Source organism: Mycobacterium sp. NGS24, assembly GCF_059813065.1.
On the sequence record NZ_JCALDW010000003.1, the window covers coordinates 56,018 to 112,678 of the forward strand.

Sequence of the window (56,661 nt, forward strand, 5' to 3'; positions counted from 1 at the left end):
GCGCCATCAGCGAAGCTGTCCGTCATGGAGGTCAAGTGGGGCCTGGTGCCCGACATGGGCATCACGCAGACGCTGCCGCGACTGGTACCCATCGACGTCGCCAAAGAGTTGACGTTCACCGGTCGCATCGTCAGCGGCAGCGAGGCAGTGGCCCTCGGGTTGGTCACCCGCAGCACCGACGATCCCTTGGCCGCGGCGCTGGCGCTTGCAGCCGAGATCGCGCAGAGGTCTCCGGATGCGGTGCGCGCCGCCAAGCGTCTCTACGACCGCACCTGGGTCAGCGACGACACCGCTGCCGCCCTGTTGCTCGAATCCGAGCTACAAGACGGATTGATCGGCAAGCCCAATCAACTCGCCGCCGTCAAGGCCGGCATGACTGGCGAGCCGCCGGTCTTCGCCGACCCTGCGTGAGCGGCGTCGGCGGTTCCGATCGTCGGCACCCCGGGCACCTGGAACGTCGTCCTCTCTGTCCGACAGTCTGTTGACTTGCTCAACACAGTGTTGATAATTTCGGGACATGACTGAAACAGTCGATGTCGTCATCGTCGGAGCCGGCATTTCCGGCATCAGTGCAGCCTGGCATCTGCAGAAACGGTGCCCAACAAAGCGGTACCTGATCCTGGAGCGGCGCGACAAGCTCGGTGGCACCTGGGACCTGTTCAAATATCCCGGGATCCGCTCCGACTCCGACATGTACACGCTGGGCTTCCGGTTCAAGCCGTGGGCGTCCGAGCAGGCGATTGTCGACGGGCCGTCGATCTGGAACTACCTGAACGAGACGGCCACCGAGAACGGCATCGACCAGCACATGCGGTTCGGCACCAAGGTGGTGGCCGCCAACTGGTCCGACGACGACGGGTTGTGGGAGTTGACCGTCGAGCAGGACGGGAAGCGCAGCCAGATCAACTGCGGCTTCCTGTGGGCGTGCTCGGGCTACTACAACTACGACGAGGGTTTCTCGCCGGAATTCCCGGGGGCCGACGACTTCGCAGGCACCATCGTGCACCCACAACACTGGCCCGAGGACCTCGACTACCAGGGCAAGAAGATTGTGGTGATCGGTAGCGGTGCGACCGCGATCACGCTGATTCCTGCTCTGATTGATTCCGGTGCCGGTCACGTCACCATGCTGCAGCGGACACCGACCTACATCGGTGCGTTGCCCGACAAAGACAGTTTCGCTGCCCGCGCATACAAATACGCTCCCGAGAAACAGGCCTACACCGCGGTGCGCTGGAAAGCGATCCTGCAGAGCACACTGCAATATCAACTGGCCCGGAAATTCCCGAACACTTTCCGAAAAGCACTGCGCACCATGGCTACCCGTCGGCTGCCCGAGGGCTACGACTTCGACAGGCACTTCAGCCCCGACTACAAGCCGTGGGATCAACGCGTCTGCCTGGCGCCCAATGGTGACATCTTCAAGAAGATCCGCAAGGGTAAGGCCGACGTCGTCACCGACACGATCGAAACCTTCACCAAGACCGGTATCAAGCTCTCGTCGGGGGAGGAGCTCGAAGCCGATATCATCGTCACCGCAACGGGTTTGAACGTGCAGTTCTTCGGTGGCGCCGAGGTGCGGCGCAACGGTGCACCGGTTGACCTCGCCGATTCGATGGCCTACAAGGGCATGATGTTGTCGCGGATGCCCAACCTGGCGTTCACCTTCGGCTACACCAACGCGTCCTGGACCCTGAAAGCCGATCTGACATCGGAATTCGTGTGCCGGCTGCTCAATTACATGGACGCCAAGGGTTTCGACATCGTCGTGCCCGCAGATCCCGGTCCGGACGTGGAACCACGGCCATTCGTCGATCTCAAGTCGGGTTACGTCACGCGGGCGCTGGACACGTTACCGAAATCGGGATCGAAGCTGCCCTGGCGGTTGAAGCAGAACTACTTCGTCGACCTCCGGTTGATCCGTAACGGAAAGGTCGACGACGAGAGCCTGGTATTCAGCAAACACCGTGCGACAGCTGAGTTGTCCGCCTGACCTCCGGATCAATGCACCGCACCCTTTTTGACGCCGATCACGACGCATTCCGAAACTCGGTGCGCGATTTCGTCACTCGCTACATCGAGCCCAACGAGGAAAAGTTCATCGAGCAGCGCCGCATCGATCGTGATACCTGGCTGCACGCAGGTGCCAACGGATACCTCGGCCTGGACGTACCCGAAGAGTACGGCGGCAGCGCCGCCGGCGACTACCGGTTCAACGCGGTGCTCGGTGAGGAGTTGGCGCGGTCCAGCGCGGCGGCGGCATCGGCGTTCGGCATCCAGTACGACGTCGTCGCGCCCTACCTGGTCAAGTTGACCACCGAGGAGCAGCGCCGCCGCTGGCTGCCGAAATTCTGCAGTGGCGAGCTGATCACCGCTATCGCAATGACCGAACCGTCGGGCGGGTCCGATCTGGCTGCCCTGAAGACGACTGCCGTCAAAGACGGCACCAGCTACGTCATCAACGGTTCCAAGACGTTCATCACCAATGGCACGCAGGCCGATCTGATCATCGTCGCCGCCCGCACCGATCCGGCGAAGGGTTCGAAGGGCATCACCCTGTTCGCGGTGGAAGCCGACAATCCCGGGTTCAGCCGTGGCCGCAAGCTGGACAAGGTGGGTCAACCCGAGGCCGACACCGCCGAATTGTTCTTCGAGGATGTCCGGGTCGACGAGACCGCGATCATCGGCGAACTCGACCGCGGTTTCATCCACATGATGACCCTGCTGCCCCAGGAGCGAATCAGCGCCGGCGTGGCCAACCTCGCCCACGCGCGCTACGTCCTAGAAGAGACGCTGACCTACGCCCGGGAACGCAAAGCGTTCGGCCAGCCGATCGGCTCGTTGCAGTGGAACAAGTTCCTGCTCGCCGAGATGGTCACCAAACTCGATGTCGCACAAGCATTCGTCGACAAATGCGTCGCCGCCCACGTGGCAGGCCGGCTGACGGCGATCGACGCCGCCAAGGCGAAGTTATGGACCTCCACCGTCCAGAACGAGATCCTCGATCAGTGCGTGCAGATCCACGGTGGGTACGGCTTCATGAACGAATACCGGGTTGCGCGGGCCTGGAAGGATGCTCGGGTGACCAAGATCTGGGCCGGCTCCAACGAGATCATGCGGGAAGTGATCGGCCGCGACCTGGGCCTCTAGAAAGATGCCTGCGCCCCCGCCCGTCGGGTGAGGTGATCGATCTGGAGATGGATCGAATACAGCACCAGCGGCGGCAGCACGATGAACGGAATGTTCTCGGCGAAGAACTTGAAGCCCAGTCCGAAAGCACCCTGCCCGATGTGGCTGAACCCGGCGCCCACTTCCGCCAGGAAGTACACGGCCGTGCTGCTCATCAGCACCGCGACACCGGCGAAAGCGACCCACAGGCAGCGGATACGGGATTCGGCGGGCAGCCCGGATCGGATCAGCCGCGTCCAGGCCGCGAACGCGGTCAACCCGGTACAGACCCCGACCACCTCGAGCGCGAAGATCCACGGATTGCCGCTGACGTAGCGGGTGTCGGCCAGCCCATACTGCCACCACAACCATTTCCAGCCGGGGTCCGTGGTCGGCGCCCACCACCCCAACGGGTGGCCGATCAGGAACACCAGTTCGTACCCGATCTGGCTGCCCGCGGTGTACGGCAGATAGAACAGGGTCAGTTCGGCCGCCCTGTCGAGCCGAGATCGCTGCTCGCCCGGTGCATTCCACAGGATGACGAAGGGCAGCAGCAGCACCGGGATGCCGAAGATCAGGTTGACCACGACATCGGTGGTGAACGTCGGTTTGATGATGCCGATGCCCACGCCGATGGTGACCAACAGGAAGACGGCGAAGGTGAACACCGCGGTGAGTTTGTAGATTTTCAGCCGGTGCGGCGCCCACGGCTGGGCGAAGTCGGTCTCGTGTTCGCGGATCGTCGTCACGTCATCGGGCACGCTGCATCCTCCGTCGCCGAGGCAAGTATCAACTACTTGTGATACCGACCGAGCTTACCGGTTCGGTCAACGCAGTTGGGGCAGCACCTCGCCGGCGACCAGTTCGAGATGCGCCAGGTCGGACATGTCCAGCGTCTGCGCGTACACCCGTTGCACGCCAAGCTCGGCCCACGGGCCCAGCTTGTCGACGATCTCGGCGGGCGTGCCGACCAGCGGACTGTTGGACCGCATCTCGTCCACCTCGCGGCCGATCACCCCGGCCCGGCGGGCGACCTCGGCGTCGTCGCGGCCGGCACACAGCACGAAGGCAGCGGAGTAGACCATCGAGTCCGCGGGCCGCTCGGCGGCGGCTACGGCATCGCGGACCCGGTGAATCTGCTTCTCCGCGACATCCATCGGCACGAACGGAAGGTTGAATTCCGCGGCGTACCGGGCGGCAAGTGCCGGCGTGCGTTTGGCGCCGGTACCCCCGATCACAATCGGCGGGTGCGGGGTCTGGACCGGTTTGGGCAGCGCCGGTGAGTCGGTGACGGTGTAGTACTCGCCGGCGTGCTCGAAGGTCTCGCCCGGCGCCGTCGTCCACAACCCGGTGATAATGGCCAATTGTTCGCTCAATCGGTCGAAGCGTTCCCGTACCGAGGGAAACGGAATCCCGTAAGCATGATGTTCGCTTTCGAACCAGCCACTGCCCAGGCCGAATTCGACTCGTCCACCGCTCATTTCATCCACCTGTGCCACCGCAATCGCGAGCGGTCCGGGGTGACGGAAGGTCGCTGAGGTGACCAGGGTGCCCAGCCGGATGGTCGAGGTTTCCCGCGCGATCGCGCCCAGCGTCACCCACGAGTCGGTCGGGCCGGGCAGGCCGTCGCCGCTCATCGCGCGGTAGTGGTCGGAGCGGAAGAAGGCGTCGAAGCCGGCTTGTTCGGCGGTTTGCGCGACGGCGAGCTGGTCGGCGTAGGTCGCGCCCTGTTGCGGCTCGACGAACACTCGACACTGCAGGGAGCGGCTCACGTCAGTTGCCTTCCAGGTACGGCTTGCGCAGCTCCTTCTTGAGGATCTTGCCGGTCGGATTGCGCGGTAATTCGTCGGTGATGTCGACCGTCTTCGGGCACTTGTAGGCGGCCAGACGCTCGCGGGCAAACGAGATGAGTTCTTTCTCGGTAGCCTCTCCCTCTAGGGCGACAACGGCTTTGACCACTTCGCCCCATCGTTCGTCGGGCACTCCGATCACCGCGACCTCAACCACCGCCGGGTGTTCGGCCAGTACCCGCTCCACCTCGATCGAGTAGATGTTCTCGCCGCCGGAGATGATCATGTCCTTCAAACGGTCCTCGACGAAGACGTAGCCTCCGTCGTCAACCCGGCCGATATCGCCGCTGCGGAACCAACCGTCTTCGGTGATCGCCTCCGCGGTCGCCTCCGGCTGATTGTGATAACCCTTCATCAACTGCGGTGTGCGGAACCACAATTCGCCCTGCTCGCCGGTCGGCACGTCCTCGAGCGTGTACGGATCGACGACCCGCACCTCGGCGTTGGGCACCAACGTCCCGGCGCTGCTGAGCCGCTCCGGGTGGTCTTCGGCGCGGTGTGCTTCGGGCAGCAGGTGGCTGATCACGCCGCAGACTTCGGTCAGGCCGTACGCCTGGATGAAGTCGGTGTCCGGCCACGCTTTCAACGCCGCGCGCAGCAGCGGCAGCGGCATCGGCGACGCGCCATAGGAATACGTTTTGAGCGCGCCGAACAGTTTCACCGCGTCCTCGCCGGATTCCAGCACCTTCGCCAACACCGCGGGGACCAGGAATGTCCGGTTGGCGCCCTTGAGGATCGCGCCGGCCAGCGTCTTGCCGTCGGCGTCGCGCGTCATCACGCTGGGAACCCCGTCGTGAATCCCGAACTGCACGTAGGACGATCCACCGACATGGAACAGCGGCATCGAGACCATGCTCTTGTCGCCCGGATCGAATTCGAAACCCTCGTGCGCGTTGATCGTGTGCGCGATGAGGTTCGCCTGCGTCAGCTGCACCCCCTTGGGGCGCCCGGTGGTACCGGAGGAGTACATGATGATGCACACGTCGTCGGGCTCGACGTCGTCGGCTCTGCCGACCGGTGTCGCGCCGGCCAGCAGAGCCTCGTATTCATCGCCGTCGCCACCTTCGGGCGTCACTTCAATGACGTGTTCGATGCTGTTCAGGTCGCCGCGGATCTTGTCGATATTGGGTTTTAGTTCGGTGCCGACGATGAGCACCTTCGCGCCGGAATCGTTGAGCACGTAGTCGAGTTCGTCGGCGGCCAACCTGAAGTTGATGATCGCGTTGGCCGCACCCAGGGATGCGGCGGCGAATGTCAGCTCCACACAAGCCGGATGATTCTTGTCCAGGAACGCCACCACGTCACCGCGCCCGACACCGAACTCGGTGAGCGCACCGGCCAGCCGGCGTACCCGGTCGTTCCACTGCGACCAGGTCCACTGCCGGTCCAGATAGTCCATCGCCTCGTCGTCGGGCTTGGTCTCGGCCCAATAGGCCAGGCGGTCGTCGAGCAAGCGGGGATCAGGTGGAGTCGACATGACTTGAGCCTCTCATCCTGGTCAATATCAGTGAATCCGGGCGCTCCCGCCGAGTCCGACCTCCAAGACGCTGCCCGTAATCACCCCGGGATCGGTGACCAGGTACACGACCGCGCGGCTGACGTCCTCCGGTTCGATCCAGGGTTGCGGTATCGGGTTGGCCTTCATCATCCTGCGCACCAATTCGTCGGGAACGGACTCGTCACCCTCGGGTTGGACCATCGGCGTGCGGGTGGTGGTGGGGCAGACGACGTTGACCGTGATGCCCTCCTTGGCGACCTCCAGCGCCACCGATTTGGCGAGCCCGATGATGCCCCACTTTGTGGCGTTGTAAGCCGCCAGATCCGGGATGCCCATCCGCCCGCCCATCGAGGAGGTCACCACGATCCGGCCGAAGCGCTGCTGGCGCATCACCGGAATGATCGCCCGTAAGGTGTGGAAGACACCGCTGAGGTTGGTGTCGACCAGTTGCCGCCACATCTGATCGCTCACTTCGGTCAACGGACCCGTGCTGACGATGCCCGCGTTGGCCACCACGATGTCGAGGCTGCCCAGGTCGGCGACCGTCTGCTCGACGGCGACGTTGACCTGACCCGAGTCGCGCACATCGACCGACAGCGGCACACAACGCCGGCCCAGTTCCTCGACCAGCTTGGTTGTCGTCCGCAAATCGTCCTCGGTGCCCAGCGGATAGGTCAGCTCCTGCATCGGCCCGGGCGCATCGACCGCGACGATGTCGGCGCCCTCGGCGGCCAGCGCCAACGCATGCGCGCGACCCTGACCTCGGGCCCCGCCGGTGATCAATGCGACCCGTCCGTCTAATGCAGCCATGAAAGGTCACGGTACCGCTGACCCCGAAACAGGTTGCGGCGGGCGGTGTTCAGCCACTCAGTGCTTCGGCCGGGGGGCCGGCAACGGGACGCAGACGCCCCGCATGCACGCGTAGTTGTGGCGTGGATAGATGGATTGGGCGGGCCGGGGCGCTTGCTCACATTCGCCGGCGGCACATGGCGGTTCTTCGGCTTGTGCCGGCGCCGGGCCCGCGAGCATCGCCGACGCCGCCAGCAACACCCCACTGAATGCTTTAACTGCGATCATCTGTGGTGGACCTCGACCCTCACTTGCGCCCGGTTACGACGATAGACCTCGTTGCCGCGCCAGCCCAGTTCGTTGTCCGACCGGCAACTGCATAGGGTTTGCAAATGAGCGTCGACGAGCAGCGCGCAGGAATCGATCTCACCAATCTGGATCAACCGCTCAGTCCCGACGCCGGCGCCACCAAGCGGAACCTGGTGGACTACCTGGAGGCCGTGGCCGACCGCATGTTGCCCGGACTCGTCGGGCGTCCGCTCACCGTGCTGCGGGTGTTGCGGGGACGGGCGCCGTTCATGCAGAAGAACGTTCCCAAGTACACCCCGGGCTGGGTGCGCACGGTCGGGATCTGGGCCGAGGCCTCGCACCGCGAGGTGCATTACCCGGTCTGCGATGACCTGCGCACCCTGCTCTGGCTGGCGAATCAACGGGCTGTCGAGTACCACCCCGCCCTGGGGTTGGCCGACGACATCTACCGGCCCACGCATCTGGTGCTCGATCTCGACCCGCCGCCCGACGCCGACTTCACGGCCGTGGTGCAGGTGGCCCACCTGGTGCGGCAGGCACTGGCCGACAGCGGTCTGGCCGGCGGGGTCAAGACCAGCGGCGCCAAGGGCGTGCACGTATTCGTACCGATCGACGATCACGCGCCCGTTGACGACGTCGCGGCCGCCACCCGGGCGCTGGCCGCTCGCGCCGAAGCGCTCGATCCCACTACGGCGACAACGGCTTTCATCGTCGAAGACCGGGCCGGAAAGGTGTTCGTCGACGCGACCCGCGCCGGGGGTGCTACGGTCGCCGCCGCCTACAGTCCGCGGCTGCGGGCGGGTACGCCGGTGTCATTCCCGCTGGACTGGTCGGACCTCGACCGGGTCAGTCCGACAGATTTCACCGTGCACACGGCGATCGATGCGCTGCCCGGTCAGGACCCCTGGGCGTCGTTGCCGCCGCCCCAGCGGCTGCCGAATGATTTGATCGAGCACGGGCGCACCATCCCGGTGGCACGGGTGGCCGCCATGCACGAGGGGAAACGCCGGGCCCGGGCCAGGCGGGCGCAGGAGAACTGAGGAGCAGCGCGAGTTGGCAACGTTCAAGCGGTACCTGGTGATCCAGGCGATGATGTTCGTGTTCGGCATCGTCGGGCCGATATTTCTGATCTTGTTTTTCGCCTCGCAACCGGACCCGCAGCTGCGGTGGGCGTTTTGGGCGGGACTGTTCATCACCTACGCCGACATCATGATCGCGCTCGCCATCACCAAGGGGGCGGTGGGCAACGAGGAGCGCATGCAGGGCGCCGCGACCTGGGACTGGGCGTCGATCACCCGACGTCGTCCGGTCAAGTGACCCGGGACGCCTGGTAGTACTGGACTCGCCAGCCGTCACCGGTGTTTACGATCAGCACGCCGAGGTTGACGTTGATGACGGATCCGTCGGGAAACGTGAAGTCGGCCCGCAGATAACCAAGGACCGCGTCCGGTGCGATGTTGCGGGTCTCGAGAATGCGGTAGACGACGGTGAGCCCCACGGGTTGGGAGTCGTAGTAGGCGGTAACGCCTTGTCGCCCAACGCTGTAGGGCCGCAACCCCTGAAAGATGCCGTCCGCTGCGAACAGCTCGGCCACCCGGTGGGGTTCGTGTGCATCAATACCCGCTTTCCAGCGGTCCATCACCTCGCGGATAACTTGTTCGGCGTCCGCCACAGCATCGACCCTAAAACCAGGGGCCCGGGTAGCGGCCGTCGGTATCGCGCACCAACACGATCTGGCGGCACTCGCCGCTCGGTGGCGCGGCGGTCTCGCCCTGGCACACCAGCGTCCAGCCCACGATCCGGCCGAACGGGCGGCCCGTCCACGCGGACGCCACCGGGTTGGCGTCGGGTAGCGCGAACACCGAATAGGTGTTGTCGGAGTTGGTCACGTACAGGTGATCGCTGAAGAACGCGATCTTGGCAATCGTCTTGGCTTCGTCGCGGCTCTTGAGCAGATCCCAGTGCTGGGTGCGCAGATTCCACACGCCGTACCCGAATTGTGAAGTGGCCGAACCACGGCCGTCGACGAAGAGTTTTCCGTCCGACAGGGTGGCGGACAACCCACCACCCGCGATCCGGTCGGCGTCACCGACCTTGATGGGAGCCCGAGTCGTGAGGTCGAAGAACATGGTGGACTGGGTCGGCGGATTGTGCGACTCCCACTGCGTGATCTGCACGAGTTTGTCTGGCCCGTCGGACAATTCGCTGTCCACGCTGGCGATCTCGTCATTCCGGAAGACGGGTTCACCGGTGGGTAACCGTAATTCGGCGCCCAGCGTGCTGCCGGCCACCGTACTGCGTTGAAAGGCCAGGACGTCCTGCCAGATCCGACCCGGCTGCGGATCATCCCACAGCGTCGACAGGTCAGCGTTGGACAGGACGACCGTCCTCGGCGGTGCCGCTGCGCCGCGGCCGTCGGTGTAGGCGTTCAACCACGCCACCCCGGGCACGGTCGGGGCCAGCCGCCATTCCTTGGCCGCGGCCAGTTTCAGGTCAGGGGTCGGCGGTTGCAGTTCCTTGGTCGCCAGCGGCTGACTCGACTTCAGGTCGAACATGTAGCCGGTGGTCTTGGTGACGTCGCCGCCCTGGGCGGGTTTGGTCGTGGTGACCACGTAGACGACCTTGGTGTCGCGTTCGGTGTTCGACAGCGCACACATGGCGCCGGTGACGGTTTCCCCGGCAGCGACGACCGGCACCGCGGGCATGATCAATTCGGCGGTCTTGGTATCCAGGACTTTCGGCCGGATGTCGTCCAGAGCGGATTTGCTGAGCGTGAATTCGGTGGGGCAACCGAAGTAGACCGTTCCGCCGTATGTTTTCCAATCCTTGGCCAGCGGACTGATGTGCGGCGGGGGCGGCGCAACGGTGTTGGCGGCAACTTTGGACGTCGGTGCCGCACTGCTCGCCGACTGGCCGGCGGGCGGGCTGACCGTCGCTGAAGTGGCGCAGGATGCCGTGGCCAAGCAGGCAAACGACACGACCAACGCACGCATGCGTCCGGACGTGAACAGCCTGTTAGACACCCTCATCAGCGTTCCCCCGCCAAGTCCCGGTTTTCTCGAGCCTAGGGCCGGCGCCGGTATCCGGCGAATCGGGGCGGTCTACGAGTTTGCACGGATGTTTTGCTGTGCGAGGTCCGACAGGCTCGCTAGCATGAGCGGCACCGGCCTACGCGTGGACACAGTGACTTGGAGCGACCTGGGCGTGCACGAGCTGCCGAGCGGCACGGTGACGTTGCTGCTCGCCGACATGGAAGGTTCGACTCGGCTCTGGGACAGCCAGCCCGAGGAGATGGCGGCCGCGATCGCCCGGTTGGATCGCGCATTGGGTGATCTGGTGGCCGTCCATAACGGTGTCCGCCCGGTCGATCAAGGTGAAGGCGACAGCTTCGTCATCGCGTTCAACCGGGCCGCCGACGCGGTGGCCTGCGCCCTCGCCCTGCAACTGGCTCCCTTGGCTCCAATCCGCCTGCGCATCGCGCTGCATACCGGCGACGTCCAGCTCCGGGACGAGAACAACTACATCGGACCGGCCATCAACCGGACCGGCCGGCTACGCGACCTGGCCCACGGCGGCCAAACGGTGCTGTCGGGTGCGACCGAGGCGATGGTCTTGGACAGCCTGCCGCCCGGTGCGTGGCTGCTCGACCTCGGCACCTATCAACTACGCGATCTGCCGCGCCCGGAACGGGTGGTGCAGTTATGCCATCGCGACCTGAACAACGACTTCGCCCCGCCCCGGACCGCGGAAACCGTTGCACTGCATAATCTTCCAGCGCACTTGACCAGCTTTGTGGGTCGCGGTGAGCAGCTGGTGCAGGTGCGGCGCTCATTGGATACGAGCAGGTTGGTGACGCTTACCGGAGCCGGCGGGGTGGGCAAGACCCGCCTCGCCATCGAGGTGGCGAGCTCGCTGTCCGACGAGCTGGACGCGGGCGTGTGGTTCGTCGACTTGGCGCCGATCGCGGATCCCGACCTCGTGGCGATCGCCACCGCCCGGGCCCTTGGTCTGCCCGACCAGCCGGGTCGCTCGACGATTGAGACGCTGCTGGGGTTCATCGGCGAGCGCCAGCTGCTCTTGGTGCTGGACAATTGTGAACACCTGCTCGATGCGACGGCGCAAATGATCGAGGCGCTGCTCAACGCCGGTGCCGGCCTGCGGTTGTTGGTGACGAGCCGCGAGCCGATCGGGGTCGCTGGCGAGGTGACGTGGCGGGTGCCGTCGCTGTCGCTGGACGGGGAGGCGATCGAGTTGTTCGTCGATCGGGCGAGATTGGCCCGCCCGGATTTCTCGCTGGCCGATCAGAGCGCCGCGGTATCCGAGATCTGTCGGCGCCTCGACGGCATGCCGCTGGCGATCGAGTTGGCGGCGGCGCGGGTGCGGGCGTTGGCGGTCGAGGAGATCCGCGAAAGTCTGCAGGACCGTTTTCGTCTGCTGACCGGCACCTCCCGGACGGCGGTGCGCCGCCAGCAGACGCTGCGGGCTTCTGTCGACTGGTCGCATGCGTTGTTGACCGACGCGGAGCGGGTGTTTTCCGCCGGCTGGCGGTATGTGTCGGCGGCTTTGATCTGGCTGCCGCCCGGACAGTGGCCGGCGACAATGAGGTCGAGCGCTACCAAGCACTCGACCAGATCACTCTGCTGGTGGACAAGTCTCTGGTGAGCGCTGAAAGTGCCTGTGGCACAACACGTTACCGCATGCTGGAGACAGTGCGCCAGTACGCGCTGGAAAAACTCGCCGAATCGGGCGAGGGCGACGACGTACGGGCCCGGCACCGTGACCACTACCTCGACGTTGCGCGGGTTCTCGACGACCCGGGCGCGGCAAGTGATCAGCAGCAGATCGGGCGGGTCGAGAGCGAGATCGACAATCTACGGGCCGCGTTCGCGTGGAGCCTTGACCGGGGCGATCCTGAAACCGCGCTGCGGTTGGCCACCGCGTTGGCTCCGCTCTGGGTGATCCGCGGCCGTATCCAGGAGGCCATCGTGGGCTGGTTTGACGCCGCTCTGGCCGAAAGTGACCGCCGTCCCGGGGCAGCATCACCGGCGGTGGTGTCACGTGCGTTCGCGGACAAAGCCGTGCTGCACACGTGGGCGGTCGGAAGCTGTGGTGACGAGTGGGCTGAGCACGCTGTGGAGATGGCACGCGAGACCGGCGACCAGGCGCTGGTGGCGCGTGCACTGACCGCCCGCGCGGTGATGGCCGCCAGTCGGGGTGAAGCCAAACAGGAGCATTTCGACGAGGCCATCGGCTCGGCGCGCTCCCTCGGCGACAAGTGGACGCTGGGTCAGGTATTGGCCTGGCAGGCGAGTTTCGAATATCTTGCCGGCGAACCGATCGCGGCCCGCACAGCGGCCGAAGAGGGACATCGGGTGGCGACCGAAGTCGGCGATCGGTTCACCCTCCGACTGTGCACCGTGTGGCTCGGTTGGGCGCAGGTTGTGGTCGGAGACCTGGCCGGCAGCGTTACCCGCCTGCGCGATCTGGAAATTGACGCGGCAGCCGCTCAGGACGCACTCCCGTGGGCATTGGCCAACACTTATCTCGGCCTGGCCCTCGCCTACCGGGGTGACACGGAATCCGCTCAGCTGGCTCTCAACAAACCCATGCAGGTCATCACCGACCTCGGCGACCTCTGGCTGGGCAACGCAAACGGCATGCACGCTGTCGCGCACCTGGCTGCCGGAGAGACATCGGACGTCGTGCGGACCAGTGCTGAAGCCTGGGAACGGTTGTATGTCAACCAGTTCCATCAAAAGTCATATGTCTATCTGCGGGCCGAGGGCGCGTTGCTGGGCAACGACATCGCGCAGGCGCGCCGGTGGGCCGACGGAGCCGTCTCGGTTGCCAGCTGTTGGCACCGGGTGCTGGCTCTGACAACCCGCAGTCGCGTGGCGATCGCGCAGGGGGACACCGAACAAGCGGAACGTGACGCATATGACGGCCTGTCGCTGGCGGCCGCGTTGGGGGCGCTGCTCGGGGTACCGGATCTCTTCGAGTTGGTGGCGACCCTGGCGATCGACGCCGGGCGCTTCCCCGAAGCCGCGCGGCTGTTCGGCGCGGCCGATGCGCTACGGCAGCGGATGGGTTCGGTGCGATTCCAGGTCTACGAGTCCTCGCATGCCGAGGCGATCGACCAGTTGCGTGCGGGCTTCGGCGACAACGAGTTTGACGACGCTTATGCCGAGGGCGCAGCGATGGCGACCGAGGAGGCAATTGCCTACGCGCAGCGGGGACGTGGCCAACGCAAGCGCCCGAGCAGCGGATGGGCGTCGCTCACCCCGACCGAACGCGCCGTCGTCGACCTGGTCAGCGAGGGACTGGGCAACAAGGCCGTCGCCGGAAGGCTTTTCATCTCGTTGCGCACCGTCGAGAGTCACCTCACCCACGTGTACACCAAACTGGGCCTGACTTCTCGCGTCCAACTCGCGCAGGAGGCAGCGCGCCACGCGTGATAGACCGATATCCATGAGCGGTCTCGCCGAAGACACCCGATGGATGGACGCCACGGACCAAGCGGCGCTGGTCGCTAGCGGCGAAGTGACGCCCAGCGAATTGCTGGAGGCAGCGATCGAACGTATCGAGCAGTCCAACCCGGCGCTGAATGCCGTGGTGATCGAGTGGTTCGACCACGCGCGCTCGGTGGCTGCCGACCCGCACCTGCCCGGCGGTCCGTTTCGCGGGGTGCCGTTTCTGCTCAAAGACCTCTACACCAGCTTCGCGGGTCAGACGTTGTCCAACGGCAATGCGGCGCTGAAGGCGGCCGGCAAGATCGACACCGCCGATACGACGCTGGTGTCCCGGTTCAAGGCGGCCGGGTTGGTGATCGCCGGACGCACGAACAGCCCCGAGATGGGCAGCCTGCCGACCACCCAGCCGCTGGCGTGGGGTGCCACCCGCAACCCGTGGGCCCTGGATCGCACGCCCGGCGGGTCCAGCGGTGGTGCTGCAGCGGCGGTGGCAGTCGGGATGGTGCCGTTCGCCAACGCCTCGGATGGCGGTGGCAGCATCCGCATCCCAGCCTCGTGCTGCGGATTGGTGGGACTCAAACCGAGCCAGGGCCGGATCACCGTCGGGCCGAGGCGCTCCGAGGTGGGCTTGGGCGTCGAGCTCGGTGTCAGTCGCACCGTGCGGGACACCGCGCGCCTGCTCGATGCGGTGCGGGGCCCGGGTGTCGGCGACATTGTGATCGCCCCGGCGCCACAACGGCCTTATGTCGAGGAACTGAGGGTCGAGCCCGGCCGGCTGCGGATCGGATTGCTGGACATCCATCCGCGCGGTGGTTTCCTGCACCAGGACTGCGTGTCCGCGGTGCGAGCCGCGGCGTCGATGCTGGCAGGCCTCGGTCACCACGTCGAACCCGCGTGGCCGTCGCCTCTTGCCGATACCACACTGCAACAGAAGTTCATGGCGCTGTGGGCAACGCAGATGGCAATGGCAGCAAGGGGATTCGGCGCCATCGTGGGGCGGGAGATGACTGCCGCGGACATCGAGCCGGTGAACTGGGAGCTGATCGAGCGGGCCAAACACGTGACCGCCGTCGACTACGCCGTCGCCCAGGAGGCGGTGTATGCATTCCGACGTGCGTTGCAGCAGTGGTGGGCCGACGGCTGGGACCTGCTGCTCACCCCGACGGTCGCCGAGCCGCCGCCGGCGCTGACGGAATTCGAGAACGATCCGGGGCGACCCACCGCGCCGATGCGCCGCGGCGGGGAATTCGCTGCCTTCACACCGCCGTTCAATATGAGCGGGCAGCCGGCGATCAGCCTTCCGCTGCACCGCAACGCAGACGGTCTGCCGATCGGCGTGCAGCTCGCCGCGGCGTACGGGCGGGAGGACATCCTGATTCGCGTTGCCGCTCAACTGGAATCCGCACATCCGTGGGCAGCGCAGCGACCCGTTATCGCTTGACGGGTATCGGGGCCGTTGGCCGCCGCCAGCGGGCGGACTACTGTCGCCGGTGTGGACTTCGAGCTCGACGACGAGCAGCGGGCGTGGCTGGTCGAGGTGCGCGAGTTTCTCCGGGAGAACGTCACTGCCGCGCTGCGCGCCGAGATGGCTGAGCACGACCTGGAATTCCGCGGTGGCGAGCTGTCGGCGTTCCGTCGCAAGATCGGGGAGCGCGGCTGGTTCGGGCTGAATTGGCCCCGCGAGTACGGCGGGCTCGGCCTCACCGCCATGCACCAGCACCTGCTGATGAGCGAGTTCGAGTACTGGGGAGTCCCCGGACCGGATCTCACCGTCACCTCGGTCGCGCCGATGATCATGCGTCACGGCACCGAGCAGAACAAGACGCAATTTCTTCCTCCGATCGCGAAGGGTGAAATCGTCTGCGCTGTCGGCTATTCCGAGCCAAATGCAGGGACTGACCTGGCCAGCCTGAAAACCCGTGCGGTACGGGACGGTGACGAATGGGTGATCAACGGATCCAAGATCTGGAACAGCGGCGCCCAACGCTGCACACATGAGTGGCTGTGTGTGCGCACCGACCCCGATGCGCCCCGCCATCGGGGCATCTCGGTGCTCATGGTGCCCATCGACGCTGCGGGCGTCGAGGTCCGCCCGCTGTACGCGTGGTCGGGCTATCGCACCAACGAGACGTTCTTCCGCGACGTGCGGGTGCCGGTCACCAATCTGATCGGTGAGGTCAACCGGGGCTGGACCTACATCACCGGAGCGCTCGACCTGGAGCGCGGTGCGTTGACCAACGCCGGGGACCTGCGGCGCGCCCTCGACGACCTGCTGGCACTGGCCGGGACCGCGCGGCGCGACGGGTCGGTGCCCGCCCGGGACCCGGCCTTTCGTCGCCGCCTCGCCGAGGCCGAGGCCGATGTCGAAGTCGCGCAGTTGATGGGATACCAGGCGGCATCCATGCTCGACTCCGGAACCATCCCCAGCGTCGAGGTCAGCGTCGAGAAGATCTTCACCAGCGAATTACGCCAGCGGATAGCGGATCTGGCGATCGATCTGCTGGGGCCCGACGGCCTGCTGGTGCACCGCAGCCTTGCAGCGCCGCAGGACGGCTTCTTCGAGCGCCTCTACCGGGTGTCGCCGTTGATGCGTTTCGGTGGCGGAACCAACGAGGTGTTGCGCGATGTCATCGCCCAGCGCGGCCACGGCATGCCCTCCTACGGCCGGTGATCGCATGCGGCTGATCCCCGATCAGGATGAACGTGACCTGGCCGCGATGTGCCGGCAGTTGCTGGCAGCCGAATGCCCGACGACGCTGGCGCGGGCACTGCACCGCCCGGACGGGGAACGCATCACCCCGGGCCTGTGGAAAGCGCTCGCCGGGGTGGGCCTGCTCGGTCTGGCAATCGAGGAGACGTTCGGCGGGGCCGGCGGTGGGCTGCCCGAACTCGGCATCTTCTGCGTCGAGGCCGGACGAGCGTTGTGCCCCATGGTTGTGCACAGCACCGTGCACGCCGCGCTCGCCGTGGACTGGTTGGGCGGTGCCGAGGCGCGGGCCGCCTGGCTGCCCACCCTGGCCTCCGGTGCGGCACGCGGCACCACCGCATTGTGCAGCCCGCGCAATGCCGCCGACCTGGCTTCTGGTTTGCACGCCCGGCAGCATGTCGATGGCCACTGGTGGTTGAGCGGCGTTGCCGACTTCGTGGCTGACGCCGATCTGGCCGACCTGATGGTCGTCGCCGCCGATACCGGCAGTGGCACAATGGGATTCGTCGTCGACGCTACCTCACCCGGGATCACCCTCGAACCGCTGACGATGATGGGCGGACATCGCGCGGCGACAGTGCGATTCGAGAGCGTGCTGATCGACGAACCCAGGCGGGCACTCGGTGAGTTGGCCGGATCAGACCTGCGGAGGGTCGCCAACGCCAGGCTGGCGCTGCTGTGTCTGGATCTGGTCGGCGTGGCCGAGGCGGTGCTGCAACGCACGGTCGACCACACCAAGATGCGTGCACAGTTCGGCCGGCCGATCGCATCGTTTCAGGCCGCCCAGCATCTGGTGGCCGACATGCACATCGCGCTGGCAGCGGCTCGGTTGGCGGCGCACTCGGCGGTGTTCTGGATCGGCCGCGGGATCCCCGCCACCCGCGAGACCGCCATCGCGCGCATGCACGCCAGTCGCATCAAGCAGATCACGTTGGATGCCCACCAGCTGCACGGCGGGATGGGGTATGTCGTCGACACCGATCTACACCTGTACTCCGAACGTGCCCGCGTGCTCGCGACACTCGGAGGCGGTGCTGACATCGCTGCGAAATGGTTGGAGGCAGAGATGAACTGGGAGAATAGAATTGACTGAGACCCTGATCGATGCCGCCTCCGCTGCGCGGGTCGGCAGTGTGGTCGCGACCGCGACCGGCGAAGTGAACCGGCGTGACTGGCAACGTTGGGCCGCCGCAGTCGACGACCATAATCGGCTGTGGTTCGACGCCGAATACGCGCGCGCACAAGGGTATCGGGACGTCATCTGCCCGCCGCTGTTCCTGCAGTACGCCGTCCTCGGTGTGACAGCGCTAGCTTCGCTGCGGCCCGACGGATCATCCGGTGCGACGACCGGCAGCCTGGCCTTTCCCAGGGCCCCGCGGCGCATGGCCGGTGGTGAAAGCACCACCTTCCACCGGCCCGCCTACCACCGTGACCAGATCGAGTTGGTGCGCACTATCGAATCGATCGTCGAAAAAGAGGGGCGCTCAGGTCGTTTCGTGCTGGTGACCTGGCGTGGTGAATACCGCAATGAGCACCGCGAACTCCTCGCCGAGGCTACGACCTCGATGATCGCGAGACCCGCATGACCGGTCAGCTGCATTACGAGGATATCGAAATCGGGCATCAGGTCACGCCGTTGACGGTTACGGTGACCGAGACGCAGATGTTCTTCTTCAGCGCCGCCACCTACAACGGCCACCGTATTCACTACGACAAGACGTGGGCGCGTGACGTGGAGGGTTACGACGACGTGCTCGTCCAGGGCCCGCTGCAAGCGGCGCTGTTGTCACGCGCCCTGACCGACTGGATCGGCGGGGCCGGACGGCTGGTGCTGTTCGCGGTGCAGAACCGCGCGATTGCCTATCCGGGGCAGGAGTTGGCCTTCGGCGGCCACGTGACGGGCAAGTCGGAGTCCGGTGCACTGGTGGACCTGGACATTTATTGCCGGCGCGGCGAGGAGGTGCTGATGCCCGGCACCGCGAGCGTCGCGTTGCCGCGCCGGAACAGGCGATGAGCGGCCTGCGGGGCGAGGCGGCCATCGTCGGGATCGCCGAATTGCCGGCCGAGCGGCGCCAGACCCGGCCGGCACTGTTCACTTTGGACCAGTACGCGGTGCTGGCCAAGAGGGTCATCGAGGATGCCGGCGTCGATCCCGGTGTGGTGAACGGTCTGTCGTGTCACGGCATCGCCGAGTCGGACATGTTCGCGCCCGCGACCCTGTCGGAGTATCTCGGCATCCCCCTGGATTTCGGTGATCGGGTGGACCTGGGTGGCGCAACCGCGGCGGCAATGGTGTGGCGGGCGGCGGCGGCGGTCGAACTGGGGGTGTGCGATGCGGTGCTGGCGGTGGTGCCCGGGTCGCTGGAGATGCCGCGGTCCGAGCGTCGGCCTGCCCGGACGCTGGGCTGGTACGGGGCGTCGAGCAACAACTACGGCTCGCCGCAGGCCGAGTTCGAAATTCCGTACGGCAATGTCGGCCAGAACGGACCCTACGCACAGATCGCCCAGCGGTATGCAGCCGAATACGGTTACGATGCACCGGCTTTGGCGAGGATCGCGGTGCACCAGCGGACCAATGCCTGTGCACACCCCGGCGCGGTGTTCCACGGCAAACCACTCACAGTCGATGACGTGCTGAACAGTCCGGTGATCGCCGACCCGATTCACATGCTGGAGACCGTGATGCGGGTCCAAGGCGGCGCCGGCGTACTGGTGGCCAACGCCGATGTCGCGCGCAGCAGCCGGCACCGGCCGGTCTGGATCAAGGGTTTCGGCGAACACATCAGGTTCAAGACACCCACCTACGCCGACGACCTGATGCACACGCCGATTGCCCGTGCCGCCGACAAGGCCTTCGCCATGGCCGGATTGGGCCGCGATGACATCGACGTCGCCTCGATCTATGACTGCTACACGATCACCGTGCTGATGACGCTGGAGGACGCCGGGTTCTGCGGCAAGGGCGAGGGGATGCTGTGGCTGACCGAGCACGACCTCACTTACCGCGGTGATTTCCCGGTCAACACCGCCGGGGGCCAGTTGTCGTTCGGTCAGGCCGGCATGGCGGGTGGGATGCATCATGTGGTCGACGGCGCGCGTCAGCTGATGGGCCGTTCCGGTGCGGCGCAGGTGCCTGACTGCAACACCGCATTCGTCACCGGCAACGGCGGCATCATGAGCGAGCAGGTGGCCCTCGTGCTGGGCGGCGACTGACATGACCGGTGCGCTGCCGCTGCCCGAGCCGACGCCCGTTTCCGCACCGTTCTGGGATGCGTTGCGCGAGCACAGGATTCTGATCCAATACTCACCGTCGGCGGAAAGGTATGTGTTCTACCCGCGTACGTTGGCGCCCGGCACGCTGACCGACGACCTGGAATGGCGTGAAATCGACGGTGCCGGAACGCTGTACACCTACACCGTGGCGCGGCGCCCCACCGGCCCGCCGTGGGCGGAACGTCTGCCGCAGTTGCTCGCTGTCGTCGAATGGGATGTCGGGCCGCGGGTCAGCACCGAACTCGTCGACGTCGAACCGGACGATATCCGCATCGGCATGCGGGTGGTGCCGGTGTTCTGTGACGGTGACGGCATCACGTTATTGCGGTACCGGCCTGCCGATGTTTGAGACGATGCAGCAGCTGCTGCGTTCCCGGATCGACGACGACTCCGTCGCGGTGCGCCATGGCGAGCGAACCTGGACCTGGCGTGAGCATCTCGCCGAGGCGTCCGCCGAAGCCTCTGTCGTCCTGGCCCGCCTCGCCGCGGGGCGTCCCAGTCATGTCGCTGCGCTGCTGGGCAATTCGCCGGCGATGCTGCGGTCGATGGCTGCGGCCGCACTCGGTGGGTATGTGCTGTGCGGGATCAACACCACCCGCCGCGGAGCCGGCTTGGTGGCGGACATCACAAGGTCGGACTGCCAGCTGGTGCTCGTCGACGACGATCATCTGTCGCTGCTCGACGGGCTGGACCTACCGGGTGTGGTTGTTCTGAACGTCAACGGCGCCGAGTACCGCGACGCAGTGACGGGTGCGGCTCCGTTGCTGGCCCGTGAAGTCGGCGGTGCGGATCCGGTGATGATGATCTTCACCTCCGGCACCAGTGGTGACCCTAAGGCGGTGCGGTTCGCTCACGCGATGGCGGTCATGTGCGGGGCGAGTCTGGTCGAGCGGTTCGCGCTCACCGGCACCGATGTGTGTTACCTGGCAATGCCCCTGTTCCATTCCAACGGTGTGGCCGCAGGCTGGTCGGTTGCGGTGAGCGCCGGTGCCGCCATGGTTCCGGCCAAGTTCTCCCCGGCACGGTTCCTCACCGATGTCCGGCGGTACGGGGTCACGTACCTGAATTACGTGGGTAAGCCGCTGGCGCTGGTACTGGCCACACCGGAACAGCCCGACGACGCCGACAACCCGCTGCGCGCAGCGTTCGGCAACGAGGCCACCGAACGCGATATCGCGGATTTCGCAAGGCGATTCGGGTGTCGAGTGGTGGACAGCTTCGGCTCCAGCGAATTCGCCGTGGTCGTGATGCGTGAAGACGGTACGCCGCCGGGTTCGATCGGCAGGGGATATCCCGGTGTCAGTGTGTACCACTCGGAGACCCGCACCGAATGTGCGCCTGCCGTATTCGATCAGTACGGCGCACTCGTCAACGTCGACGAAGCGGTCGGCGAATTGGTCAACACCTACGGGGCGGGTGGATTCACCGGCTACTACAACGATTCCGCGGCGACCGACGAACGGATGCGCGACGGGATGTACTGGTCAGGTGACCTCGCCTACCGCGACGCCGACGGGTGGATTTACCTGGCCGGGCGCACTGCGGACTGGATGCGGGTAGACGGGGAGAACCTTGCGGCCGGTCCGATTGAGCGCATCCTGCAGCGGATTCCCGAAGTCAACCATGTCGCGGTGTACGCGGTTCCCGACGCGCACGTCGGCGATCAGGTGATGGCGGCACTGGTGCTGAACAATGCAGCGACATTGACGCCCAAGCAGTTCGGTGACTTTCTCGCCGGCCAACCCGACCTGTCGCCGAAGGCGTGGCCGCGTTACGTCCGGATCAATGCGGCCCTGCCCCGGACCGCGACCAACAAGATCCTCAAGCGGAAACTGATCGAGGCGGGTGTTTCCGCCGGGGACGGCACGTTGTGGGAACGGGCGGAGCGTGGACGGGATTACGTTGTCCGCGTGAAGAACTGAGCACTTGTCGGTGGGTGTCCCTGCCCGGCCGCAACACCCGCACCGAAACCGACGGCACACTTTACTTACTCCCGTAATCGACCTGCCAGTGTTTGATCCCGGTGATGAACGGCGATCGCAGTCGCTCGGGTTCGCCCAGCGACTGCAGGTCGGGCATGGTGTCGGCAATCGCGTTGAACATCAGGTCGATCGTCATGCGGGCCAGATTGGCGCCGATGCAGTAATGCGCTCCGGTGCCGCCGAATCCGACGTGCGGATTGGGGCTGCGCAAGATGTTGAAGGAGTACGCGTCGTCGAAGACGTCCTCGTCGAAATTGGCTGACCGGTAGAACATGACCACCCGCTGGCCCTTCCTGATCGCAACGCCGCCGAGTTCGGTGTCGATCAGTGCGGTGCGCTGGAAGGCGGTGATCGGTGTGGCCCAGCGGATGATCTCGTCGGCCGCGGTCTTCGGGCGTTGCGACTTGAACAGCTCCCATTGCTCGGGACAGTCGGCGAAGGCCATCATGCCGTGCGTGATCGAATTGCGGGTGGTCTCGTTGCCCGCGATGGCCAGGGTCACCACGAACATGCCGAACTCGGCGTCGGACAAGCTGCCGTCGTTGTCAGCACGCACCAGCGTCGACACGATGTCCGGTCCGGGATTGTCGGCCTTGCGGGCTGCCAATTGCATGGCGTACCACATCATTTCGCCCGCCGAGGTCAGCGCGTCATGGTCGGCGAACTCGGGATCGTCGCTGCCGATCATCTGGTTGGACCAGTCGAAAAGCTTTTCACGATCCGCCACCGGCACTCCGAGCAGCCCGGCGATCGCCTGCAACGGCAATTCGGCGGCCACCTGTCGGACGAAGTCTCCGCTACCTTCGGCCGCGGCCCGGGCGGCGATCTTCCCCGCCCGTTCGGAAAGGTCGGCTCGCAGCCGCTCGATGGCGCGGGGCGTGAAACCGCGCGCCACAATCTTACGTAATCGGGTGTGTTCCGGGTCGTCCATCATGATCATCGATGTCCGTCCGGCCTCAATCTGGCCCTGCGCCAAGTCATCCCGGTAGCGCGGCACGATCGACTTCTCGGCCGACGAGAACACGTCGCTGCGCAACGAAACGTCACGAACGTCGCGGTGCTTGCTCACCACCCAGTAGCCGCCGTCGCCGAAACCGCCTGTGTCGGGCGGCTGCTCATTCCACCAGACCGGGGCTGTCGCGCGCAGTTCGGCGAACTCGGCCACCGGCAGCCGGTGCGCGTAGATGTCGGGGTCGGTGAAGTCGAAGCCCGGCGGCAGGTTGGGAGCGGCCATCCGACATCCTCCTCGGCGAGGTGTGATCGAGATGATCGTAGCCAGGCGCCGGCCGGGGAACGCAAGAGTTATGCCGCCTTTGGACCAATCGGACCGAGTACTGCATCCGCATCGAGGTGGGTTGCCGCGGCGATGATCACCCGGTCTATCTGGCGTAGCGGATGTAGCACCGAAAGCTGTAGATCCGATATGGGTCGGCTGTCATGGCGGCGGGCCAGTTCCTCGGCCGCGTCCAGCGCATCTGCCGCCGAGACGATGGCCGCCGGCTGTGTACCGTCGAGGGTCTCGACCAGCGCGGCGATGTTCCGCTGGACCTGCGCGGCGGCGTCGGACACCGCTGCCGCGAGTTCACCGGAGGAGTCAGGGCTTTCGTACCGCTCGCTGCGGCGGGCCAGGACGCGGGCATACCGGTCGCAGGCAGCGAACAACCTGAGTTCGCGCTGCATGTTGCGGCGACCGGCCAGGCCGGTAACCCCGGCGACCAGCGGTTTGGCAGTGGCCCGGTACTGCTGCAACTTGCGATCGAGTTGTCGCGCCTGTTCGGTCGGGCTCACTGCGGCGTCGTCGTCGAACATCGTCGCGACCGAGGTTTCGATCAGGGTGCACAGCGCCGTCAAGAACTCGCGGGTGTCGTTGCGGATAGTGGTGCCGATATTGGTGGGTAGCACCAGAATTGCGACGGCGACACCGATCACCGCACCGACCGCTGTCTCCTCGATCCGCACCACCAGAACATCGACACTGAACTGGCCCATCAGTCCGTACAACAGGGCCAGCATCGTAGTGATCCAGAACGCCATCAGGCTCTGGGTGACCTGCATGAAATAGAAGGTGCAGAACAGGCACGCAAAGACCATCGCCACCGAGCCGACCGTGTTTCCGGCGAACAGGGTGGCGACCAGCATGCCGCACGGGACGCCCAGCGCCGTACCCAACAGTCGCTGCCAGCCCTTGGTGAGGGTGTCACCCCAGGTGTTGGTGCCGGCGAAGACCACGAACGCCGCGATCACCGCCCAATACCAGCGATCCGGCGATACCCGGTCGCCGACGACGATGGCCAGCGCGGCCGCCACGCTCGCCTGGATCGCCTGCCGGGTCGTCGGCAGCAGGCCGGCGGGCGACTGCTCGGCATCGGTGTCGCCGTCGGGTTCCGCGGCATCGTCCTCCGGCATCGATGGTTCGAAGTCGCCGCCGACGACGCTGTCGATCAGTGTCCGCACCTCCGAAGTGGCGGTGGCAGCGCCGATTATCGCCATGGCCAGTCGCCGCACGGCGATGTCACCGGCGGGCTGAGCGTCCAGGACGTGCTGTGCGCGGTCGGCGGCGCGGCGGAGTCCGTCCGGACTGGGGTTCCTGATCGCCCGGCTGAGTTCGGTGAGCGCGCCGATCAGTTCGTCGCGTTGCGCAGCGGGGAACGGGGATCCCTGTTGGGCCGACAGGGCCGCGCGCTGGGCGGCGATCGCCGCCCATTCGACCGCCAGTTCGGCGTCGAACAGCCACGGCGCCAACCGTTCCCCGAGGGACGGGGCGGCCGGGTTCGACTTGTCTTCGATGCGATCCTGCACCATCAGCGCGGTGTCGTTGAGTCGCGCGATACGGGCGCGCATGCGGCGCCGACGCCGCTCATCGAGACGGTCCGCCCGCAGCAACTCGGCGGCAGTGTCGACCACGAGCGCCATCCGCGCCCGCAACGAGCGAATAGTGGCCCGCAGCACGCGTTCTGGGCGATCCGGCAGTACATAGGTCGTCATCAAGAAAGTGCTCAGCGTGCCCACCGCAACCGCGCAGAGCATGTACGGCAACTCGTGCAGACCGGCCCGCAGATACAGCGCGAAGAAATAGGCCATGAACGCCACCATGCCCAAAGCCTGCCCGCGTGCACCGAATCGGCGGATATAGACCGCGACGAAGACCACGACGACGAACACGGCGTCGGTCACCAGTGGGTGGGGTGACAGCAGGGCGGCAGCGGTGATCGACAGGCCGGCCGGTATCGGCAACAGCGCCATGGTGATCCGTTGCGTACGCGGGTCGGGTTCGTTGACCGACCGCGACGCGACCATCGTGATGACTGCACCGAACAGTGCGACCGTCAACGGTTGCCGCGTCGCCGTGGTGAGCACGTACATCACCACCAGCGAACACGCCAGCGCGATCGTGGCGCGAATGGCCAACCGCAGCCGCAGCAGCCCGGGATCGGTGCCGGCCGTCCAGGTGCGGGCGCGCTGGAGAAACGCGGGGATCACGTCGACCGACTGCAAAGGAAAACGGTTACGCGTCCGGGGTGAACTTGATCGCTACCAACTTCAACCGGTCGATCGCCTCGGCGAAGTCCTCCCGGGCCGGTATGCGCTCATCGCGGAATTTCAGGCCCATCATCCGCTGGGCTCGTTTGACTCCGTAGGACTGGGCGCAACGCAGATACAGGTCATACGTCGTCGCGGGGTCTTCGACGACTTCGCCGCGCATCGTCCGCGTCCTGCCGTCGTAGACCACTTGCGCGGGTCCGCCGCCTTTGAAGTTGTACTTCCAGTTCGCATTGGCCAGCGCATAGAGCTCGTTGTCGATGACGTGGGCGCTCACCGGAACAGAGAACTGTTTGCCCGACTTGCGGCCGGTGAACTTCAGCACCATCAGCTGTCTGCCTATCGGTCCCGCGAACGGTGTGCCCAACAGGAAACGCAGGACCGGGTTGATGGCTTTGAGTAATGCCGACGGTGGATGGCCGACGTCGACCGCGTACGACTGATCTGTCATGTCACCAACCGTAAGTCCAATCGGGGTCGGGCACCGAAATACCCCGACCGACGGAAACGCCGCGGAGCGGGCTGGCTCCGCGGCGTACCGTCAGTTGCCTGGTCAGCTCGTCGTGATCGTCGTCTGCTCATCGATGACGTTGGTGGCCGCCATCAACGGGGCTTGCTCGGAGTCCAGCGCGTCGGCATCGAGTTGCAGCACGAACACCCCGTTGGGTCCGGTGATCACCACGGTCTTCTGCGCGACCGTCCGCTTCTTGTCGTTCTTGACGTACGTGCCGCCGAACTGCCAGGCCTTGAAGGTCTCGCCCGGCGCGACGCCCAGTGTGCCCTCGCGCCCGTTGGCGCTGCCACCCTCGAATTGCGGCAGGTTCTTCAGCTCACCCGGGGCGTATTCGAGGATCTTGGCCGGGTCGACGTCACCGTCGAGCCTGGAGACGATCGCCACGATGGTGGGCGCATCGTTGGGGTCCGCGGGCGCGTCGAAGACGATCCCGCCGTACGGTGCGTTGGGGCCCTCCGGCAGCGTGTGCCAGCCGTTGGGGACCGGCAGGTTGATGGTCGGGGATCCCGGGTCGCCGTGGTGAACGGGGGTCTCCTTGATGTTCTTTTCCCGGATGTAGTCGGCGATGGTCTTATTCGCCTGCGAACCGGCCGTGGGGCTGGTGGTCGGGGCTGACACGGTGGTGGTGGAGGTCGACGTGCTTGTCGACGTCGACGTCTTGACTTCCGTTTTCGTTTCAGAGTGGCAGCCGACCAGCGTCAGGCTCAGGGCCACTGTTGCCACGACCGCGGTGAGATCCTTCATCTACGTGTTCTCCCAGAGTTGGGCCCCGGTGTCTGTGCCCGGTGACGTTGCCTGAGATTATCTGTATGGCCGCGACTCGCAGCACCCGGCGTCAGACCATTTCATTCTTGGTGAGCCAGCGCATTACCGGCCACCCCACGAAAACCGGCAACCAACAGGTCAGCACCCGGTACAGCAACACCGACGGCACCCCGATAGCGGCAGGCACGCCGAAGGCGGCCAAGCCTCCGATCAGCGCCGCCTCGACGGCGCCGACGCCGCCCGGGGTGGGAGCTGCTGACGCCAGGGTGCCCCCGACCATCGTCACCACCGTGACGGTGACGAACGTGGTGCCGCCGCCGAACGCCTCGACGCTCGCCCACAGCGCCAGCGCAGCGCCGAGAGTTGTTCCGGCACTGCCTAAGACGATCAGCGACAGCCGCTTCGGCTCCTTGGCCAGCTCGACGAGGTCACCGGTCACTTCCGTGAGTTTCGGACGCAGTTCGGTGGACAACCACCGCCGCAAGTTGGGCACCAGCAGGAAGGTGCCGAGGATACCCAGCGCGACCCCGGCGATCAGGTAGAGCACCGTGGCGGTCGGAACGAAATGCGAGAGGTCGGTCGATGTTCCGGCAACGGCGCTGAACAAGATCAGCAGCGCGACGTGGACGATGACCTGCACCGACTGCTGCAGCGCCACCGCCGCGGTGGCCCGCAATGCAGTCAGGCCGCCCTTCTGCAGGAATCGGGTGCTCAGCGCCAGGCCACCGACACCGGCCGGGGTGGTGGTAGCCGCGAAAGTGTTGGCCACCTGCATGATTGACAAATTCCGGAAGCTGACGGCACCGTCCGCGCAAGCCCACAACGCACCGGCCGCGCCCACGTAGGTCAACGCCGAGACCGCCAGGCCGAGCAGCGCCCACGACCAGTTCGCGTGTCTCAATTCCGAGAAGAACGTCGGCACCGTGCTGATGAAGGGATACGCCACATAGACCAGGGCGCCGATCAGCACCAGTTGAATGACCTGGCTACGGCTGAACCTGGTGATCGTCTCGTCTTTGATCTGATCGGCACCTGTTTGGCGCTGCACCTCCGCTCGGGCCTCGGCAATGACCGTCTTCGCGTTAGCCACGGAACGCCGGATACGTTTCGGCACAGCTGATTTCGTCAAGCGCCGGGACGCGGTGAGGATGGTCTCGTTACCGAACGTATCGATGGCGGCGGCCACCGCTGAGCGGGCGTCGTACAACGCCGTCGTCGTCACCAGCAGGTGGGCGATGTCGGACTGCAGTTGGGCATCGGTCGCGCCGTACTCGGCGGCGCCGAACCCCCCGAACAATGCCTTGCCGTCGGCGACCGTGATCTCATTGCAGCGCAGGTCCCCGTGCGAGATCTGATGGTCGTTGAGGATGCGCAAGGATTCCCAGATGCTGCCGACCGGTGTCCGGCCGGCGCATTCCGCGAGCGGCACCCCCCGAACGGGCTCGTGGGCATACATCGTCCAGCCGCGGTCCAGAGCGGCCAGCGCGATCGTCGCGGTGTTCGCCACGCCGATGTCACTGATGGCGATCGCCATCAGGGCGCGATGCTCGACAGCGCGTCGCAGCGAGGTCTGCAGTGGTGCGGTCTCCGACCCGCGCAGCCGCAATTTCCACCACAGTTGACGCAGGGCACCGCCACTGCGCTGATGCGGCCCGTACAGTTCGACCGCGGCACGTGCCGCAGGCTCGGTGGCTTCGGCCGACAACACCAGCGGCCCCGGACCGCCGGGTCGGACCACCAGCAGCCGGGACGCAAGAAATCCGCGTTTGGCCATCGCGCGGACGGCGCCGTCCAGCGGGACCTCCAGCGCGGGGGTCCCGACGACCAGGACCACGAACGCGCCGACGAACCAGCCGACCGACAGCCCGACCACTGCACGCGCGGGGATGATGGCGCTGATGACGAGGTGGATCGGCACGAAAGCCAGCAGCAGCGTCCACCACCAGCGCCGCCAACGGGCGGGCAGCCACGGCCCGGACACGGTCAGTACCGCCGCAAGCATTGCGATCCAGCGCGGGTCGTCGAGGAACTGCGACGGCAGCGTGCTCAGCTTGTCGGTGAGGTCGAAGTGCCAGTTCGGCGCGGCGATGCGGTTGCTGCTGATCGACAGCGGCAGTACGGCCAGCAGCGCGGCGGCCCCGTACGCGCCGAGCAACTTCCACTGCCGCGACACGATCAGCCCGATCAGGATGATGAACGGCAACGCCAGGATGGCGATGCCGTACGCGAGGTACACCAGATCGGATTGGGTCTGCGTCAGCACCCCGACGATCTCGGAGATGGATTTCTCCAGCGCTATCCAGCGGGGGCGGGTGATCAGCGAACTGGTGATCACCCCGACGAGCGCGAGGGTCGCCAACCCCAGCCGGATGATGTCGTTGGTGCGCCGGGTCAGTGGTTGCAGCAAGCTGCCGGACACCGTGATGTCGCGCCCGTCGACTCGCATGTGCACGGGTCGTCCTTCGAGGTCCTTGGGATCGGTTCCGGCTGCCGTGTTCTACGACAACTTAGCCTGCGCCGTGCGCCGCAGCCGTTCCGATCCCCCTTTTGTTCTAGGGTCGGCGGTGGTGTCCATCGACTGCGGGAAGTCTGGAGTGTGAGCGAGCATCCGCTGTTCAGCGGCCAATTCGCAGCGACGCGGTGGGCGCTGGCCGACGGTCGTGAGCTGCTCTTCTTCGCGATGCCCGGCCACGTCCCCGCGCCGGTTCCGGATCGCCGGCCGCTACCCGAGCGCGACCCGGCGCCCTCGGAGCTGCGGTATGACCGGACCACCGGGCAATGGGTGATCATCGCTGCGCATCGCCAGGATCGGACCTACCGGCCGCCGGCCACGCAGTGTCCGCTGTGTCCGGGGCCGACGGGAATGACCAGTGAGGTGCCCGCCCCCGGATACGACGTCGTCGTCTTCGAGAACCGGTTTCCCAGCCTGGCCGGTACCGGCATCATCAGCGACCCCGGCGACGACGCCTTCGTGTCCGCCGCACCCGCCGGGCGATGCGAAGTGATCTGCTTCTCGGCCGACCACACCGGCTCCTTCGCGGGTCTGGACATCGGGCACGCCCGCCTGGTGGTCGAGGCATGGCGGCACCGCACCGCCGACCTGCTGACCCGGCCCGGCGTTGCGCAGGTGTTCTGCTTCGAGAACCGCGGCGAGGAGATCGGTGTGACGCTGAGCCATCCGCACGGCCAGATCTACGCGTATCCGTATGTCACCCCGCGCACCGCCTTGATGCTGCAGCAGGCTCGTCGGCACCGGGCCCGCCACGGCTCCAACCTGTTTGCCGACCTGCTGGCCCGTGAGGTTGCCGACGGCGCCCGGGTCATCTCGCACGGGGAGTTGTTCACCGTTTTCGTGCCGTTCGCTGCGCGCTGGCCGGTGGAGGTACACATTTATCCGAATCGGTTGGTGCGCAACATCACTGAGCTGACCGGTGCGGAACTGGACGAGTTCGCGGTGACGTATCGTGACGTGTTGCGCAGGTTCGATCGGATGTATTCGTCACCGCTGCCCTACATGTCGGCGCTGCACCAGTACACCGATGCCCAGCGGGACGGCTATTTCCACGTCGAGCTCATGTCGATCCGGCGCAGCGCCGCCAAGTTGAAGTACCTGGCGTCCGCCGAGTCGGCGATGGATGCGTTCATCAGCGATGTCACCCCCGAAACGGTTGCCGCCCGCATGCGCGAGCTGGGTTCGTGAGCGTCCGTTACGCAGCGCCCGGGCGGGTCAACCTGATCGGCGAACACACCGACTACAACTTGGGTTTCGCGCTGCCGATAGCTTTGCCGCAGCGCACCGTCGCCACCTTCTCATCCGACCGCAGCGACGCAATCACCGTGCACAGTGATCGCGCCGACGAATCGGTGCGGATCAGGCTCGACACCGTGCCGGGTGAGGTGACTGGGTGGGCGGGCTATGTAGCCGGGGTGGTGTGGGCGCTGCGTCGGGCCGGCCACCGGGTACCGGGCGGAACGATGGCGATCAGCAGTGACGTCGAGATCGGATCTGGTCTGGCATCCTCTGCGGCGCTGGCGTGCGCGGCAGCGGGTGTCATCGACGCCGCCGCCGGTATCGGTCTGGAGCGGACCCTCCTGGCCAGGATGGCGCAGCGTGCCGAGAACGAATACGTCGGTGCGCCAACGGGTTTGCTCGACCAGTTGGCGGCGTTGTTCGGCAAGACGAAGAAAGCGTTGCTGATCGATTTCCAGACCACCACCGTCGAGTTGGTGCCTTTCGATCCGGACGCTGCCGATGTCGTTCTGCTGCTGCTGGATTCACGGGCCCGACACAGTCATGCCGGCGGGGAGTATGCGACACGACGAACCTCCTGTGAGCGGGCGGCTGCCGCTTTGGGCGTTGCCTCGTTGCGTGACGCGCAGCACCGCGGGCCGGCGGCACTGAGTGCGATCGCCGATCCGGTCGACGCCCGCCGCGCCCGGCATGTCCTGACCGAAAATCAACGGGTTCTGGATTTCGTTGCCGCGCTGCAAGATTCGGATATGGTTGCGGCCGGTCGAATCATGACCGCGTCACACGCCTCCATGCGCGACGATTTCGGCATCACCACCGGGCACATCGATCTGTTCGCCGACACCGCAGTGGCTGCCGGCGCGCTGGGTGCCAGGATGACCGGAGGCGGGTTCGGGGGAAGCGTGATCGCCCTGGTGCCGGCGGATCGAACGACTGCCGTCGCATCGGCGGTACGACGGGCGGCGTCTGATGCCGGTTACGAGGAGCCGACGATCTGTTCGACGAGTGCTGCCGACGGGGCGTCCGTGTGTCAATGAGTGAGCGCGCCGGACTGCGGGCCCGCTCGGGCCGCTATTGAGGGCGGACGTGCGCATGGTCTGTCTTGACCCATCGGTCCGGCCACGGAGTTCGTAAATGAGGATCCGGCGAACCTGTTCGTCTCCGCGCAGCGCCGCTGAGTGGATCATTGCGGATCCTCAGCGGCGCGGGTATGCCCGCGCCAGTGCCGGTACCCGCGGCGCGCCGCGAACGCACCGATGATGGCGGTCACACACCACACGCCTATCGCCGCGTAGGCCAGCGTCGAGGACCGGTCGCGGATCGAGGCACCGAGCGCGGTGTAGACGAAGGCGCGGGGCGCCGATCCGATAAATGAGCCGATCGCCATCTGCCACAACGGAACTCCGAATGCACCGAACGTGTAAGAGGCGAGGGCGTCGGAGATGCCCGGAACGAATCGCTGGCCGACAACCGCCCACAGTCCGCGCCGCTCGATCAGCGCGTCGATGCGGTCGGCCCGGCGGGCACCCAGCAACCCGCGGGCGCTGTCCCGGCCGGCCCGGCGCCCGATCCGGCTCGCGACGATCGCAGTGCCCACCGACGCGCCCAGCGTCACGAAGATGCCGACCACCGGACCGAACAGCAGCCCGCTGCCGGCGGCCAGCACCGATCCCGGCACGAACAAAGCACCCAGCATTGCCGACACCGGCACGTACACCAGCGGTGCCAACGGGCCCGTTGTCGCGACCGCCCGCCGCACCGAGTCGATATCGATCACGCGCGCGATGGCTGTCAAGTAGAACATCGCGAATAGGAAACCGAGCAGCAACACCAGTTTGACGATGTGGCGGCGACGCGAGTTGGGGACTACTTCGTCACTGTGGACCATGGTGTCTGCGTAGCCGCTAAGTGGCCCGTAGCCGAAGCGCCAACCCACTGGCCCGCACTGCGCGCCGCTCGATGGCGGCACGAACCGTGGCCTCGCCGCCGACTACCCGCACCTTCTTCTTGGCGCGCGTGACCGCGGTGTAGAACAGCTCCCGGGTGAGCAGCCGCGAATCCTCCTGCGGCATCAGCACAGTCACCTCGTCGGCCTGGCTACCCTGGCTCTTGTGAATGGTCATGGCATGCAGAGTCTCGACGTCCGACAGCCTGCTGCTTGCGAAGTCGAGCAAACCGCCGGCGCCGGCGATGACGGCCCGTAGCTGGCCCTCGCTGTTCAGCACCGTCACCCCGATGTCGCCGTTGTACACGCCGAGCCCATAGTCATTGGCGGTGACGAGCACCGGCCGGCCGGGATACCACGACGACCAGATCGACTCGCCCGTCGCCTCGGCCAGCCACCGTTCGACCTGACGGTTCCAGTGCGCGATCCCGAACGGCCCGCGCCGGTGCGCGCACAACAACCGATGTTCGTCAAGCGTGGCCAGCGCGGCTCGTGCATCGCCGAGCACGGCAGCCTGGCGCAACCGAACCGCGTGTGGCACCAGCACATTTCGCAGCCGCTCAGGAGCGTCGTCGGTGGCCAGCCACTCGATGTGATCCCCGCCCGCCCGGAGCACGTCGATGGCGAGGTCGGCGTCACCCGACCGGATCGCCGACGCCAGCTCGCCGATCGATTCACCGAACCGGTGCGAGGTCTGCAACGCCGCCAGGGCGTGGTCGCGCGGGCCGAGCCCGTCGACCAGGTCGGCCAGTACCGCACCGGCTTCCACCGAAGCCAGCTGATCCGGGTCACCCACCAGCAGCAGCCGCGCCTGCGGGCGCACCGACTCCAGCAGGCGCGCCATCATCGTCAGCGACACCATCGAGGTCTCGTCGACGACGATCACATCGTGGGGCAACCGGTTGCCGCGGTGATGCCGGAAACGCGACGATGTATCCGGACGGCTACCCAACAGGCGGTGCAAGGTGGTTGCCCGCAGGCCCGAGACGCGTTGCCGGTCAGCAGCATCCAACTTGTCGATCTCCAGTTGCACCGCCTCGTTGAGCCGGGCGGCCGCCTTGCCCGTCGGTGCCGACAGAGCGATGCGCAGCCGCGGCCTGCCGTCCCGCTCCGCCTGTTCGGCGAACAGCGCCAGCAACCGGGCCACCGTGGTCGTCTTTCCCGTCCCCGGTCCTCCGGTGAGGACCGTGAGGCGCTGCCCGAGGGCAATGCGTGCGGCCGCCCGCTGTTCTTCGTAGCCGGACGGGAACAACCGCTCAATGCCGGGCGGATGTTGCGAACTGCGAGCGGCCAGCAGGGCAGTGAAGTCCTGGGCGACCTGCTGTTCCTCGCGCCAGTATCTGTCCAGATACAACAGACGGTCGTCGTAAACCCGTAGCGCCGTCGGACTTTGGGTCAGCGGGCTGGCCAGCACGGCCGCGATCATGTCGACTGCACTGGGCCAAGGCAGGTCGGGGACGCCCACCTGGGCTTCGACCGACGTCAGGTCGACACACACCGAGCCACCGCGCAGCGCCCGGACCGCCAACGCGATCGCCAGCGCGACGGACGGATTGGTTTCCCCCGACATCGTCGTGAGCCGTTGCGCCACATGGACATCCGCGGATTCGATGACGCCGGCGTAGTTGAAGGAGCGCAGCAGGCCGGTCGCGCTGACAGCCTGCCGACGGTCGGTGGGGTCGAGAATTTCCGACGGATTCGTCATGCCATCTCCCGGCGCGCGTCGAGCAGATCGGACAACGCCGTCACCAGCGCGACCGGCGGCGCCCAGCTGAACACCCCAGCCGGATGGCCGTCCATCACCGGCGTGGCGGGGCCACACATCCCGCGCACAAACAGATACAGCACGCCACCGAGATGCCGCTGCGGATCGTATCGCGGTTGCCGCCAGCGCAGAAACCGGTGCAGCACAACGCTGTACAGCAATGCCTGCAGCGGGTAATCGGAATGCAGCATTGCCGCGGCCATGCGCGTCGGCGTGTAGTCCGCGGCGGTCAGCGGTCGGTCTGGATCGCCCAACCAATTGGTTTTATAGTCGACGATCAGGTAGCGATGCCCCCCGCCGGCGGGGATGCGCAGCACGGCATCGATCGAACCACTCAGATATCCGCGCAGTGACTGCCCGCCCAGCGCTTCACCGCTGAGCCTGTCGGCATAGGAGGCCAGCGGATCGTCGGCAGGAAGATGCGACCGCAGCAGCAGTCCGACATCGGAGAGCCGGATATCAGTCGCGGTGCCGCGACCATCGCCACCGGCCAGCGGGAACTCGAAGTCCAACTCTCGCAACCGATCCGGCAGACCAATCTGCCGCAGCGTCAAACCGTCGGCCAGCGGACCCAGCGCAGTGTCATGCATCGGGACCAGGGCCGCAGCCAATTCACCGGTGGGCACCTCCACCGGCCACCACACCGAGTGCGTCTGGATCTGTGCCTCGAGCTCACCGGCGAGGTCGACCGCCAACGGATCGGTGGTTTCCAAGACCGCGTGCACCAGCGTGCCGAACCTGGCACCGGTGGGCAGCGCACCCATGGGTGAGGGCACCTCCGATGCGGGTGCCGCAGCAACGAGGGGGATGTCACCGGCTTCGTCATCGAGCTCGGTGGTCTCCGGTTCACTGCTCACACCCGTGGCTGCCGTCTTCTCGGTGACCCGGATGAGCCCCGAGTAAGAGGTACGCCGCCACGCGGTGTCGATCGGGCGATGAAAGTGCCGGATCCCAAGATCCGACGGCGGCGCCGGTTCGGACATCGTTGGGACCGAGGCGATCACGGATTCCTCCACGACCGGCCCGCCCGCGGTCTCCCATTCCTGCAGGCGGGCCCAGGCATCCTCGTCGCTGATCTTCGCGGGCGTGCAACGGTCCGGAACCACCGTTTCTCCGGGCCGCCGCCCGCGCAACAGCCGCGACAGACCACCGTTGGGTTCGTCGAACGCCGGCGACCACCAGGCCACCACCTGCGATTGGGCTCGGGTCATCGCGACGTAGGTCAACCGGCTGTCGTCGTTGGCAGCTTCCTTGCTGCCCAGCTGTTCGACGACGGGAAAATCCGGGCTGTCCCTGCCACCGACATGCAGACAGCGCACACCCTGGTCGTGGAACAACACCAGGTCGCGTTCTCGGATATTGCGATTGAACGCGAACGGCAGATACACCACCGGGTACTGCAGACCCTTGCTCACCCACACCGTCATGATCTGGACGGCGGCGGCATCGCTGTCGATCCGGCGTTTGCGTTCGCTGGCACCACCCCGCTCGTCACGCTGGTCGCGCAGCCAGTCCCGCAGTGCGGGCAGCGAATAGCGCTCGCGGTGGGCAATCTCCTGCAACAGTTGGGTCACGTGCGCCAGGTCGGTCATGTGCCGCTCACCACCATGCCACGACAGCACGCGGTCGCTCATGCCGTTGCGCTGCGCGGCCTCGAAGATCGCGGCGACGCCGCGCTCCCGGGCGTGGTCCGTCCACTCCCGCAGGGTGTCGGCCACCCGGTCGGTCAGCGCATCACCACCGGCAGCGAGATCGGCTGCCGTGTGACCGAAGAACATCGTCGCAGCGGCAGCGCGGACCACGGCGGGCCGGTGCGGCTGATCGAACGCCTCCAACAGGGACAACCAGTCGTCGGCGGCCGCCGAGCTGAACACGTCCGAGTCACCGGTGTACACCGCCTGGATGCCTGCCTCGGTCAGTGCGCGGTGACAGGCGCGGGCGTCCTTGTGCGTCTCGACAATCACCGCGACGTCGCGGGCCGCGATCGGCCGACCGTCATAGGTCGCCCCGCTCGCCAACAGCGCGCCGATGTCAGCGGCCAAATCGCGGCCGATGTGTTCCCGCAGGACGTCGATCGGCAGGTTCTGAACACCGCTGCGGCCCAGCGTGTTCCGTTGTACGACCCGAAGCCGGAACGGATCGTTCCTGGGGGCCCCGGCCAGACGGTGGCCCTGGTGATACGCCTGCACCTCGTGGACCACGATGGCGGGGTCACCGAGTTCGGCACCACCCAACACGGCCTGCAGGCGATCGACGAGCGCCCGGTCGCTGCGCCAGTTGGTGGCCAGCGTCCGTCTGTCGCCCGCCGTCCGTGCCGCACGAAGATAGGTGACGATGTCACCGCCACGGAAGGCGTAGATCGCCTGTTTCGGGTCGCCGATCAGGATCAGCGTGGACCGCCCGCTGAATGCACGTTCGAGTACCTGCCACTGCACCGGATCGGTGTCCTGGAACTCGTCAACCATGACGATGGGCCAGCGTTGGTGCATGCGGGCGCGGGCCGGCGACTCCTCGGCGTCCAGCGCCTCGGCCAACCGGCTGAGCAGGTCGTCGTAGCCGAGTATGCCGCGCCGCCGTTTGCGCTTCTCCAATTCGGCCAGCACATCTTTCGCGAAATCCACCCGCGATGCGGCCGGAGTGCCCGGCTGCGGGTCGAGCGGGCGAAGCTGCGTGCACGGGTTGTTGACCACGTTGCGCGCAATGCGCAGTGCGTCGGAATAGGTCAGTGCGGGAGCATTGCGCACCCGGCCGAAATGCGCCAGGTAGAGATCGTCGACTATCTCGGTGACCAGTTCGTCGAGGTCTTCGACCAGCGTGACACCCGCATCGGTATCGCCGGCTACCCCGAGCGATTTCAGTACCAGCTGGCAGAACTGATGGATGGTGGCGATGGTCGCTGCATCGAAGCCGGCCAGCGCGTCGCGCAGCCGTTGCTGGCGCTCGCGGCGCTCCTCCTCGCTGCCCTGCACCAGGTGTTGCACCAGTTCGTTGTCGCCGGCCGCCGGATCGTCGAAGGCGCGCAGCGCATCAACGATCTGGCAGCGAACGCGCTCGCGAAGTTCCAGGCTGGCCGCCCGGCCGAACGTGACAAGCAACATCTCATCGAGGGTGGCCCGGCCCTCGGCCAGATAGCGGGTGACCAAGCCGGCCAGCGCGAACGTCTTGCCGGTGCCGGCGCTGGCTTCCAGCACGGTGGTGGATCGCTCAGCGGGCAGCGGGCCCAAGAGATCGAATGCCTGCATCACCCCGGCGGCCTTTCCGCGCGCAGCATGGGCAGCCACACGCGAGCGGCGAAGGCGCCCAGGCGGTTGTCCTCGGCACCGCATTCCTCACCGGGCCGCAGCGGTTGCATCAGCCGGGTCAGCGGCGCGTTCCTGCCCCAGGCTTGCACCTGAGCCGGCTCATCCACCTCGTACTTCCACCGGTACCGGGCCGCTGTCACCGGGTCTTCGCGACTGAGACGGGCCGCCGCCCACGCGTAGGAAGTCTTGACCGGCAACGGAATAGGCTCCCGGCGCCCGGCATCGTAGATCGCGACCAGCTCCCGTAGCACCTCGACGGGCGCCACCTCCTGCGGGCGCCCCAAGCCCTCCTCCCGCGGGGTCGTCCCGCGCTTCGGCCGGCCGATGCACACCGCCGACCAGTCCCGGTCCGGTGCGTGAGCGAGCAGGGCCAACAACAGGATCCACGACTCGATCAGGTGCTTGCCACCGATTTTGGAATACCTCACCGGCACCAGCCGATCGCCGAACACCTGCGGCACCGTGCCGGTCAGGCGCCGGGAGCCGAGGTCGACGTCGATGTCGTAGGCCCTCGCGTCGCCGCGACGATAGCCGCGTGCTGCATCGGCCAGCAATGCCGCCTGGCCGCGGATCTCGGTCACCTTGCGCCAGCCGAGCTGCCCGGGCGGCAGGGTGCCGCGACGCCACTCCGCATTGCGCGCCTCGTCCGGTTCCATGCCGCCCAGGATGTCGTTCAGCATCCGGTCGCCGACCGTCCATGCCTCGAGATCGTCGATATCGACCGGCATCGCGTCCTGGACGCCGTCGACGTCCCACGGCAGCGTGTACACGAGCGCGCGGAAAAATCCTTTGACCGGATCTTTGAAGAAGTCGACCAGATCGGCCAGGACGACGTCAGCGGGTGGGGGTTGGGGCAGCGGTCCGTCGATGAACTTCGGTTGCGGGCCCCGTATTCCGGCGGCCGACCGGGCCGCCCGCAGCACGGTCGGATCGAAGCTGAACGGCACCCCGGCCACCAGTCGGCCCGGTTGCACATTGCGGACATCGAAGGGCTGCAGAGGATGTTCGACCACTATCCGAGAGCGGACCTGCGCGCTGGTCGTCATATCCAGGGTGTCGAGCAGTTCTGCCAGCGGCACCGCGGGCGGTCGGCGTTGACCCGAGTGTTCGTTGGCGCCGGTGTAGGTGATGACCAGATGGCTGGTCGCCGCGCCGATGGCATCGAGCAGCAGTTGACGGTCCTCGGAACGGATGTCGCGTTCGCCGGTCAACGGGCGGCGAGCCAGGACGTCGTCGCCGTCTACGACACCGAGTCGGGGGAACACGCCGTCATCCAGACCGACCAGGCAGATCACCCGGTGGGGGACCGAACGCATCGGCACCATGGTGCACACGGTCAGGGTGCCGGTCCGGAAGTTGGCGCGGGTGGGACGCCCGGCCAGGTGACGCTGCAGCAGTGCGCGGATGTCGGTGAGTTGCAGCGAGGTCTCCGACCGGTCGCCCGCGGTGCGAAGCACGTCGGCGAATTCGCTCTGCATCTGGTTGGTCTGCCAGGCGTCAGCATCCTCGGTGCGGGTCAGCAACGCTATGCCGCCGGACAGGGCGGCCAACCACTCCCGCAGTGGCCGGGTGCCGGTCAGCGAGTCGACCACGCGCTGCAACCGATCGATGAACTCGGCGAACTTGCCGACCAGTTCGGTGCGGTTGCTGCCGACATCGTCCAGCGGCAGCGTCGAATCGATCCAGGCGCGCGAAGCCTCGGACATCGCGACACCAGCCAGGATCCGGTCGACGCCGAACCGCCAAGTGTTGTGCACGAAGTCGACGCCGAACGGTCGGCGATGCTCCTGATCGAAACCCCACCGGATGTTGGACTGCCGCACCCAGCCGGTGATGTCCTCCAGATCGTCGTCGCCGAACCCGAACCGGGCGCGCACCGGAGCGGCCTGGGCGAGATTGAGGACCTCGCTGGCGGTGGCCCGGCCCCCGGCCAACGACAGCAATTCCGATGCGACGCCGAGCAGCGGATTCGTCTGCAGCAGAGAGCGGTCGGCGAGACGCACCCGCAGGCGGTGCGCGGGATGCAGATTGTCGACCACGTCACCGAGGCCGAAATCGGCCACGATCAACGGCGCGTAGGTCTCGATGTCAGGACACATCACCAGGATGTCGCGCGGCTCCAGCGTCGGGTCCTCAGCGAGCAGCCCGAGCAGCACCTCGCGCAACACGTCGATCTGGCGGGCCGGGCCGTGGCAGCTGTGCACCTGAACCGAGCGGTCGTCGTCGGCCAGCGTGCGACCTGCCGGCCGGACAGCATTGGCGGCCAGATCGGCCTGTAGCCAACCGAGCAGCGTGGCCGGCCGGTCGGGACCGCTCAGCGCCTCGTCGGTGGCGGGGTGGTCAGGCAGCCCGCGTTGCAGCTCGCGCTGATCCCGACCCAAGGTCGCCAGCAACGGGTGGCCGACCGTGCGGTGGCTGGTGTCCGCGCGCCGCGGTATCGCACCGTGCCGGCCGGCGAGGGACCGCCACAGCTCATCGCTGGGGTGTGGCAGCCACAGGTGCAGCTCGTGATGGGTGGCGACCGCCTCCAACAGTTCGATGTCGGTGCACGCCAGCCGGGTGTGCCCGAACAGAGACAACCGGGCTGGTAGACCGGCGGGACCGCCGTGCAGGCGAGCAAGCGTTGTGGCGTGCCGGACGTGCGGCGGATCGGCGGGAATGATCGCCACCAGGGCCCGCCACAGTTCGGGCTGCCAGGACAGATCATTCTCGAGGTCACCCACATCGCCGTCCAGCCAGTCGACGAGCAGACCGGGACGTTGCCGGGCGTAGGACGCGAAAAGCCCGGCCAGCCGGCGGGCGACCGCGTACCGGCGCCCCCGGCGCAACTCGGCCTCGTCGCCAACGTCGAAGTGACCCAGATGCTTTGCCAGAGTGCGACACCACGGCTGGTCCAGCGAGCAGTCGATCACCTGCAGGAGCGGCCAGGTCATGGCCTCCGGCGACCACGGGTCGTCGTCGGTGGTGCCGGTGAGTTCAGCGATCAGTGAAGCCGGGCTGCGGAAAGCGACCCCGGCGCACACGCCGTCGCCGCGATCCGGCCCCGCGCCCAACCGGTGGGACAGACGCTGACTCAACCAGCGTTCGACGCCGCGGGCCGGTACCAACACCAGGTCCTGGGCGAACGGGTCCGGCGGCGGCACAGTCAGCAGGGTGCCGAGACCGTCAGCAAGCAGATCGGTCCGTTCAGCCCGGTGAAGATGAAGCGCCATCGCGGGCCACCATAGACCGCCGCTGCGACACTGCCTGGTCGCGACCCGCTGCGCGCGGCTTCGCCGCGCTTGCGATCGCTGGGGGCGGCTCGCGTGGCAGCATGAGGTCATGGAGACCTGGGACGCCATCTGCGCGCGGCGAAATGTTCGTCAGTACACGAACGAGTCGTTGTCCGACACCGACCTGGACCGCATCGCCGAGGCCGGGTGGCGGGCGCCGTCGGCTAAGAACCGGCAGCCGTGGGACTTCGTCATCGTCACCGAACGCGCTGTGCTGCAAGAACTTTCGACCGTGTGGATGGGTGCCGGTCACATCGCATCGGCCGCGGCCGCCATCGTGCTCGTGGTGCCGGTTCCGCCGGACGAGCGCAGAAAAGTCATCGACCAGTACGACGTGGGCCAGGCGACCATGGCGATGATGCTCGCGGCTACCGACCTGGGTATCGGCACCGGGCATTCATCGGTGGGGGACCAGGACAAAGCGCGGGCGATCCTGGGCGTTCCGGACGATCACCTCGTGGCGTTCATGCTCGGCATCGGATACCCCGCCGACCGGCCGCTGCGGCCCATCCGCAAACCGGACCGACGGCCGTTCGACGAGGTTGTCCATCGTGGCCGCTGGTGAGGCGACGGACCCGCAGCCGCGGACTCGGTCGCGCAGCACGACCGTCTGGAACGTCATCGGTTATCTGCTCTACGCCGCGATGGTGGCCGCCGGCCTGGTAGCCGTCTGGATCTCACTGTTCTTCGCTATGGCCACCGACGGCTGCCACGATTCTGCCTGCGACGCCAGCTACCACGTGTACCCGGCGATGCTGACCATGTGGATCGGAGTTCCCGTCGCACTACTGCTCACGCTGGTGGTCATGCTGGTGCAGTCGATCCGGGGCAAGATCGTGGTGGTCTGGCCGCTGCTCGGATTGCTGGCGCTGGGCGGCGTTTACCTGATGTCGCTGAAAATTTTGCACTGACCGGTCCCACGACCGGACATCGATACGGGCATGCTGGGGCCATGGACCGAAACGAGATCACCGAGCAGATCGTGATTGCCCGCCTGGCCAAAGGGGTGAGCTGGCAGCAGCTGGCCGACGCCATCGACAGACCGCTGCTGTGGACCACGTCGGCGCTGCTCGGTCAGCACCCCGTCCCGGCCGAACTGGGCAAAATCCTGGTCGAGTTGCTGGGACTGGACGCGTCGGCCATACCGGTGCTGGCGGCACCCCCGATGCGCGGCGGACTGCCCACCGCCGTGCCGACCGATCCCACCATCTACCGCTTCTACGAAGCGCTTCAGGTCTACGGCGGCGCGCTGAAAGAGATCATTCACGAGCAGTTCGGCGACGGCATCATGAGCGCGATCAACTTCAGTGTCGACCTGCAGAAGAAGCCGCACCCGTCAGGTGACCGGGTGGTGGTGACGTTCGATGGGAAATTCCTTCCCTACCAATGGACTTCGGCCCACGACTGACATGGCCAACGAGAAGGTGGCCGAGCAGCGGCCCAAGGCGGCGCGTCGCAAGCCCGTCGACCTGGTGTTGTCCGGTGGCGGCGTCAAAGGCGTCGGACTGGTCGGGGCCGTGGTCGCCCTGATGGACGCCGGATACGCGGTCAAACGGGTCTCCGGCGTCTCCGCCGGTTCGCTGGTCGGATCGATCCTGGCCGCTTCGTCCGTCGGCGACACACTGACCACCGACCAGCTCAAGGAGATCGCACTCACTCTGCCGTATCAGAAATTCCGCGACAGCGGGCCGGTCGGGCATCTGCCGGTGGTCGGTCAGGCCTGGGGATTGCTACGCGAAAGTGGTTTGTATCGCGGCGATTTCGCGCATCAGTGGATCCGCAGCGAGCTGAAGAACCTGGGTGTGACGACGTTCGGCGACCTCGCCTTGACCGACCGGCAGATCAGTGCCGAGCGCCGCTACCGACTGGTCGTGACCGTCACCGACATCACCACCGGGCAGTTGGTGCGGCTGCCCTGGGACTACGAACGGCTGTACGGACTGGATCCCGACGAGCAACTGGTCGCCGACGCGGTGCGTGCGTCGATGTCGATTCCGTTCTACTTCCGCCCGGTCACGCTGACGAGCGCTGCCGGAGTCACCTCGACCCTGGTGGACGGCGGTGTGCTGTCGAACTTTCCGATCGACTCTTTCGACCGGCTCGACTGCAAGGCCCCGCGCTGGCCCACCTTCGGCGTCACGGTGGTGCCCAATCTGCCCGAAGGCAACGACCAGATGATTCCGGGCGTGAGCGCGTTGCGTCTACTGGGACCACCGTCGGTGTTGCTCGAGCAGTTGATCACCACCATGTTCGTCGGTCATGACCAGACCTATCTGAACCAGCCCTGGGTCAGCGCCCGCGCGATCCGCGTCGACTCGACCGCGGTCAACTTCCTGGACTTAGGCATCTCACGCCAGGACGCTGAAGCGTTGTACGACAAGGGATATCAGGCGTCCGAGACGTTCCTGTCCACGTGGAACTGGGTGGAATACCTCGAAAAATTCCGGCAGTACCAGTAACGGGCGACCTACAGGCCGAATTCCTTCTCGATCCCGTCGATGCCGGCCCGGATCGCCTTGAGCGCGTCGGCCCGCGCGCGCAACTTGGTCGCGGCGTGCGCCGACTGGTGCAAGTGGGCGAACTCGTGCGCGGCTTCCTCGGCACGCGCGACCACCATGTCCGGCAACGCGATCTCGTCGATGAACCCGGCGGCCAGGGCCGTCTCCCCGAAGAACGTCTTGGCCAGGCCGGTGGCCTGCTGGTAAGCCGACCGGGTCAACCGAAGCTGCAGGACCTCCAGGGCCGCCCAGGGGATCACCATGCCGATAGCGACCTCATTGGCCTGAATGTTGTACGCGTGCGCGGCGATGCGGTGGTCACCGGAGCACAGCAGAAATGCGCCCATCGCGATCGCCGGACCGGTGCACGCCATCACCACCGGCTTGGGATAGGACAACAGCCGATACGACAATTCGAAGCCGCCGCGCAGCATGTCGATCGCTGGCTGCGCCTCGCCGGAGGTCAGCACCTTCAGGTCGAAACCGCCGCTGAACACCCGCTCGTTGCCGGTGATCACCAGGGCTTTGACGTTGTCGCTGTCGGCCTGGTCGATCGCGTCGTTGAGCGCCTGCTGCATGGTGGGACCCAGCGCGTTGACCTTGCCGTCGTCCATCCGGATGACCCCGATGCTCTCATCATGGGTGTAGACGACCGGACCGCTCATGGGTGACTCCTTCGCTGGGGCAACGGAGTCGATTGTTACACGCGTTGACTGCGGTGCTTGCCCAGCTCGTTCTCTGCGTCACCCCAGCGCAGGCTGACGTCTGTCGGCTCATCGAGCTGCCGGGTCCGCCACCTGTCCTGGGTCTCCTGCACGGCGCGGTTGATCCGATCGATCTCCCCGCGGAACACCTCGGGCCGCGTTTCCTTGCTCGCGTAGTGGAAGTACGTCAGCAAGGTGCGCAGCAGCTCGAGCTTCTGCTTCTCCCGCTTCGCCAAGTCGTGTGTGGTCATCAATTCGATGCGCTGCACCGGCGGCAGGGCGTCCCAGTCCAGCACCACCCTGGTCTGCAGCGCGCGACGCGGGCGCTGCCAGAACTTCCAGCCACGTGGCTGCTCCGGCCGGTCGTAGTAGACCACCGTTCCTTCGAAGCGGGATTCGACACCATGGCCGATCTCGGCGCGGTCGAGCGCTGAATCCCACACCATCCGCCACTCCTGGCCGGGAGCCAGGGTAGGCAGTTCGCGCGGCAGTTGGAGCTCCACCACGTCGGCGTAGCCGTCGGAGGCATTCTCGTATTCCGCGACGGTGGGCGGGTTGGGGAAGTTGAACCGGATGTCGTACGCGGCGGTGCGCCCGAAGTTGCGCACCACCAACTCGATGACATGCCAGTCCGCGACATGCGGCTCCATCAGCATGGCGACATAGGGCCGGGTCTTTTCGGCGGCCAGCGCGCGATTGCGCTGCAGTTGCCGGTGGGTGAAGATCAGCGCGACGACGCCGAGCGCCAGGGCCGCCCAGGCAGCCCACGCCAACCAGGTACTGGACTCCACGTTCTCGAACCCGTGCCAGCTTCCTTGGACCCAACCCATGGAACCCGCCCTTCGCTCACCGGATGTAGCTGTGATGATCGTAGAGGGGCTTGCTGTGTATTGCTGCCAGACGTATCGACCGAGCGCAGAAGATTGTCCGTGTTCGCCGCCCGGCGCTCAGCCGCCCATCAACATGCGCCATTGATCCAGGTTGGCGGGCCGGTACACGTAGTTGGTGCGCTTGACCGTCGACAGCGATGCGCTGGGGTCGGCCGCGTACCAGTGCCCGGGAAACACCGTCGGGTCACCGGGCAGGCCGGCGAGTTGCTGCAGGCTGCGATACATCTCGTCGGAATCGCCGCCGGGGAAGTCGGTGCGACCGCACCCGTCCAGGAACAACGTGTCGCCGGCGACCAGCCGTCCGTCGAGCAGGAAGCACTGGCTGCCCGGGGTGTGTCCGGGCGTGTGCAACAGTTCGATGTCGATGTCGCCGACGCTGATCTTGTCGCGGTGCTCGTGCGTGGTCAGATCGCTCATCGGGATTCCGGTGATCCGCGAGACCCACACCGCCTCGTGGGTGTTGACGTGCACCGGCACGCTCACCCGCTCCAGTAACTCCGCCAGCCCTTTGAGTTCGAACCCCATCATGGAGCCGCCGACGTGGTCCGGGTGGTGATGCGTCACCAGGACACCGGACAGCTGCAGGCCGTCCGCTTCCAGCGCGTCGACCAGGTCGCCGGCGGCATACGCCGGGTCCACCACCACGCAGTCGCCCGTCTGGCGGTCGCCGATCAGGTAGGCGAAATTTCGCATCTGAGCCGCGATGGGGTCGCCGGCGGCAAAGTCGCGACCGGAGAGTAACTGGCGAAAATAAAGACGGTCCGAATCTGGCACGTCACCAGAGTATGGGGAGCGGGCAAGCGCGCTGAGTGCGGTGGCGGTCGCACCCGGCCGGGGGTCGCGGCCGGCGCTGTCGCAGCCCGGCGGTTTGGAGACGCTGTGGGCCAGGTTGTACCCTCTTTTAGGCCCTTGAGAGCGCACCGCACGACTGGTCGCTACGGGTGAACGGCCCCCTTAGCTCAGTCGGTAGAGCGTTTCCATGGTAAGGAAAAGGTCAACGGTTCGATTCCGTTAGGGGGCTCGGCGGACGCCGAGCAAGGCGGACGGCACGTACCAGAGGCGATGTAGCTCAGTCGGTTAGAGCGAACGACTCATAATCGTTAGGTCGCCGGTTCGAGTCCGGCCATCGCTACAAGACAACATTGGCACTTCGAGAGAGACCTGAGAGAACAAAGTCATGGCTTCCAGTACCGACGTCCGGCCCAAGATCACTTTGGCGTGCGAAGTGTGCAAGCACCGTAACTACATCACCAAGAAGAACCGCCGTAACGATCCGGACCGGTTGGAGCTGAAGAAGTTCTGCCCGAATTGCGGCAAGCATCAGGGGCACCGCGAGACGCGTTGACGCGTGCGGGGAATTTTCACACTGATCCGGAAGATTTAGGTAGGTTCAAGAGCCGTGCCCTTGAGCGCAGACATCGTCGGGATGCACTATCGCTACCCCGACCATTACGTGGTCGAGCGGGAGAAGATTCGCGAATACGCCAGCGCCGTCCAAAACGACGACCCGGTGTTTTTCGGTGAAGACGCGGCGGCCGAGTTGGGTTACTCCGGCCTGGCGGCTCCGCTGACGTTCATCTGTGTGTTTGGATACAAGGCGCAATCGGCATTCTTTGACCACGCCAACATCGCGATTTCGGACGAGAAGATCGTCCAGATCGACCAGATCCTGAAATTCCAGAAGCCGATTGTGGCGGGCGACACGCTGTACTGCGACGTGTACGTAGATTCGGTGCGTGAGTCGCACGGCACTCAGATCATCGTGACCAAGAACATCATCACCAACGACGCCGGCGAGACAGTGCAAGAGACCTACACAACCCTGGCCGGCCGCGCCGGTCAGGACGGAGAAGAGGGATTTTCTGATGGCTCTGCGTGAGTTCAGTTCGGTGCAGGTGGGTGACCAGCTCCCAGAGCGGATCTACCCGCTGACCCGCCAGGATCTGGTCAACTATGCCGGTGTCTCGGGTGACCTCAACCCGATTCACTGGGACGACGAGATCGCCAAGATGGTCGGGTTGGACACCGCGATCGCGCACGGCATGCTGACGATGGGCATCGGCGGCGGTTACGTCACGTCGTGGGTGGGAGATCCCGGCGCGGTTACCGAGTACAACGTGCGGTTCACCGCCATCGTCCCGGTTCCCAACGACGGCAAGGGCGCTGAGCTGGTGTTCAGCGGCCGGGTGAAGTCCGTCGACCCCGAGAGCAAGTCGGTGACCATCGCGCTGACGGCCACCACCGGTGGCAAGAAGATCTTCGGCCGGGCCATCGCCTCGGCGAAGCTGGCGTAGCGGATGGCCCTCAAGACCGACATTCGTGGGATGACGTTCCAGTACCCCGACTACTTCGAGGTGGGCCGCGAGCAGGTTCGGCAGTTCGCACGGTCGACGAAGTGCGACACCCGGGCCAATTTCGACGAGGACGCGGCCGCCGAGCTCGGCTACGACGCGATTCTGGCCCCGCTGACCTTCGTATCGATCCTGGCGAAACTGATCCAGGACGATTTCTTCCGCAACGTCGACGTGGGTTTTGAGACGATGCAGATCGTGCAGGTCGACCAGAGATTCGTCTACCACAAGCAGATCAAGGTCGGCGACAAGCTGTACGGCAGCCTGCGCGTCGAATCCGTCAACGAACGTTTCGGTGCCGACATCGTCGTCACGAAGAACTTCTGCCACAACCAGGACGGCGACCTGGTGCTGGAGGCGTTTACGACCCTGATGGGGCACGAGGGGGACAACTCCATCCAGCTCAAGTGGGACAAGGAAACCGGGCAGGTCGTCCGGACCGCGTAATTAGTATCTGGGACCTGCGTCGATGTACACTCGGACCTCGGGTTTTCCCATCACAAGCGCGCTGTCCGTCGGTTCGCAGTACCGCACGGGGAGCGCGCGAGTTGTGTAAGCCCGTAAAGGGGCGTAGCTCAACTGGCAGAGCAGCGGTCTCCAAAACCGCAGGTTGCAGGTTCAAGTCCTGTCGCCCCTGCTGAGGCCGGCCCGGCTGGAGCGAGGAGCCGGACCGCAGGTGTGCCGTGCCATGGTGGACACTGGAACAGTGACCCGTCGAACAGGTACGGCGCGCGGAATAGTTGACGAACGAAGGAGCACGCGGTGAGCGACGAAGGCGACGTTGCCGACGACGCCGCAGGCGACGGTGGTGCCGTGGTGACCAAGGCCGCGGCGCGGCCACAGCGGCCCACGGGCAAGCGGTCCCGGGTGCGCCCGGTGGAGGCCGACGACGACGACTCGACCAAAGTGGAGCTGTCCAAAGAGCCGGCCAAGAAAGACGTGGCCAAGAAAGACTCGTCGAAGACAGCCAAGGGCAAGTCGGCTCAGCAGACCAAGGCCAAGAAGCCGAAGACCGCCACATCGGTCAACCCGTTCGTGTTCGTCTACAACTACATCAAGCAGGTTGTGGCCGAGATGCGAAAGGTCATCTGGCCCAATCGCAAGCAGATGATCACCTACACCTCGGTGGTGTTGATCTTCCTGGCCTTCATGGTTGCGCTGGTAGGCGGTACCGACCTGGGTCTGAGCAAGCTCGTGCTGCTGGTGTTCGGCTGAGAAGTAATAGAGAGGACTCAATACCGTGACTACCTTCGACGGTGACACGTCCGCGGGTGAAGCGGTCGACGTGCAAGAGGCCCCGGAAGTTGTAGAGACTCCTGCGGAAGACGTCGATCCGGCTGCCGCGCTCAAGAAAGAGCTGCGCGCCAAGCCCGGCGACTGGTACGTGATCCACTCGTACGCGGGCTACGAGAACAAGGTGAAAGCCAATCTCGAGACCCGGGTGCAGAACCTCGATGTCGGCGACTACATCTTCCAGGTGGAAGTGCCCACCGAAGAGGTCACCGAGATCAAGAATGGCCAGCGCAAGCAGGTCAACCGCAAAGTGTTGCCCGGCTACATCCTGGTGCGCATGGATCTGACCGACGACTCGTGGGCAGCGGTGCGCAACACCCCGGGCGTGACCGGGTTCGTCGGCGCGACGTCGCGTCCGTCGGCGCTCGCGCTGGACGACGTGGTGAAGTTCCTGTTGCCGCCGGGGTCGGCCAAAAAGGCCGCCAAGGGCGCGGCGAGCACCGCCGCGGCGACAGAGACCGGTGGGCTGGAACGTCCCGTTGTCGAGGTCGACTACGAAGTCGGCGAATCGGTGACAGTGATGGACGGCCCGTTCGCCACGCTGCCGGCCACCATCAACGAGGTCAACGCCGAACAGCAGAAGCTCAAGGTGCTGGTCTCCATCTTCGGCCGGGAAACGCCGGTGGAACTGACCTTCAGCCAGGTCTCCAAGATCTAGCCCGCTGGGCAGACAATTCAGGAAGGAACGAAGACAACTCATGGCCCCGAAGAAGAAGAAAGTCGTCGGGCTGATCAAGCTGCAGATCACGGCGGGTCAGGCGAATCCCGCACCCCCGGTCGGCCCCGCGCTCGGTCAGCACGGCGTCAACATCATGGAGTTCTGCAAGGCGTACAACGCCGCGACCGAGAATCAACGCGGCAACGTGATCCCGGTGGAGATCACGGTCTACGAAGACCGCAGTTTCACCTTCGCGTTGAAGACGCCGCCCGCCGCCAAGCTGCTGCTCAAGGCCGCCGGCGTGCAGAAAGGCTCGGCCGAACCGCACAAGACCAAGGTCGCCAAGGTCACCTGGGACCAGGTGCGCGAGATCGCCGAGACCAAGAAGACCGACCTCAACGCCAACGACGTCGACGCCGCGGCCAAGATCATCGCCGGCACCGCCCGGTCGATGGGTATCACGGTCGAGTAGGTACACATCAGGACGCGTGGGAGGGCCAGCTTCGGCCCGATCAACCACGAACCCAACACAGATTGGATTGACAATGAGCAAGACCAGCAAGGCATACCGCGCGGCCGCTGAAAAGGTGGACCGCAACACTCTGTACACCCCGCTGCAGGCGGCCAAGCTCGCCAAGGAGACGTCCTCGACCAAGCAGGACGCGACCGTCGAGGTGGCGATCCGGCTCGGCGTCGACCCGCGGAAGGCCGACCAGATGGTCCGCGGCACGGTCAACCTGCCGCACGGCACCGGCAAGACGGCGCGCGTCGCGGTGTTCGCGGTCGGGGAGAAGGCCGACGCGGCGGTGGCGGCGGGAGCGGACATCGTCGGCAGCGACGACCTGATCGAGAAGATCCAGGGCGGCTTCCTGGACTTCGACGCGGCGATCGCGACGCCCGACCAGATGGCGAAGGTCGGCCGCATCGCCCGGGTCCTCGGACCCCGTGGGCTGATGCCGAACCCCAAGACCGGCACTGTGACCCCCGATGTCGCCAAGGCCGTCGCCGACATCAAGGGCGGCAAGATCAACTTCCGGGTGGACAAGCAGGCCAACCTGCACTTCGTCATCGGCAAGGCGTCGTTCGACGAGAAGAAGCTGGCGGAGAACTACGGGGCCGCGCTGGACGAGGTGCTGCGGCACAAGCCGTCGTCGTCCAAGGGGCGCTACCTGAAGAAGGTCACGTTGTCGACGACGACCGGACCCGGTATCCCGGTGGACCCGTCGATCACGCGCAACTTCGCCGCGGAGGCGTAGCTCCTCCTCGCGACTGTGCATCCTGCGACGCCGCACCGGCGTGTCTCGTCGCGAGATGCACAGTCGGCGCGGGGCCGACGGCCCTCTAGGCGACCGCGCCCGGCTTCAGGTAGGTCACCAGGCTGACGTCGAGCATCTCGTCGTCGAAGTAGTGCTCACAGCCCCGCAGATACTTCATGTACCGCTCGTAGACCTCCACCGAGGTCACCTCGATGGCCTTCTCGCGGTTGGACTCCAACGTGTCGCCCCAGATGTGCAGCGTCTTGATGTAGTGCGGCCGCAGCGAAACAGGCTCGGGGACAATGAAACCGGCCTTTTCGCCGTGCTCGACCATCATCCCGGTGGACGGCAGCCGGCCGCCTGGGAAGATCTCGGTGACGATGAACTTGATGAAGCGCACCGTGTCGAAGGTGATCCGCTTCCCGCGGGCAGCCATGTCGTACGGGTGGTAGCTGACGCTGCTCTGGACGACCAGCCGGCCATCCTCGGGCATGATGTCGAAGCAACGCTTGAAGAAATCGTCGTAGTTCTCGTGACCGAAGTGCTCGAAGGCTTCGATGGACACGATCCGGTCGACGGGCTCGTTGAAGTCCTCCCAACCCTGCAGGAGCACCCGCCGGGAACGGTCGGTATCGAGTGCCTCCAGCACCTGCTGGGAACGGGCGTGCTGATTCTTGGACAACGTCAGCCCGACGACGTTGACGTCGTACTTCTCGACGGCACGCTTCATCGTGGTGCCCCAGCCGCAGCCGATGTCCAGCAGCGTCATGCCGGGCTTCAGGTCCAGCTGGTCGAGGTTCAGATCGATCTTGGCGATCTGGGCTTCCTCGAGCGAGATGTCCGGCGGCTCGAAGTAGGCGCAACTGTAGGTGCGGGTCGGGTCCTGGAACAGGCCGAAGAAGTCGTCGGAGACGTCGTAGTGCGCCTGGATGTCCTGGAAGTTGCGTTCGCGCGTCTTCGTCGGGCTAAGCGGGTTCTCGGCCATTCTGGTCTTTCTTCTCCTGGATCATCGGTAGCCGCACATGCGGGGCCTCGGGCTGAAATGCCAACCGTGCGAGCCCGTCGTGGTACGAAGTCTACTTCGCCAGGGTGAAGTGGTTGCAGTCGATATAGCCAATGCGAAATGCCTTGGCGCAGCCGGTCAGATATCTCATGTACCGGTCGTAGACCTCTTCGGACTGGATCTCGATGGCCTCGTCCCGGCGGGCCTGCAGGGCCTCACCCCAGAAGTCCAGGGTCCGGGCGAAGTCCAGCTGCAGCGACTGGATCTGAGCGACGTTGAAGCCGACCTTGGTCGCGTGCTCCTCGACCTTCTCGATCGTCGGCAGCCGGCCGCCCGGGAAGATGTCGGTGGTGATGAACTTCATGAACTTCGCCCACTCCATCGTCAACGGCATGCCACGCGCGATGATGTCCCGGGGATGCAGTCCGGTGATCACGTGGAGCAGCATGACGCCGTCGGTGGGCAGGGCCTGGTAGACGAACTTGAAGAAGTCGTCGTAGCGGTGAAAACCAAAGTGTTCCACCGCCTCGATTGTGACGATCCGGTCCACTGACTCGTCGAAGTCGGCCCAGTCGCTGAGCAGGACCCGGTGTGTGCGATTGGTGTCGACCTGGTCGAGCAGCTGCTGGCAGTAGTTGTGCTGATTCTTGGAGAGCGTGAGACCGACGACGTTGACGTCGTATTTCTCCAGCGCTCGCTTGAGCACCGGACCCCAGCCGCAACCGACGTCCAGCAGCGTCATACCCGGCTCGAGGCCCAGCTTGTCCAGCGCCAGGTCGATCTTGGCGAGCTGGGCTTCCTGCAGGTCCATGTCCTCGCGCTCGAAGTACGCACAGCTGTAGGTGCGTGTCGGATCCACGAAGAGTGCGAAAAACTCGTCGGACAAGTCGTAATGCGCCTGAACGTCGTCAGAATTGGACCGCAGACTTCCGGCGCGGGTGTACGTATCCGCCATATGTCCTCCCGTAGGACATGCCCACCCCCCCACGAGGTGGCCATCCACCGGACCCTACACGGGCGGGGGCACATCCTATGTATCTGACGTCGCCGCGAGGGCCTTTTCATCGAAATCGGGGGCGGCCAGGCATCGCTCTGGCCGCCCGCGTCACTACTTTTCCAGCGTGAACTGGTTGACGTCGATATAGCCGACCCGGAACGAGTCGGCGCAACCGGTCAGGTATTTCATGTACCGGTCGTAGACCTCTTCGGACTGGATCTCGATCGCTTCGTCCCGGCGCGACTGCAGCGCCGCGGCCCACAGGTCCAGGGTCTTTGCGTAGTGCTGTTGCAGCGACTGGCGGCGGGTCAGCGTGAAACCCGCGCGCGAGGAGTGGTCTTCGACCTTCTCGATCGACGGCAACCGTCCGCCCGGGAAGATCTCGGTCATGATGAATTTGCTGAACCGGGCCATCTCGAACGTCAGCGGCATGCCACGCTCAATCATCTGCGGTCCGGTCAGTGCGGTGATCGAGTGCAGCAGCAGCACGCCGTCGTCGGGGAGCAGTTTGTGGGCCAGCGCGAAGAAGTCGTCGTAGCGGTCGTGGCCGAAATGCTCGAATGCACCGATCGACACAATGCGGTCGACGGGTTCGTCGAACTGTTCCCAGCCCGCCAGCAGCACCCGCTGCTCGCGGGTGGTGTCCATCGCGTCGAAGGACTGCTGCACGTGCGCCGCCTGGTTCTTGGACAGCGTCAGGCCCACGACATTGACGTCGTAGTTTTCGATCGCACGGCGCATGGTGGCGCCCCAGCCGCAACCGACGTCCAGCAGGGTCATTCCGGGCCGCAGGCCCAGCTTGCCCAGTGCCAGGTCGATCTTGGCGATCTGAGCCTGTTCCAGCGTCATGTCGTCGCGCTCGAAGTAGGCGCAGCTGTAGGTCTGGGTTGGATCGAGGAACAGCCGGAAAAAATCGTCGGACAAGTCGTAATGCGCCTGCACGTCATCGAAGTGCGGCTTCAGCTGTTGAGCCATGTTTTGGTGTGCCTTTCCGGACCACATCGGGTCCCCGGTTGCATGCGAAATTGAATGTGCAACCCCCGAACATGCGAAATGCATGCTATCCGATGCAGCGCTGCATCGCTAAATTGTGACGCGTCCGACCAGCGCGAACGGCGGCGCTATTTGACCAGGGTGTATTGAGCTACATTCGACAGGCCTTTGCGGAACAGGCCCGCGCAGCCGGTGAGATAACGCATGAAGCGGTCGTAGACCTCTTGCGACTGGATAGCGATCGCCTGCTCGCGATTGGCTTCCAAATTCGCGGCCCACATATCAAGCGTTCGCGCGTAATGCGGCTGCAGGTATTGAATCTCGTCGACCGCGAATCCACTGTTCTTGGCATTGTCGATGATGTCGACTTCGCCGCACATTCCGCCGCCGGGGAAGATTTCCGTCGCCAGGAAGCGGAAGAACCGCAGATCGCTCATGGTCACGGTGATGCCGTGATCACGCCAGTACGTCTGCTCGTGGGTGAAGATGCTGTGCAGCAGCATGCGGCCGTCGTCGGGCATGATCTCGTAAGAGCGATCGAAAAACGCCGGCCAGCGCTCCTTCTTGAACGCGTCGAAGGCTTCGAAGCTGACGATTCGATCGACTTTCTCGTGGAACTCTTCCCACCCCTGCAGGCGTGCCTCGGCGCGTCGCTCAGTCGGGATCGCGGCCAGCCTTTTCTGGCTCAGCGCGGCGTGGTGCCGGCTCAAGGTGATGCCGATGACGTTGACGTCGTACTTCTCGACCGCACGGACCACCGCACCGCCCCAACCGCAACCGACGTCCAGCAGCGTCATCCCGGGTTCGAGGTTGAGCTTGTCCAATGCCAAGTCCAACTTGGCGAGTTGCGCCTCCTCGAGCGTCATGTCGTCACGCTCGAAGTACGCGCACGTGTAGACCATGTTGGGGTCGAGGAAAAGCCGGAAGAAGTCGTCGGAGATGTCGTAGGTCGCTTGGGACTCTTCGTAATACGGCTTTAGTTCGGCCATGTCAGACAACCTCCTGTTCCAACGGTAACAACCTCGCACGCGACACAAGACACGGAGAAGGAATTCATCGAACTAACCCTTGACCGTGTCGGCGGCGGCGAAATTGCTCGTGAGTTCACCGATCACTCGATCCCACAACTGCTTCGGCAAATCATGTCCCATCCCGTCGACTAACACCAATCGGGCACCGTTGATCGCCCGCGTGATGGCCCGGCCGCCCGCCGGGCGCATCAACTTGTCGGCCCGGCCATGGATCACCACGGTCGGCGCAGTGATGCGCCGGTCATAGTGCAGCAGGCTGCCGCTGCCCAGGATGGCGCTGAACTGCTGAGCGAGACCCCAGGGGTGGTAATTGCGGTCGTAGCTTTCTGCGGCATCGGCGCGGGCTTCGTCGTCGGGCGTCGGATACTTGGGACTGCCGATGATCTTGCCGACTCGAACCGTGTTGTCGATGATGACCTCGCGCGGAGACTTCGGGTCCGGTCCTTTCAGCAGTGCCAACAGCTGCCGCGGCCCCGGCGGCGGCAGCGCCCGCTGGTTGTTGCTGGAGAAGATGATGCCCAACGTCTTGGTGCGCTGCGCGTACCGCGCCGCGAACACCTGAGCGATCATCCCGCCCATCGAGGCGCCGACGATGTGCGCCTGCTCGATGTCCAGATGGTCCAACAAGGCGGCGGCGTCGTCGGCCATGTCTTCCAGCCGGTAGGCCGCCTGGCTGGGCAGACCGAGAAACGACCGGACCAGCCGCACCGGCAGGGGCTGCTGGGCGGATTGCCGTTCCGACTTGGTGGACAGGCCGACGTCGCGGTTGTCGAAGCGGATGACGCGCAGGCCCTGGTTGACCAGGCGTTCGCAGAATCCGGTCCGCCACAACAACATTTGGGCGCCCAGGCCCATGATGAGCAGCACCGGGGGATGGTCCAGCTCGCCCATGTCCTCGTAGTAGAGCTTCACATCCCCGGAGACGGCGGTGCCGCTACGAACGTCCACGGCGCTAGACCTCGACGTCCGCGGAATGCTCGCGGCTGACCTCGACCATGAAGTTGGCGAAGTACCCGGTCAGCTGCGGATCGGACATCATCTGCCACCTCGGCGCCAGCAGCTTCATGTACCGCTCGACGTAGAGGAACTGCTTACCGATCAACACCAGCTCGCGCGGCAACTTCACGTCGTAGGCGTCGGCCAGGGCGGACAGTTGGCGGCCGATGTCGGCGTAGGACATGTCGCCCAGTGACTGCATGGTCAGCGGGGTGGCGAACTTCTCCAGGTCCTTGGCGGCCTGCGCCTCAGGTTTCACCGTGCCGACGGCGCCCATCAGCACGACGATCTTGCCCGCAGCGGCGTGGTCCTTCTTGACCAGCAGCGCGTACACCAGTTCGCGCAGCAGCCAGCGGGTGCGCGGGTCGATGCGGCCCATGATCCCGAAGTCGAAGAACACGATGCGGCCCTCATCGTCGACGTAGAGGTTGCCCGCATGCAGGTCGCCGTGGAACAACCCGTGCCGCAGCCCGCCCTCGAACAGGCTGAACAGCAGGGCTTTGACCAGCTCGGTGCCGTCGAAGCCGGCCTTGCGGATCGCCGCGACGTTGTCGATGCGGATCCCGTGCACCCGTTCCATCGTCAACACGCGTTGGCTGGTGAAGTTCCAATGCACCTGCGGCACCCGGATGTTCTTGCCCAGCGGCGACGCGTGCAGATGCGACACCCAGGCGTCCATGGACTGGGCTTCCAGCCGAAAGTCCAGCTCTTCGGCCAGGTTGTCGGAGAAGTCGGCGACCACGTCCTGCGCCGAGAGCCGACGGCCCAGCTTGGCCAGTTCGACGGCTTGGGCGAAGCGCTGCAGGATCTGCAGGTCGGCGGCCACCCGGCGGCGGATGCCCGGCCGCTGGATCTTGACCACTACCTCTTCGCCGCTCTGCAACGTCGCGTAGTGCACCTGGGCGATCGAGGCGGACGCGAACGGTTCTTCTTCGAAGTGGGCGAACAGGTTGGCGGGCTCGTCGCCGAGTTCCTCGACGAATAGTTTGTGCACCTCGTCGGTGTCGGCGGGCGGCACCCGGTCCAGCAGGCTGCGGAACTCGCGGGACAGCGACTCGCCGAACGCCCCCGGGCTCGACGCGATGATCTGG

At 65.7% G+C, this 56,661-nt stretch carries 50 protein-coding genes, 3 tRNA genes and 2 pseudogenes (2 of these 55 only partly in view); 31 read left to right on the top strand and 24 right to left on the bottom strand.

Features of this window, described 5'->3' with window-relative positions; translation table 11 throughout:
- From AC5Y6Y_RS05715 to AC5Y6Y_RS05725, 3 genes are all read left to right on the top strand, one after another.
- Nucleotides 1-411, top strand: the 3' portion of a protein-coding gene (locus tag AC5Y6Y_RS05715) for a crotonase/enoyl-CoA hydratase family protein (protein ID WP_473139377.1). 393 nt of this gene lie to the left of the window's left edge; only the last 411 of its 804 coding nucleotides appear in the window; the start codon falls outside the window, past its left edge; the stop codon is at nt 409-411.
- A 106-nt stretch (nt 412-517) separates the two neighbouring features.
- Complete coding sequence (locus AC5Y6Y_RS05720; protein WP_463825722.1) at nt 518-1,993, top strand: flavin-containing monooxygenase; 1,476 nt, start codon at nt 518-520, stop codon at nt 1,991-1,993.
- 11 nt (nt 1,994-2,004) lie between these two features.
- Nucleotides 2,005-3,150, top strand: coding sequence for an acyl-CoA dehydrogenase family protein (locus AC5Y6Y_RS05725; RefSeq protein ID WP_473139376.1), 1,146 nt, complete (start codon nt 2,005-2,007; stop codon nt 3,148-3,150).
- On the opposite strand, the gene AC5Y6Y_RS05730 is transcribed toward AC5Y6Y_RS05725, so the two are convergent.
- From AC5Y6Y_RS05730 to AC5Y6Y_RS05745, 4 genes are all read right to left on the bottom strand, one after another.
- A complete protein-coding gene (locus AC5Y6Y_RS05730) occupies nt 3,147-3,929 on the bottom strand; it encodes an emopamil-binding protein (RefSeq protein WP_473139375.1) in 783 nt (260 codons plus the stop codon). The genes AC5Y6Y_RS05725 and AC5Y6Y_RS05730 overlap by 4 nt on opposite strands.
- Before the next feature lie 66 nt (nt 3,930-3,995).
- Complete coding sequence (locus tag AC5Y6Y_RS05735; RefSeq protein WP_473139503.1) at nt 3,996-4,928, bottom strand: LLM class F420-dependent oxidoreductase; 933 nt, start codon at nt 4,926-4,928, stop codon at nt 3,996-3,998.
- A 13-nt stretch (nt 4,929-4,941) separates the two neighbouring features.
- On the bottom strand, nt 4,942-6,495 hold the full coding sequence (locus AC5Y6Y_RS05740; protein WP_473139374.1) for a long-chain-fatty-acid--CoA ligase: 1,554 nt from the start codon (nt 6,493-6,495) through the stop codon (nt 4,942-4,944).
- Nucleotides 6,496-6,522: 27 nt separating this feature from the next.
- Complete coding sequence (locus tag AC5Y6Y_RS05745; protein WP_473139373.1) at nt 6,523-7,326, bottom strand: mycofactocin-coupled SDR family oxidoreductase; 804 nt, start codon at nt 7,324-7,326, stop codon at nt 6,523-6,525.
- A 371-nt stretch (nt 7,327-7,697) separates the two neighbouring features.
- Between AC5Y6Y_RS05745 and AC5Y6Y_RS05750 the strand changes: the two genes are divergently transcribed.
- Both AC5Y6Y_RS05750 and AC5Y6Y_RS05755 read left to right on the top strand, forming a co-directional pair.
- Nucleotides 7,698-8,654: a DNA polymerase domain-containing protein gene (locus AC5Y6Y_RS05750; RefSeq protein WP_463825727.1), complete on the top strand. Its 957-nt coding sequence runs from the start codon at nt 7,698-7,700 to the stop codon at nt 8,652-8,654.
- A gap of 13 nt (nt 8,655-8,667) precedes the next feature.
- Nucleotides 8,668-8,931 (top strand): hypothetical protein, encoded by a 264-nt coding sequence (locus AC5Y6Y_RS05755; protein ID WP_473139372.1) that lies wholly within the window; start codon nt 8,668-8,670, stop codon nt 8,929-8,931.
- Here the strand turns inward: AC5Y6Y_RS05755 and AC5Y6Y_RS05760 are convergent.
- Nucleotides 8,924-9,286 carry an SgcJ/EcaC family oxidoreductase gene (locus AC5Y6Y_RS05760; protein WP_463825729.1) on the bottom strand — a complete coding sequence of 121 codons (363 nt, stop codon included), beginning with the start codon at nt 9,284-9,286 and terminating at the stop codon, nt 8,924-8,926. The two genes, AC5Y6Y_RS05755 and AC5Y6Y_RS05760, sit on opposite strands and share 8 nt — an antisense overlap.
- 10 nt (nt 9,287-9,296) lie before the next feature.
- Nucleotides 9,297-10,643, bottom strand: a complete 1,347-nt coding sequence (locus tag AC5Y6Y_RS05765) for a hypothetical protein (protein ID WP_473139371.1) — start codon at nt 10,641-10,643, stop codon at nt 9,297-9,299.
- A gap of 124 nt (nt 10,644-10,767) precedes the next feature.
- Here AC5Y6Y_RS05765 and AC5Y6Y_RS05770 point away from each other — a divergent pair.
- The 9 genes and pseudogenes from AC5Y6Y_RS05770 to fadD1 all read left to right on the top strand — a co-directional run bounded on the left by AC5Y6Y_RS05770 (nt 10,768) and on the right by fadD1 (nt 21,986).
- A pseudogene (locus AC5Y6Y_RS05770) lies at nt 10,768-14,069 on the top strand (LuxR family transcriptional regulator).
- 13 nt (nt 14,070-14,082) lie between these two features.
- Complete coding sequence (locus tag AC5Y6Y_RS05775) at nt 14,083-15,525, top strand: amidase (RefSeq protein ID WP_473139370.1); 1,443 nt, start codon at nt 14,083-14,085, stop codon at nt 15,523-15,525.
- Between the two features lie 51 nt (nt 15,526-15,576).
- Nucleotides 15,577-16,755, top strand: a complete 1,179-nt coding sequence (locus AC5Y6Y_RS05780) for an acyl-CoA dehydrogenase family protein (RefSeq protein ID WP_473139369.1) — start codon at nt 15,577-15,579, stop codon at nt 16,753-16,755.
- A 4-nt stretch (nt 16,756-16,759) separates the two neighbouring features.
- Entirely contained in the window at nt 16,760-17,884 is a 1,125-nt protein-coding gene (locus AC5Y6Y_RS05785; protein WP_473139368.1) for an acyl-CoA dehydrogenase family protein, read from the top strand.
- On the top strand, nt 17,877-18,377 hold the full coding sequence (locus AC5Y6Y_RS05790; protein WP_463825735.1) for a MaoC family dehydratase: 501 nt from the start codon (nt 17,877-17,879) through the stop codon (nt 18,375-18,377). Before AC5Y6Y_RS05785 ends, AC5Y6Y_RS05790 begins: the two co-directional genes overlap by 8 nt.
- On the top strand, nt 18,374-18,805 hold the full coding sequence (locus AC5Y6Y_RS05795; RefSeq protein WP_463825736.1) for a MaoC/PaaZ C-terminal domain-containing protein: 432 nt from the start codon (nt 18,374-18,376) through the stop codon (nt 18,803-18,805). The genes AC5Y6Y_RS05790 and AC5Y6Y_RS05795 overlap by 4 nt, the downstream gene beginning before the upstream one ends.
- On the top strand, nt 18,802-20,004 hold the full coding sequence (locus AC5Y6Y_RS05800) for a thiolase family protein (RefSeq protein WP_473139367.1): 1,203 nt from the start codon (nt 18,802-18,804) through the stop codon (nt 20,002-20,004). The genes AC5Y6Y_RS05795 and AC5Y6Y_RS05800 overlap by 4 nt, the downstream gene beginning before the upstream one ends.
- A gap of 1 nt (nt 20,005) precedes the next feature.
- Nucleotides 20,006-20,413, top strand: coding sequence for a Zn-ribbon domain-containing OB-fold protein (locus AC5Y6Y_RS05805; RefSeq protein ID WP_473139366.1), 408 nt, complete (start codon nt 20,006-20,008; stop codon nt 20,411-20,413).
- Nucleotides 20,406-21,986 (top strand): fatty-acid--CoA ligase FadD1, encoded by a 1,581-nt coding sequence (fadD1, locus tag AC5Y6Y_RS05810; protein ID WP_473139365.1) that lies wholly within the window; start codon nt 20,406-20,408, stop codon nt 21,984-21,986. The genes AC5Y6Y_RS05805 and fadD1 overlap by 8 nt, the downstream gene beginning before the upstream one ends.
- Nucleotides 21,987-22,047: 61 nt before the next feature.
- Here the strand turns inward: fadD1 and AC5Y6Y_RS05815 are convergent, their stop codons facing one another.
- The 5 genes from AC5Y6Y_RS05815 to AC5Y6Y_RS05835 all read right to left on the bottom strand — a co-directional run bounded on the left by AC5Y6Y_RS05815 (nt 22,048) and on the right by AC5Y6Y_RS05835 (nt 29,311).
- Nucleotides 22,048-23,280, bottom strand: a complete 1,233-nt coding sequence (locus AC5Y6Y_RS05815; RefSeq protein ID WP_473139364.1) for a cytochrome P450 — start codon at nt 23,278-23,280, stop codon at nt 22,048-22,050.
- A 68-nt stretch (nt 23,281-23,348) separates the two neighbouring features.
- A complete protein-coding gene (locus AC5Y6Y_RS05820) occupies nt 23,349-25,541 on the bottom strand; it encodes an FUSC family protein (protein ID WP_473139363.1) in 2,193 nt (730 codons plus the stop codon).
- A 10-nt stretch (nt 25,542-25,551) separates the two neighbouring features.
- Complete coding sequence (locus tag AC5Y6Y_RS05825) at nt 25,552-26,037, bottom strand: PNPOx family protein (protein WP_473139362.1); 486 nt, start codon at nt 26,035-26,037, stop codon at nt 25,552-25,554.
- 102 nt (nt 26,038-26,139) lie between these two features.
- Nucleotides 26,140-26,844, bottom strand: coding sequence for an envelope biogenesis lipoprotein LpqN (gene lpqN, locus AC5Y6Y_RS05830; protein ID WP_463825744.1), 705 nt, complete (start codon nt 26,842-26,844; stop codon nt 26,140-26,142).
- Between the two features lie 91 nt (nt 26,845-26,935).
- On the bottom strand, nt 26,936-29,311 hold the full coding sequence (locus tag AC5Y6Y_RS05835; RefSeq protein WP_463825980.1) for a lysylphosphatidylglycerol synthase transmembrane domain-containing protein: 2,376 nt from the start codon (nt 29,309-29,311) through the stop codon (nt 26,936-26,938).
- 234 nt (nt 29,312-29,545) lie between these two features.
- Between AC5Y6Y_RS05835 and galT the strand changes: the two genes are divergently transcribed.
- Nucleotides 29,546-30,565, top strand: coding sequence for a galactose-1-phosphate uridylyltransferase (gene galT, locus AC5Y6Y_RS05840; protein ID WP_473139502.1), 1,020 nt, complete (start codon nt 29,546-29,548; stop codon nt 30,563-30,565).
- Nucleotides 30,562-31,653 carry a galactokinase gene (locus AC5Y6Y_RS05845; RefSeq protein ID WP_473139361.1) on the top strand — a complete coding sequence of 364 codons (1,092 nt, stop codon included), beginning with the start codon at nt 30,562-30,564 and terminating at the stop codon, nt 31,651-31,653. Before galT ends, AC5Y6Y_RS05845 begins: the two co-directional genes overlap by 4 nt.
- Before the next feature lie 146 nt (nt 31,654-31,799).
- Here AC5Y6Y_RS05845 and AC5Y6Y_RS05850 read toward each other — a convergent pair whose 3' ends face one another.
- Genes AC5Y6Y_RS05850 through recC form a run of 4 tightly spaced genes read right to left on the bottom strand, consistent with a single transcriptional unit; the run spans nt 31,800 to nt 40,840 of the window.
- The gene (locus tag AC5Y6Y_RS05850; protein ID WP_473139360.1) at nt 31,800-32,504 is read right to left on the bottom strand and encodes a TVP38/TMEM64 family protein; all 705 of its coding nucleotides are present in this window, start codon (nt 32,502-32,504) and stop codon (nt 31,800-31,802) included.
- Between the two features lie 16 nt (nt 32,505-32,520).
- Nucleotides 32,521-34,266 (bottom strand): exodeoxyribonuclease V subunit alpha, encoded by a 1,746-nt coding sequence (recD, locus tag AC5Y6Y_RS05855; protein ID WP_473139359.1) that lies wholly within the window; start codon nt 34,264-34,266, stop codon nt 32,521-32,523.
- Complete coding sequence (gene recB / locus AC5Y6Y_RS05860; RefSeq protein ID WP_473139501.1) at nt 34,263-37,568, bottom strand: exodeoxyribonuclease V subunit beta; 3,306 nt, start codon at nt 37,566-37,568, stop codon at nt 34,263-34,265. Before recB ends, recD begins: the two co-directional genes overlap by 4 nt.
- Nucleotides 37,568-40,840 carry an exodeoxyribonuclease V subunit gamma gene (gene recC, locus AC5Y6Y_RS05865; protein ID WP_473139358.1) on the bottom strand — a complete coding sequence of 1,091 codons (3,273 nt, stop codon included), beginning with the start codon at nt 40,838-40,840 and terminating at the stop codon, nt 37,568-37,570. Before recC ends, recB begins: the two co-directional genes overlap by 1 nt.
- A gap of 109 nt (nt 40,841-40,949) precedes the next feature.
- On the opposite strand from recC, the gene AC5Y6Y_RS05870 reads away from it, so the two are divergent.
- The 4 genes from AC5Y6Y_RS05870 to AC5Y6Y_RS05885 all read left to right on the top strand — a co-directional run bounded on the left by AC5Y6Y_RS05870 (nt 40,950) and on the right by AC5Y6Y_RS05885 (nt 43,359).
- Nucleotides 40,950-41,465 (top strand): nitroreductase family protein, encoded by a 516-nt coding sequence (locus tag AC5Y6Y_RS05870; protein WP_473139357.1) that lies wholly within the window; start codon nt 40,950-40,952, stop codon nt 41,463-41,465.
- Between the two features lie 79 nt (nt 41,466-41,544).
- Complete coding sequence (locus AC5Y6Y_RS05875) at nt 41,545-41,811, top strand: hypothetical protein (RefSeq protein ID WP_463825982.1); 267 nt, start codon at nt 41,545-41,547, stop codon at nt 41,809-41,811.
- A gap of 41 nt (nt 41,812-41,852) precedes the next feature.
- Nucleotides 41,853-42,308: a cyanase gene (gene cynS / locus AC5Y6Y_RS05880; protein WP_473139356.1), complete on the top strand. Its 456-nt coding sequence runs from the start codon at nt 41,853-41,855 to the stop codon at nt 42,306-42,308.
- A 1-nt stretch (nt 42,309) separates the two neighbouring features.
- On the top strand, nt 42,310-43,359 hold the full coding sequence (locus AC5Y6Y_RS05885; RefSeq protein ID WP_473139355.1) for a patatin-like phospholipase family protein: 1,050 nt from the start codon (nt 42,310-42,312) through the stop codon (nt 43,357-43,359).
- 8 nt (nt 43,360-43,367) lie between these two features.
- Here the strand turns inward: AC5Y6Y_RS05885 and AC5Y6Y_RS05890 are convergent, their stop codons facing one another.
- The 3 genes and pseudogenes from AC5Y6Y_RS05890 to AC5Y6Y_RS05900 form a co-directional block, all read right to left on the bottom strand.
- Nucleotides 43,368-44,063, bottom strand: coding sequence for a crotonase/enoyl-CoA hydratase family protein (locus AC5Y6Y_RS05890; protein WP_473139500.1), 696 nt, complete (start codon nt 44,061-44,063; stop codon nt 43,368-43,370).
- A 36-nt stretch (nt 44,064-44,099) separates the two neighbouring features.
- Nucleotides 44,100-44,932: pseudogene (locus AC5Y6Y_RS05895) on the bottom strand (DUF8453 domain-containing protein); the annotation flags it as partial.
- Between the two features lie 117 nt (nt 44,933-45,049).
- On the bottom strand, nt 45,050-45,766 hold the full coding sequence (locus AC5Y6Y_RS05900) for an MBL fold metallo-hydrolase (RefSeq protein ID WP_463825754.1): 717 nt from the start codon (nt 45,764-45,766) through the stop codon (nt 45,050-45,052).
- A 174-nt stretch (nt 45,767-45,940) separates the two neighbouring features.
- Here AC5Y6Y_RS05900 and AC5Y6Y_RS05905 point away from each other — a divergent pair.
- From AC5Y6Y_RS05905 to rplA, 11 genes are all read left to right on the top strand, one after another.
- Nucleotides 45,941-46,013: transfer RNA gene (locus AC5Y6Y_RS05905), tRNA-Thr, on the top strand.
- 37 nt (nt 46,014-46,050) lie between these two features.
- Nucleotides 46,051-46,124 (top strand) — tRNA-Met (locus AC5Y6Y_RS05910).
- Nucleotides 46,125-46,169: 45 nt separating this feature from the next.
- Complete coding sequence (gene rpmG / locus AC5Y6Y_RS05915; protein WP_036352522.1) at nt 46,170-46,337, top strand: 50S ribosomal protein L33; 168 nt, start codon at nt 46,170-46,172, stop codon at nt 46,335-46,337.
- A 54-nt stretch (nt 46,338-46,391) separates the two neighbouring features.
- Entirely contained in the window at nt 46,392-46,871 is a 480-nt protein-coding gene (gene hadA / locus AC5Y6Y_RS05920) for a (3R)-hydroxyacyl-ACP dehydratase subunit HadA (protein ID WP_463825755.1), read from the top strand.
- A complete protein-coding gene (hadB, locus tag AC5Y6Y_RS05925; RefSeq protein WP_463825756.1) occupies nt 46,858-47,286 on the top strand; it encodes a (3R)-hydroxyacyl-ACP dehydratase subunit HadB in 429 nt (142 codons plus the stop codon). The genes hadA and hadB overlap by 14 nt, the downstream gene beginning before the upstream one ends.
- 3 nt (nt 47,287-47,289) lie before the next feature.
- The gene (gene hadC, locus AC5Y6Y_RS05930; RefSeq protein ID WP_473139354.1) at nt 47,290-47,790 is read left to right on the top strand and encodes a (3R)-hydroxyacyl-ACP dehydratase subunit HadC; all 501 of its coding nucleotides are present in this window, start codon (nt 47,290-47,292) and stop codon (nt 47,788-47,790) included.
- 117 nt (nt 47,791-47,907) lie between these two features.
- Nucleotides 47,908-47,980 (top strand) — tRNA-Trp (locus AC5Y6Y_RS05935).
- 125 nt (nt 47,981-48,105) lie between these two features.
- Nucleotides 48,106-48,558, top strand: a complete 453-nt coding sequence (gene secE / locus AC5Y6Y_RS05940; protein WP_463825758.1) for a preprotein translocase subunit SecE — start codon at nt 48,106-48,108, stop codon at nt 48,556-48,558.
- A gap of 25 nt (nt 48,559-48,583) precedes the next feature.
- On the top strand, nt 48,584-49,294 hold the full coding sequence (gene nusG / locus AC5Y6Y_RS05945; protein ID WP_463825759.1) for a transcription termination/antitermination protein NusG: 711 nt from the start codon (nt 48,584-48,586) through the stop codon (nt 49,292-49,294).
- A gap of 40 nt (nt 49,295-49,334) precedes the next feature.
- The gene (gene rplK, locus AC5Y6Y_RS05950; RefSeq protein WP_463825760.1) at nt 49,335-49,766 is read left to right on the top strand and encodes a 50S ribosomal protein L11; all 432 of its coding nucleotides are present in this window, start codon (nt 49,335-49,337) and stop codon (nt 49,764-49,766) included.
- 73 nt (nt 49,767-49,839) lie between these two features.
- Nucleotides 49,840-50,550, top strand: coding sequence for a 50S ribosomal protein L1 (gene rplA / locus AC5Y6Y_RS05955; protein WP_473139353.1), 711 nt, complete (start codon nt 49,840-49,842; stop codon nt 50,548-50,550).
- A gap of 85 nt (nt 50,551-50,635) precedes the next feature.
- On the opposite strand, the gene mmaA4 is transcribed toward rplA, so the two are convergent.
- From mmaA4 to AC5Y6Y_RS05985, 6 genes are all read right to left on the bottom strand, one after another.
- Nucleotides 50,636-51,535: a hydroxymycolate synthase MmaA4 gene (gene mmaA4 / locus AC5Y6Y_RS05960; RefSeq protein ID WP_463825762.1), complete on the bottom strand. Its 900-nt coding sequence runs from the start codon at nt 51,533-51,535 to the stop codon at nt 50,636-50,638.
- A 91-nt stretch (nt 51,536-51,626) separates the two neighbouring features.
- Entirely contained in the window at nt 51,627-52,508 is an 882-nt protein-coding gene (locus tag AC5Y6Y_RS05965) for a cyclopropane mycolic acid synthase family methyltransferase (RefSeq protein WP_463825763.1), read from the bottom strand.
- 153 nt (nt 52,509-52,661) lie between these two features.
- Complete coding sequence (gene mmaA2, locus AC5Y6Y_RS05970; RefSeq protein WP_473139352.1) at nt 52,662-53,525, bottom strand: cyclopropane mycolic acid synthase MmaA2; 864 nt, start codon at nt 53,523-53,525, stop codon at nt 52,662-52,664.
- 146 nt (nt 53,526-53,671) lie between these two features.
- Nucleotides 53,672-54,532 (bottom strand): cyclopropane mycolic acid synthase family methyltransferase, encoded by an 861-nt coding sequence (locus tag AC5Y6Y_RS05975; protein WP_463825765.1) that lies wholly within the window; start codon nt 54,530-54,532, stop codon nt 53,672-53,674.
- A gap of 72 nt (nt 54,533-54,604) precedes the next feature.
- Complete coding sequence (locus AC5Y6Y_RS05980) at nt 54,605-55,522, bottom strand: alpha/beta fold hydrolase (RefSeq protein ID WP_473139351.1); 918 nt, start codon at nt 55,520-55,522, stop codon at nt 54,605-54,607.
- A 4-nt stretch (nt 55,523-55,526) separates the two neighbouring features.
- Nucleotides 55,527-56,661, bottom strand: partial view of an ABC1 kinase family protein gene (locus AC5Y6Y_RS05985; RefSeq protein WP_463825767.1) — the 3' portion only. Its footprint extends 212 nt past the window's final position; 1,135 of the gene's 1,347 nt are visible here — the last part of the coding sequence; its start codon lies beyond the right edge, outside the window; the stop codon is at nt 55,527-55,529.

Bases quoted from the DNA above. Each gene is read 5' to 3' on its own strand.
- AC5Y6Y_RS05720 (WP_463825722.1), top strand. From the start codon at position 518: ATGACTGAAACAGTCGATGTCGTCATCGTCGGAGCCGGCATTTCCGGC.
- AC5Y6Y_RS05725 (WP_473139376.1), top strand. From the start codon at position 2,005: ATGCACCGCACCCTTTTTGACGCCGATCACGACGCATTCCGAAACTCG.
- AC5Y6Y_RS05740 (WP_473139374.1), bottom strand. From the start codon at position 6,495: ATGTCGACTCCACCTGATCCCCGCTTGCTCGACGACCGCCTGGCCTAT.
- AC5Y6Y_RS05745 (WP_473139373.1), bottom strand. From the start codon at position 7,326: ATGGCTGCATTAGACGGACGGGTCGCATTGATCACCGGCGGGGCCCGA.
- AC5Y6Y_RS05750 (WP_463825727.1), top strand. From the start codon at position 7,698: ATGAGCGTCGACGAGCAGCGCGCAGGAATCGATCTCACCAATCTGGAT.
- AC5Y6Y_RS05765 (WP_473139371.1), bottom strand. From the start codon at position 10,643: ATGAGGGTGTCTAACAGGCTGTTCACGTCCGGACGCATGCGTGCGTTG.
- AC5Y6Y_RS05775 (WP_473139370.1), top strand. From the start codon at position 14,083: ATGAGCGGTCTCGCCGAAGACACCCGATGGATGGACGCCACGGACCAA.
- AC5Y6Y_RS05785 (WP_473139368.1), top strand. From the start codon at position 16,760: ATGCGGCTGATCCCCGATCAGGATGAACGTGACCTGGCCGCGATGTGC.
- AC5Y6Y_RS05795 (WP_463825736.1), top strand. From the start codon at position 18,374: ATGACCGGTCAGCTGCATTACGAGGATATCGAAATCGGGCATCAGGTC.
- AC5Y6Y_RS05800 (WP_473139367.1), top strand. From the start codon at position 18,802: ATGAGCGGCCTGCGGGGCGAGGCGGCCATCGTCGGGATCGCCGAATTG.
- AC5Y6Y_RS05805 (WP_473139366.1), top strand. From the start codon at position 20,006: ATGACCGGTGCGCTGCCGCTGCCCGAGCCGACGCCCGTTTCCGCACCG.
- fadD1 (WP_473139365.1), top strand. From the start codon at position 20,406: ATGTTTGAGACGATGCAGCAGCTGCTGCGTTCCCGGATCGACGACGAC.
- AC5Y6Y_RS05815 (WP_473139364.1), bottom strand. From the start codon at position 23,280: ATGGCCGCTCCCAACCTGCCGCCGGGCTTCGACTTCACCGACCCCGAC.
- AC5Y6Y_RS05825 (WP_473139362.1), bottom strand. From the start codon at position 26,037: ATGACAGATCAGTCGTACGCGGTCGACGTCGGCCATCCACCGTCGGCA.
- lpqN (WP_463825744.1), bottom strand. From the start codon at position 26,844: ATGAAGGATCTCACCGCGGTCGTGGCAACAGTGGCCCTGAGCCTGACG.
- AC5Y6Y_RS05835 (WP_463825980.1), bottom strand. From the start codon at position 29,311: ATGCGAGTCGACGGGCGCGACATCACGGTGTCCGGCAGCTTGCTGCAA.
- galT (WP_473139502.1), top strand. From the start codon at position 29,546: ATGCCCGGCCACGTCCCCGCGCCGGTTCCGGATCGCCGGCCGCTACCC.
- AC5Y6Y_RS05850 (WP_473139360.1), bottom strand. From the start codon at position 32,504: ATGGTCCACAGTGACGAAGTAGTCCCCAACTCGCGTCGCCGCCACATC.
- recD (WP_473139359.1), bottom strand. From the start codon at position 34,266: ATGACGAATCCGTCGGAAATTCTCGACCCCACCGACCGTCGGCAGGCT.
- recB (WP_473139501.1), bottom strand. From the start codon at position 37,568: ATGCAGGCATTCGATCTCTTGGGCCCGCTGCCCGCTGAGCGATCCACC.
- recC (WP_473139358.1), bottom strand. From the start codon at position 40,840: ATGGCGCTTCATCTTCACCGGGCTGAACGGACCGATCTGCTTGCTGAC.
- AC5Y6Y_RS05870 (WP_473139357.1), top strand. From the start codon at position 40,950: ATGGAGACCTGGGACGCCATCTGCGCGCGGCGAAATGTTCGTCAGTAC.
- AC5Y6Y_RS05875 (WP_463825982.1), top strand. From the start codon at position 41,545: ATGGTGGCCGCCGGCCTGGTAGCCGTCTGGATCTCACTGTTCTTCGCT.
- cynS (WP_473139356.1), top strand. From the start codon at position 41,853: ATGGACCGAAACGAGATCACCGAGCAGATCGTGATTGCCCGCCTGGCC.
- AC5Y6Y_RS05885 (WP_473139355.1), top strand. From the start codon at position 42,310: ATGGCCAACGAGAAGGTGGCCGAGCAGCGGCCCAAGGCGGCGCGTCGC.
- AC5Y6Y_RS05890 (WP_473139500.1), bottom strand. From the start codon at position 44,063: ATGAGCGGTCCGGTCGTCTACACCCATGATGAGAGCATCGGGGTCATC.
- rpmG (WP_036352522.1), top strand. From the start codon at position 46,170: ATGGCTTCCAGTACCGACGTCCGGCCCAAGATCACTTTGGCGTGCGAA.
- hadB (WP_463825756.1), top strand. From the start codon at position 46,858: ATGGCTCTGCGTGAGTTCAGTTCGGTGCAGGTGGGTGACCAGCTCCCA.
- hadC (WP_473139354.1), top strand. From the start codon at position 47,290: ATGGCCCTCAAGACCGACATTCGTGGGATGACGTTCCAGTACCCCGAC.
- rplK (WP_463825760.1), top strand. From the start codon at position 49,335: ATGGCCCCGAAGAAGAAGAAAGTCGTCGGGCTGATCAAGCTGCAGATC.
- rplA (WP_473139353.1), top strand. From the start codon at position 49,840: ATGAGCAAGACCAGCAAGGCATACCGCGCGGCCGCTGAAAAGGTGGAC.
- mmaA4 (WP_463825762.1), bottom strand. From the start codon at position 51,535: ATGGCCGAGAACCCGCTTAGCCCGACGAAGACGCGCGAACGCAACTTC.
- AC5Y6Y_RS05965 (WP_463825763.1), bottom strand. From the start codon at position 52,508: ATGGCGGATACGTACACCCGCGCCGGAAGTCTGCGGTCCAATTCTGAC.
- mmaA2 (WP_473139352.1), bottom strand. From the start codon at position 53,525: ATGGCTCAACAGCTGAAGCCGCACTTCGATGACGTGCAGGCGCATTAC.
- AC5Y6Y_RS05975 (WP_463825765.1), bottom strand. From the start codon at position 54,532: ATGGCCGAACTAAAGCCGTATTACGAAGAGTCCCAAGCGACCTACGAC.